Raw genomic sequence first — 57,671 nt, forward strand, 5'->3', positions numbered from 1 at the left:
GTTCAACGAGGCGATGTTCGCCAACCAGCCCGAGGAGAACACGGCAGGCCTGACCGACGCGCAGATCGCGGAGATCGCCAAGACCGCGGGCGTCCGTCCTCGTCCAGGACGGACGCCGACCGCCCGCTCGCCCCGCGTCCACCGCACGCCCGGCACCCGGTAGGCTGTTCGCGCACCTCACGGTGCCGCTGCCCTCCGGGTGGCGTGCCGCCTTAGCTCAGCTGGTAGAGCACTCGCCTTGTAAGCGAAAGGTCGTCGGTTCGAACCCGACAGGCGGCTCCGGTCCCACGACGAAGGCCGGCGTCCCGCAGCACGGGCTGCGGGACGCCGGCCTTTGCAGTCCTCGGACGCCGGCCTTCGTCGTCGCCGGACGTCGGCTGCCCGAGCCCGAGGGCGCGAGCGCCGGTCCCTCTACTGCGACTGCACGGGCGTCAGCACGGGAGCCTTGGGTTCGCGCAGGTCGCCCGAGGACTGGCCCCGGAGGCGCCGCGTCGCCCACGGGTACACGTGCACGCGCACCCACTCGGCGTTCTGCCGCGCACGGTCGAGGAGCGGGACGGGCGGAAGGGGCGACAACGGGTCGTCCCAGGCGACGTCGTCGGGCGCCTGGCCGAGGCCCACGAGCGCGGCCTGCGCCACGCGCCGGTGCCCGTCGGGCGTGAGGTGGATGCGGTCCTCGGACCACATGCGCCAGTCGTGGAGGGACGCCATGCCCCACAGGTCCAGGACGTGCGCGCCGTGGCGGCGCGCGATCGACCAGATGTGCGCGTTGAACACGCCCACCCGGCCGCGCGTGAGGCCCACGAGGGGGGACCCCGACGTGTCGAAGCCCGTGCCCAGGAGGACGTCGATGCCCTCGGCACGCAGGCGCCCGACCGCGTGGTCCAGGTTGCGGGCGAGGCGGTCGATGTCGGCCGCGGGGCGCAGGATGTCGTTCCCGCCGCCGACGAGGCTCACCAGGTCGGGCTTGAGCGCGAGCGCGGCCGGGACCTGCTCCGAGAGGATCGAGCGCAGGAGCCGGCCGCGGATCGCGAGGTTGGCGTACTCGAGCGGGGCCTGGCCTGCGGCGCTGCGTCGCGTCGACAGGTGCCCTGCGAGGAGGTCGGCCCAGCCGCGCTGGCGGTCCGGGTCGTTCGGGTAGGGGTCCCAGAGTCCTTCCGTGAACGAGTCGCCGATCGCGACGTAGCTGGCCCAGCGGGGCGCGTGCTCTCTGTTCGGGTGCGAGGTGGTCACCGGTCCATTGTGTGACACGGGGCGCGCTGCGCCCCGGGAGATTCCTGCCCGACGTCGGAGCGCGGCCCGGGCGGGCCGGTGCGGACCCGTGGTGCGCGGCCCGTGCCGCCGAGTGTGCAGTTCGGGTCGTCTGCCGCGCCCGCTGGACGACCCGAACTGCACACTCGACGGTGACGGCCCACGGCAGCCCGCGTCAGGCTGTCGGCAGCGTCCAGTCGACCGGAGCCGACCCCTGGGCCACGAGCAGCTCGTTGACGCGCGAGAAGGGACGCGACCCGAAGAAGCCGCGGCGAGCCGACAGCGGGCTGGGGTGCGCGCTCTCGACGATCGGGGTGTCGCCCAGGAGGGGCTTGAGCGTCGCGGCGTCGCGCCCCCAGAGGATCGCGACGAGCGGCCGGTCGCGGGCCACGAGGGCGCGGATCGCGGCTTCGGTGATCGCCTCCCAGCCCTTGCGGCGGTGCGAGCCGGTGTCGCCCGCGCCGACCGTCAGGACCCTGTTGAGCAGCATGACGCCCTGGTCGCTCCACGCGGACAGGTCGCCGTGCACGGGCGTGGGGGTGCCGAGGTCGGTCGCCATCTCGGCGTAGATGTTCTGCAGCGAGCGCGGGACGGGTCGCACGTGCGGCTGGACGGAGAACGACAGTCCCATGGCGTGCCCGGGCGTGGGGTAGGGGTCCTGGCCGACGATCAGGACGCGCACGTCGGCCAGCGGACGCTGGAAGGCGCGCAGGATGTCCGACGGCGCAGGCAGGTACGGGCGTCCGGCCGCGGCCTCGGCGCGCAGGAAGTCGCCGACGGCCCGGAGCTGGGGCTCGACCGGGGCCAGCGCCCGGGCCCAGTCGGGGGCCATGATCTCGGCGAGCGGGCGGTGCGCGCCCTCGGCCGTGCCGTGGGTCGCGGCGGCCGTGCCGGGCGCTGCGGCCGGGGCGGTGGGGCCGGGGGTGGCGGGCGGGGCCTGCTCGAGGGACCCCGAGGTCGGTGGCGTCGCGAAGGTGTTCACGCGGCGAGGGTACGCGAGCGGGTGAATGACATGGTTGTGGTTCGCGCGTAGGCTGGTGCGGTCCAGGTGCCCGCCCCTCCGGAGCGGGTCGCGTCCCGACGAGTGAGGATCTTGCCCATGAGCGAAGCGTTCGCCGCGACCGAGCACCTCGTCGCGCCCGCCGAGCCGGACGACGCACCTGCCACGGACTCGGGCCTCTCGGCCCGTGACCAGGAGATCCTGGCCTTCGAGCGGCAGTGGTGGAAGTACGCCGGGGCCAAGGAGCAGGCGGTCCGTGAGCTCTTCGACATGACCGCGACGCGCTACTACCAGGCGCTCAACACGCTGATCGACTCTCCGGCGGCCCTTGCGCACGACCCCATGCTCGTCAAGCGCCTGCGACGGATGCGGTCCACCCGGCAGCGTGCCCGGTCGGCACGTCGCCTCGGCGACATTTAGTCGCTGGGCCAAGTCGGGCTAACCTGTCGCCGTGAGCAAGAGCGATTACCCCTACGCGCCTGACGAGTTCGACGTCCCCGCGCCCGAGGGCGCACCCGTGGGGGTCTATCGCGCTCCGCGCAGCGGCTGGAGCAAGACCTGGCCCTTCCTGCTCGTCGCGGTGATCTTCGCGGGTCTCGCGGTCGGAGGGGTCGCTGCGATCTCCGGCGGGCTCGGCCAGAAGCCCGCGACGGAGGCCGACAAGCCCGCGGCGGAGCAACCGGCCGACGGTGCGGCTGCGGAGGAGCCCGCGGCCCCCGAGGAACCGGTGACCCCGGAAGAGCCTGCGGCTCCGGAGGAGCCCGTGACCCCGGAGGAGCCCGCGACGGACATCACGGCCCTGCTCGCCGCCGCGGACAAGGGCGCGTACATCCGTGTCCTGAACGATGGCGGGCCCGCCGGCGAGGCGCGGACCGGCAAGGACGCGCTGGACGCCAAGGGGTTCACCAAGACCAAGGCCGAGGACTATCCCGGCGACTCCGGGCTCACGGCGACCACTGTCTGGTACACCGAGAACCGCAAGGAGACGGCGACCGCCGTCGCGGCGATCCTCGGCGTCCCGGCCGAGCAGGTGACGCAGGCGCAGGTGCGCGAGGGCGATGTCGTCGTGGTCGTCAAGTCGGCGCTCGCGCCCGCTTCCTGATCGCCCGCTCCCTCCGCACACGCTCCCTTCCCGTGCTTTCCTCGTGTGACCTCTGCCACTAGGCTCGACCCCACCACGGGGCGTCCGATGCTCCGCTGCTCGCACCCGGTTCGTACGCACGAGGAGACGTCGATGGCACAGGGCACCGTCAAGTGGTTCAACGCCGAGAAGGGCTTCGGGTTCATCACCCCTGCCGCCGGCGGGCCGGACCTCTTCGTCCACTACAGCTCGATCCAGAGCGACGGCTACCGCTCGCTCGACGAGGGGCAGCAGGTCGAGTACGAGCAGGGGCAGGGTCAGAAGGGCCCCCAGGCCGAGCAGGTGCGCGCGCTCTGAGTGCCGTGACCCCCGCCCGGCACCTGGCCGAGGTGGACGTCGTCGTCGTCGGGTCGGGGCCCAACGGGCTCGCGGCGGCCGTGACGTGCGCCAGGGCCGGGTTGTCCGTGCGCGTCCTGGAGGCGCAGCCCACGGTCGGCGGGGGGGCTCGCACGCTGGACCTGGGGCTGGCCGAGGGCATGGTCCACGACATCTGCTCGGCCGTGCACCCCATGGCGTGGGCGTCGCCGTTCTTCCAGGCGTTCGACCTGCCGTCGCGCGGGGTCGAGCTGCTCGTCCCGGAGGTCTCGTACGCCCAGCCGCTGCCGGGCGGTCGCGCGGGGATCGCCTACCGCGACCTCGACCGGACGGTCGACGGCCTGGGGCCCGACGGCGCCGCGTGGCGCTCGCTCGTCGGCTCGCTGTCCCGGCAGCCAGGGCACGCGGTCGCCACCGCGCTCGGTGACAAGCGCAGCGTCCCGGCGGGCCTCCTGCCGCGAGGGATCCCGACCGCCGCGCGTTTCGGCCTCGGCGTCCTCGAGCAGGGCACGGGCCTGTGGGACCGGCGCTTCGTGGGGGACGTCGCACCGGCGCTCCTCACGGGCGTCGCTGCGCACGGGATCGCCCCGATGCCGTCGCTCGCCTCGGCCGGGGTGGCGCTGCTCCTCGGGTCGCTCGCGCACTCCGAGGGCGGCTGGCCGATCCCGCGCGGTGGGTCGGGAGCGATCGTGACGGCACTCGTCGCGGACCTCGAGGCGCACGGGGGCGAGGTCGTGACCGACCACCCCGTCCGCTCGGAGTCGGACCTGCCTCCGGCGCGAGCGATCATCTTCGACACGACCCCGCGCACGGTCGTGGAGGTCTTCGGGTCCCGCCTGACCGGCCGGGCCGCCCGAGCGCTCACCGCGTTCCCCTACGGCAACGCGGCGGCCAAGGTCGACTTCGTCCTGCGCGGTCCCGTGCCCTGGCAGCACGCCGACGTCGGGAGGGCGGGGACCGTCCACGTGGGTGGCACGCGTGCCGAGATGGCCGCAGCCGAGGCCGCGGTCGCGGCCGGCACGCACGCCGAGCGTCCGATGGTTCTCGTGAGCGACCCGACGGTCGTCGACCCGTCGCGCAGGGTGGGGGACCTGCGACCCCTGTGGACGTACGCGCACGTCCCCGCAGGCTCCACGCTCGACGTCACCGAAGCCGTCACGGCGCAGATCGAGCGCTTCGCGCCCGGCTTCCGCGACGTCGTCGTGACCTCCCGCTGCGTCCCTGCCGCGCGGATGAGCGAGCACAACGCCAACTACGTGGGTGGGGACATCGCCGCGGGGGCGGTCAGCCTCTGGCGGGTGATCGCCCGCCCGACGGCGCGCCTCGACCCGTACGCGACCGGGCTCGACGGCGTCTACCTCTGCTCGGCCTCCACACCTCCCGGACCCGGGGTCCACGGGCTCGGGGGTTGGTACGCGGCGCGACGCGTCCTGCACCGGGAGTTCGACGTGCCGCACCCGCCACGACTGGCGCCCTGACGCTGGGAGCGGGAACGGGCCGGGAACCTGAACGGCCCGGGCCCACGGGGCGGGCCGGATCGCCCGTGAGGGCCCGGAGGAACTCGGGACTCCGGCGCCGGACGCGGCCGCGCAGCCCTCAGGGGAGCGCGGCGCCCGCCGCACGCTGGTCCTCGAGCTCGACCAGCGTGAGCACCACGAGCGCCGAGCTCCACGTGAGCGGGGCGACCGCCGCGGGGGAGCCGTCCGCGAGGACCTTCTCCGGGATCGCACCCGAGGCCGTCCGATGGGTGTCGAGCCAGTCGAGCCAGCTCTCCGCGGCCTCGACCTCGCCGGTCGAGGCGCCGGCCAGCGCGAAGAGGGCGGTCTGAGGCGTCCACGAGATGCCGTCGGCGCGCCAGCCTGCTCCCGGCGCCACCCCGCCCGCGGGTCGGAGCATCGACATGACCGACGACCGCCACGCGTCCTGCGCACCGGCCAGAGCAGAGGGCTGGAAGGGCGGCAGCGCGAACGTCGTCGCCGCGTCCTGAGGACCGCCGGACGCGTGCCGCGGGTAGCCCTGCGGGCCGAAGCGCTCCTCGACCGCCGTCCGCAGGCTCGTTGCAGCACGAGCGGCGTCGGCCGCCGGCGCCCACTGCTCGCCGTCGGCGTAGATCGAGCGGGCCGCCTCGAGGCCCGCGAGCAGGGGGGCCGCGGTGCCGAGCGTGAGCTCGGTCGGGTGGACCTCCCAGTAGTCGCTCGACGGCGGGGGCAGCGAGGTGTCCTCGTCGAGGATGCTCAGGACGTAGCCGGTCGACGCGTCGACGAGCGGCGCGAGCCGCTCGCGTGCCGCCGCACGGTCCTGGGGGTCCGTGATCTCGTCGAGCACCGTCCAGGCCGACCACAGGGCCCACCCGTTGCCGTCGGACTGGCTGCCGCGGTCGTCGGGCACCCCCGAGGCGTCGGGCCGGTAGCGCGCCTGGAACGACCCGTCGGGCTCCTGGACCGACCGGAGGAAGTCCAGCACTCGCAGGGCGTCGTTCACATGCCCGGTCCGCGCGTAGGCCGCGGCCGTGAAGGACGCGTCCCGCGGCCACACGAAACGCCACTTCGGGGACGGTGCGGCGAGCGAGGCGCCGTTCTCGAGCGTCAGGGCGTGCAGGTCGAGCAGGGCGTCCTGGCCGAGCCCGGCGAACCGGGTGCCGTCGCCCGGGACGTCGCCCTCGGCGAGCCAGGCCCGGGAGGCGTCGGCGGCCCGCTCTGCGGCCTCCGCGTCCAGGAGGCGGCCTGGCGCGAGGGGCGAGCCGGCGATCACCGTCAGACGGTCGACCTCGCCGTCTGCCGCGTCGAGGCCGTCGGCAAGCAGCGAGGGGTCCACGGCGGCCGGGTCCAGCACGCGGCTGCCGTCGAGGTAGGTGGCCGCCATGCCGTCAGGGAGGCGGAGGAGGGAGTCGTCCCCGGCGGTCGCGACCCCGTCCTGGTAGAGGTCGACGTGCACGTCGGTCGGCAGCGGGGCCGGAGTGGCGCCCGCGGTCACGAGCACCACGACGGGGGCGATCGCTGCTCCGAGCACCGCCAGTCGCCACCGCGTCGTCGCGAACCTCACAGTGCGCATCCTAGGACGAGCCGGACGCCCGCCGTTCCGCTGGGGGCGATAGCGGGCTCCCGGTCTTGCACTCGCACCGGCCGAGTGCCAATAATGGCGTTAGCACTCTCGTCATGAGAGTGACAGTTTTCTCTGGTCGTCAGGTGAGGCCCGCGAGTCGGCGTGACATGAACGTCGGCGTGCGCGAGCCGTCCGTCGCGGGCGCCGACCGACCGTCACACGCCACCAGCGGAGGATCAATCCCCATGGCAAAGATCATCGCCTTCAACGAGGAGGCTCGTCGCGGGATGGAGCGCGGGCTCAACGTCCTCGCCGACACCGTGAAGGTCACGCTCGGCCCCAAGGGCCGCAACGTCGTCCTCGACAAGAAGTGGGGCGCGCCCACCATCACCAACGATGGTGTGAGCATCGCCAAGGAGATCGAGCTCGACGACCCGTACGAGAAGATCGGTGCGGAGCTCGTCAAGGAGGTCGCCAAGAAGACCGACGACGTCGCGGGTGACGGCACCACCACCGCGACCGTGCTCGCCCAGGCGCTCGTGCGCGAGGGCCTGCGCAACGTCGCGGCCGGCTCGAACCCGATCGCCCTCAAGCGCGGCATCGAGAAGGCTGTCGAGGCCGTGACGGCCCAGCTGCTCGTCGCCGCCAAGGACATCGAGACCAAGGAAGAGATCGCCGCCACGGCCGCGATCTCGGCCGGTGACCCCGCGATCGGCGAGCTCATCGCCGAGGCCCTCGACAAGGTGGGCAAGGAAGGCGTCATCACCGTCGAGGAGTCGAACACGTTCGGCCTCGAGCTCGAGCTCACCGAGGGCATGCGCTTCGACAAGGGCTTCCTCGCCCGCTACTTCGAGACCGACCCCGAGCGTCAGGAAGCGGTCCTCGAGGACCCGTACGTCCTGATCGTCGAGTCGAAGATCTCGAACGTCAAGGACCTGCTGCCGCTGCTCGACCAGGTCATGAAGGCCGGCCGCAGCCTCCTCATCATCGCCGAGGACGTCGAGGGCGAGGCCCTGGCCACCCTCGTGCTGAACAAGATCCGTGGCACGTTCAAGTCCGTCGCCGTCAAGGCTCCGGGCTTCGGCGACCGCCGCAAGGCCATGCTGCAGGACATCGCGATCCTCACCGGTGGCCAGGTCATCTCCGAGACGGTCGGCCTCAAGCTGGAGACCGCGACCCTCGACCTGCTCGGCCAGGCTCGCAAGGTCGTCGTCACCAAGGACGAGACCACGATCGTCGAGGGTGCCGGCGACGCCGACCTCATCGCGGGTCGCGTGAACCAGATCCGTTCCGAGATCGAGAAGTCGGACTCCGACTACGACCGCGAGAAGCTCCAGGAGCGCCTCGCCAAGCTCGCCGGTGGTGTCGCTGTCATCAAGGCCGGCGCCGCGACCGAGGTGGAGCTCAAGGAGCGCAAGCACCGCATCGAGGACGCCGTCCGCAACGCGAAGGCTGCCGTCGAGGAGGGCATCGTCGCCGGTGGTGGCGTGGCCCTCATCCAGGCCGGTGCCGTCGCGTTCGAGACCGCCGCGATCACCGACCTGGTCGGCGACGAGGCGACCGGTGCGCAGATCGTGCGTGCCGCGATCGACGCCCCGCTCAAGCAGATCGCGATCAACGCCGGTCTCGAGGGTGGCGTCGTGGCCGAGAAGGTCCGCAACCTCCCCTCGGGCCACGGCCTGAACGCCGCGACCGGCGTCTACGAGGACCTGCTCGCCGCAGGCGTCAACGACCCGGTCAAGGTCACGCGCTCCGCGCTGCAGAACGCCGCGTCCATCGCCGCGCTGTTCCTGACGACCGAGGCGGTCGTCGCGGACAAGCCGGAGAAGAACCCGGCCATGCCGGGTGGCGACGGTGGCATGGGCGGCATGGACTTCTGATCCGTCCGCTCGTGCGGCCGGGTTCCTAGGGACCCGCGCAGCTCGACACGAAGGGCCGTCCGGCCAGGGAGACCTGGCCGGACGGCCCTTCGCCGTTCCCGGGGCGACGGGCTGGATCGCCGAGGGCGACGGTCTGGGCTGCCGATGGCGACGGGGGGGGGCGCCGATGGTGACGTCCATGACCCGCGAGGGTGACGGGCTGGATCGCCGAGGGCGACGCCCACGACCCGCGAGGGTGACGGTCTGGACTGCCGAGGGCGACGAACTGACGGTCGAGGGAACACGGTCGTGACGCAGCGCGCCCTCCTGCGCTGGCAGCCGCAGCTGGGGGAGATGTGACACCCCGCTGGTTCGTCACCCTCAGCGGACCGACACGTCACCGTCGGCGGACCCGCGCGTCACCCTCGGCGGGCAGGGGCGTCACCGTCGGCAGGTAGGCACGTCACCCTCGGCGGGCAGGGGCGTCACCGTCGGCAAGTAGGCACGTCGCCGTCGGCGGGCACGAGCGTCGCCCTCGGCGATCGAGATGGCAGATTGTCGGTATCTGTCCGTTCCGTGGACGGCTCTTCCCAGGCGGGTGAAGTCTGTGCTTAGGTCTACCTCAGTGAGGGAAGGTTTACCTAACTCATTCAACTAACCTGCTCGATACACCTGGCTCTGGGGGGACCATGGGACTGCCGACGATCGCCGCCTACGACGGCCCGGCACCGCACGAGTACCCGAGCAACCGTGTGACGTGGCAGGTCGACCCTGCCCGCGCGGTGCTCCTCGTGCACGACATGCAGCAGTACTTCGTGAACGCGTTCGACCCGGCGTCGCCCGCCCTGCGGGACGCCGTCCGCAACATCTCGCGGCTCGCCGCGACGGCGCGCGAGCTGGGCGTCCCGGTCGTCCTGACCGCCCAGCCGCCCGCACAGCGCCCCGCCGACCGTGGCCTGCTCACCGACTTCTGGGGTCCGGGCATCCCGGACGACGGCTCGGACGTCGTGATCGACGAGCTCGCACCGCAGCCGGGGGACACCGTGCTGACCAAGTGGCGCTACGACGCGTTCGTGCGCACCGGGCTGCGCGACCTCCTGCGCGAGCAGGGGCGCGACCAGCTCGTCGTGACGGGCGTCTACGCGCACATCGGCTGCCTCGTCACGGCGTGCGACGCCTTCATGCACGACGTCCAGCCGTTCCTGGTCGGTGACGCCGTCGCGGACTTCTCGCTCGCCCACCACCGCCAGGCCCTCGCCTGGGCGGCGGACCGGTGCGCCGTCGTCGGGACGACGGACGACGTGCTGACCCACCTCGGGGCGCGCGTCCCCGCGGTGGCGGGGGCATGAGCACGCGCGTCGCTCTCGTGACCGGTGCCGCAGGGGGCATCGGGGCCGCGGTCGTGGACGCACTGGCTGCGCAGGGCTACGTGGTCGTCGCGGGAGACCTCGACGGCACGGTCCCGACGGCGCCGCTCGGGCAGGCAGCGGCCGGTCAGGTCGTCCCGGTGCGCCTCGACGTGACCGACGAGCAGGACGTCGTCCGCCTGGTCCCCTGGATCGAGGCCGAGATCGGCCCGCTCGAGGTCCTCGTGAACGCTGCGGGCGTCCTGCGTGCCGGTGTCGTGACCGAGTCCTCGCTCACGGACTGGCAGCGCATGCTCGCGGTCAACGCGACGGGCGTCTACCTGGTCTCGCGCGAGGTCGCGCGATGTCTGTCCTCCCGTCGGCGGGGCGCGATCGTCACGGTCGCGTCGAACGCCGCGGGGGTCCCGCGCGTCGGAATGGCGGCGTACGCGGCGTCGAAGGCCGCGGCGTCGAGCCTGACCCGGTCGCTCGGTCTCGAGCTCGCGCCCTACGGGGTGCGCTGCAACGTGGTCTCACCGGGCTCGACCCGCACGCCCATGCTCGCGGCGCTCGCCGGGTCGCCAGGGCTGGACGACGTCCGGGTCCTCGACGACCCGGCCGAGGCCCGGGTCGTGGCCGGGGTGCCGGAGGACTTCCGGCTCGGGATCCCGCTGGGGCGGCTCGCCGAGGTGCGGGACGTGGCCGACGCGGTCGCCTTCCTGGCCTCCGACGCGGCCCGGCACATCACGGTGCACGAGCTCGTGGTCGACGGCGGCGCCACGCTCCGCTGACCGGCCCACCCACCCCCCGGACATCAGCACGACCTCTCGCACGTCCTCCTGCGGACGACGCGCAGGCTCACGAACCCCATCGACATCGACGAGGACGCCTCATGAACGGCTTCACCGTGCTCGACGACCCGGCTGGCACCGCGGTCGCGCTCGACCCGGCGCACGCGCGCCGCCATCCCCGGGTCGCTGCTCCCACCGGAGCGCCCGACGACGACGCCCCCCTCGGGCATGCCGAGTTCCGTCTCGCGTCGCCCGACGTGGGCCTCGTCGCGCACGGCGTGCGCGAGCGCCTCGACGTGCCGTCGTGGGACGGCCCGACGGTCGCTGCCGCGGCGCGCGACCTGCTCGGCCGAGCAGCCTCCGCGCGCTGGGCCGGGGAGCCCGCTCCCATCCTCGTGGGCACCATCCCGTTCGACTCCGCGCGTCCCGCGCACCTCGTCGTCCCGGCGCACCAGTCGTGGCGGCCCGTCGGCGCGGGGCACGGTGACCAGACCGGCCAGACCGGCCAGACCGGACAGACCGGCCAGACCGGCCAGACCGGACAGACCGGCCAGGCCGACCAGGCCGACCAGACCGCCCCGGCCGACCAGACGGACCAGACCGACCGGGGCGAGCCCGGCGCGTCCGGCGCCGGCTCCCCGGCGAGGGTCGACGGCGCGCCTGCAGCAGGACCGGTCCGCTCCGCACCGACGGACCCTGCCGGTCCCACCACCCTGCCCGGACGCGACGACGTGGTCTTCCGCGCCGCCGTCGGGCGGGCCGTGTCCCAGCTCGAGGACGGCGTGGCCGAGAAGGTCGTCCTGGCGCGCACCCTCGACGTGTCCGCGCCCGCCCCGCTCGACCGGGGCGCCGTGCGCGCGGCCATGCGGCGCGCGAACCCCGACGCCTACGTGTTCGACGTCGAGCTGCCCGGCGACCAGGGGCACCTGGTCGGGGCGAGCCCCGAGCTCCTGGTCTCGGTGCGCGACGGCGTGCTGCACAGCCACCCGCTCGCGGGGTCTGCGCCGCGATCGACCGACCCGGCGGAGGACCGCGCGACCGCGCAGCGGCTCCTGACGTCCGAGAAGGACCTGCGTGAGCACGCGTTCGTGACCGACGCGATCCGCGAGGTGCTGCGCGCGTACGTCGCCCACGAGGACGACCTGGACGTGCCGGCGACCCCCGAGCTCGTCGCGACGTCGCACCTGTGGCACCTCGGCACGCCCATCACGGCGCGTCTGAAGCCGGGCGTCTCGGTGCTCGACGTCGTCTACTCGCTGCACCCCACGCCCGCGGTCTGCGGGCACCCGCAGGCTGCGGCGCGCGAGCTCATCGGCTCTCTCGAGCCGTTCGACCGCGGCTTCTACACGGGACTGGTCGGCTGGGCGGACCAGGCCGGGAACGGCGAGTGGGCGATCGTGCTGCGCTGCGGGGTGGTGCGCGGCGCGGACGTGCGTCTGTTCGCGGGGGCGGGCGTCGTCGTCGGGTCCACGCCCGAGGGCGAGCACGCCGAGACCGCCGTGAAGTTCGCGACGCTGCTGTCCGCGCTGGGGAGCGTGTCGTGACGGCCGCCCCCCGGGTGCGTCCGGCGCCCCACCTGCTCGACGGCGTCGTGCCCGTCCCCGCCGAGGCCGCGGACCGCTACCGCGCGGCCGGGTTCTGGACAGACCAGACGCTCGGGTCGCTCGTGCGTGACGCCGCGGCCGCCCGGCCTGACGCGACCGCGCTCGTCGACGCGGCCCGCACCCTGACCTACGCGGACCTGGACCGCGCGGCCGACGACCTCGCGCACGGCTTCGCGGCGCTCGGGCTGCGCCGGGGCGACCGCGTCGTCGTGCAGCTCCCGAGCGCGAGCGAGCTGGTCGAGGTGCTGGTCGCGCTCGGCCGGTCCGGGATCGTGCCGGTCCTCGCGCTGCCCGCGCACCGGCGGACCGAGGTCGAGCACTTCGCGGCGCACACGGCCGCCGTGGCGCTCGTGGCCGGCGGCGTCGAGGCAGGCTTCGACCACGCGGCCCTCGCCCGCGAGGTCGCCGGGACCGTGTCCACGGTGCGGCACGTCGTGGTCGTGGGTGCTCCCCCCGCCGGTGCCGACGAGCACGCGGACGTGCGCAGCCCGTTCACCGCGCACGTCCTCGACGACCTGCGCCGAGCAGACCTGACCGAGCTCCGTGGCCCCTTCGACGACGCCGCGCACCCGGCCGACGTCGTGCTCCTGCAGCTCTCGGGCGGGACCACGGGCACGCCCAAGCTCATCCCGCGCACGCACGCCGACTACCTGTACTCGGTGCGCGAGAGCGCGCGGATCTGCGGCCTCGGACCGGGCTCGGTGTACCTCGCGACGCTGCCCGTCGCGCACAACTACGCCCTGACGTCCCCCGGTGTGCTGGGGGTCCTGCACGCGGGCGGGACCGTCGTCCTGTCAGCGCACGGCGCCCCGGACACGGCGTTCGCGCTCGTCGAGCGGCACCGCGTCACGCACGTGGCCCTCGTCCCGCCGCTCGCGCACGTCTGGGCGGCGTCGCCGCTCGTGGCCGCGCACGACCTCTCCTCGCTCGAGGTCCTCCAGGTCGGGGGAGCCAAGCTGGGGACGAGCGCGGCCGAGCGCCTGCTCGAGGTGTTCGGCGACACGCTCCAGCAGGTCTTCGGCATGGCCGAGGGGCTCGTCTGCTACACCCGGGCGGGCGACCCGCGCGAGGTCGTGGTCGGGACCCAGGGGCGGCCGATCTCGCCCGCCGACGAGGTCCTCGTCGTGGACGACGACGACCGCCCGGTCGCCGACGGGGAGCCCGGGCACCTGCTGGCTCGCGGCCCCTACACGATCCGCGGCTACTACCGGGCGCCCGAGCACGACGCCAGGTCCTTCACGGCCGACGGCTTCTACCGCACGGGCGACCTCGTGGTGCGCGACGCCGCGGGGTACCTCACGGTCGTCGGGCGCACCAAGGAGCAGATCAACCGCGGGGGAGAGAAGGTCGCCCCCGCCGAGGTCGAGAACCACCTGCGCGCCCACCCCGACGTGCTCGACGCGAGCGTCGTCGGCGAGCCGGACGAGTACCTGGGCGAGCGCGCGGTCGCGCGCGTCGTCGCCCGGTCGGGTGCGGAGGCACCGACCGGTCCCGTGCTGCGCCGGTTCCTGCGCGAGCGCGGCATCGCGACCTACAAGATCCCCGACCGCTTCGAGACCGTCGAGGCGCTCGCCACCACCGCGGTCGGCAAGGTCGACCGCAACCACCCGGTCCCCGCGCCTGCGGACGCCGGCACCGAACCCAGCACCCAGCCGTGGAGCACGCGATGAGCAACCCGTCCCGCACGCAGGACCCCCGCCGCACGGCGCACGACGTGGACGTCGACGTCCTGGGCCTCGGCTTCGGGCCGTCGAACATGGCGCTCGCGATCGCGGTCGAGGAGCACAACGCGAGCGCCCGGGAGCCGCTGCGCGCGGTCTTCCACGAGCGGCAGGCGACCTCCCGCTGGCACCACGGCATGCTGTTCGAGGACGCGCACATGCAGGTCGCGTTCGCCAAGGACCTCGTGACGCTGCGCAACCCCACGAGCGACTACTCGTTCCTCGCGTTCCTGCACGAGCAGGGGCGCCTGGTCGACTTCCTCAACCGGGGCAGCTTCGCGCCGTTGCGCGTCGAGTTCGCGGCCTACCTGCGCTGGGCCGCGGCCCGGCTCGCGGGGTTCACGCGCTACGGGTCGTCGGTCGAGTCGGTGACGCCCGTGCGCGACGGCGGCAGGGTCGTCGCGTTCGACGTCTCGGTCACGGGCGAGGACGGGACGAGCACGACCAGGGCCCGCGACGTCGTCGTCGCCGGGGGGCTGCAGCCGCGGCTCCCGGCGGGTGTCGTCGAGTCCGGTCGGGTCTGGCACAACCAGCGCTACCTCGACCGGATCGCGCTCGTCGACCACGACGTGCGCCGCGCCGTGGTCGTGGGCGCGGGGCAGAGCGCGGCCGAGATCATGATCGACCTCTACGACCGGTTCCCCGGTGCGGAGGTGCACTCGGTGTCGCGCCGCTACGGCTTCTCGCCCTCGGACTCGACGCCCTACGCCAACTCGGTGTTCGACCCGGGCGCGGTCGACGTCTTCTACGACGCCCCGCCCGCCGGGCGCGCGCAGCTCATGGCGCACCACCGCAACACCAACTACTCGGTCGTCGCCGAGGACACCATCCGCACCTTGCACGAGCGGGAGTACCGCGACCGGTGGCTCGGGCGCGGACGCCTCCACTGGCACCGGTGCACCGAGGTGCTCGACGTGCACGACACGACGGGGGAGGGCGACCTCACGGGTGAGGCCGGGGCGCCGACGACGCGGCGCACCACGGGAGGTCCCGTCGCCCTGACCCTCGGCGCGAACCTCACGGGCACGACGGCCGTCCTGGACGCCGACCTCGTCGTCCTCGCGACGGGCTACCGGCCGCTCGACCCGACGACGCTGCTCGGCGGCACGACCGACCTGCTCGGGCGCGACGCCGACGGCGCCCTCGACCTGCACCGCGACCACCGCGCCCGCCTCACCGAGCCCGCGGACGCCGGGCTCTACCTCGTGGGCCAGTCCGAGCACTCGCACGGGCTCAGCTCGACGCTGCTCTCCACGCTCGGGGTCCGGGCCGGGGAGGTGCTCGCGTCGGTCCTGGCCCGCCGTGCCGACGCCGCCGCGCCCGCCGTGCAGGCGGGTCACGCCCCGGGCGAGACGGACGGAGAGACGTGCGCGACGCCGTCGGGCGGTGGCGACGTGCGTCCCGACAGCCCTACCCTGCCCGGCAGCACCGTCCTCCCGGACCCGCTGGCCGTCCGATGAGCCTCGCGACGACCGACCTGCGCGTCGGCTACGGCAAGCGCGACGTCCTCCAGGGCGTCGACCTCGAGATCCTCCAGGGCGAGCTCACGGTCATCGTCGGGCCCAACGGCTGCGGCAAGTCGACCCTGCTGCTGTCCCTCGCGCGCATCCTGCGGCCCACCGCGGGGACGGTCGAGCTCGACGGGCAGGTCGTCACGTCGATGCCCCCGCGCGAGGTCGCCAGGCGGCTCGCGTTCCTGCCGCAGGCTCCCGTCGGGCCCGACGGGATCCGGGTGCGTGACCTCGTGGCCCGTGGCCGCCACCCGCACCAGGGCTTCCTGCGTGCGCTGTCGGCCGAGGACCACCGGGTGATCGACGAGGTGCTGCTCGCGACCGACACGCTCGACCTGTCGACCCGGCGCGTGAGCGAGCTGTCGGGCGGGCAGCGCCAGCGCGTGTGGATCGCCATGGCTCTCGCGCAGGAGACGTCGCTGCTGCTGCTCGACGAGCCCACGACGTTCCTCGACATCGCGCACCAGATCGACGTCCTCGACACGTGCGCGCGCCTGCACGACGAGGGCCGCACGGTCGTCGCGGTCCTGCACGACCTCAACCTCGCCGTCCGGTACGCGACCCAGCTCGTCCTCATGAAGGACGGGGCGGTCGTCGCCCAGGGGCGCCCCGAGGAGGTCCTGGACGCCGACGTCGTCCGGCAGGTGTTCGGGATCCGCGCCCATGTCGTGACCGACCCCGAGGGCTGGCCGCTCGTGGTCCCCGTCCGCTCCGACGTCCTGGCCAGGCGTTCGCCCGCACGCACCCGTGCGGCCCGTGCCACCGGAGGACCCGCATGACCACGACCGCAGCCCCCACGCGCGCGCAGGCGCTCGCCGACCTCGTCGACGTCCTCGGCCCGGGCGGGTCGGCCGCGCACGAGATCGGGCTCGACGACGACCTGACCGACCACGGCCTCGACTCGGTGCGGCTCATGGCCCTGCTCGAGCGCTGGCGCGCCGCAGGCTGGCCGGTCGAGTTCGCCCAGGTCGCGGTCGAGCCGACGCTGCGCGGCTGCCTGCGCGCGCTGGGCGTCGCGACCTGACGCAGGCCGGGCACGCCGCCCGAGCAGCGCCGCACCGGCCGGTCCACGCGCCACCACCGATCCACCGCACGACCTCGCCAGACCCACCTCAAGGAGAAACCCGCATGTCCAGCACCCGAACCCTCACCACCGCACGTGGTACCCGGACCTCGCGCGCCACCGCCTGGCTGCTCGTCCCGGCCCTCGCCGCGGTCCTCGCCGTGGGCGGGTGCGCGAGCGGCACGTCGGCCGCCGACGAGCCCGCCGGCTCGTCGGCCGAGGCCGGCACGCGCACGGTCGAGACCGCGTTCGGGAAGGTCGACATCCCCGCCGACCCGCAGCGCGTCGTCGCCCTCGAGGGCGGCACGGGGCCGCTCCTCGAGGCGGGCATCGTGCCGGTCGCGACCGCGGACGGCGACTGGGCCGAGTCCTACCTGCCCGAGGAGTTCGAGCAGGTCGCGGACCTGCCGATCGTGATGGGCGCGGACGGCTGGGACTACGAGAAGATCGCGTCGCTGGGGCCCGACCTGATCGTCGGGTTCGTGCGCGGTGGCAAGGAGGAGGAGCTCAGCGCCGAGAAGAAGGCCGACTTCGACAAGCTGTCGCAGATCGCCCCGACCGTCCTCATCCGCGCCACGGGCTCGGCGACCGTCAAGGACGCGTCGGTCGAGATCGCGACGGCGCTCGGCGCGGGCGAGGAGGCCGAGGCGACGAAGGCTGAGTACGAGGCGCGCGTCGCGGAGATCAAGGAGACCTACGGCGACGTCATCGCGGCCAACACGTTCGCCGGGCTCGACTCGTTCGAGGAGATCACGGTCTACTCGCAGATCTCCTGGATCGGCGGGATCCTCACCGACATCGGCGCGCCGCTGCCCGCGGTCGTGGCCGACGAGACGACCGAGAACGGCGCGTTCCTGTCCTACGAGCAGCTCGGCCAGGTCGCCGACGCGACGGTCGTGCTCACCGAGCAGACGGTCGACGGCCAGCCCGGCCCCGGCGCCGAGGAGCTCGAGGCCGCGTCGACCTACCAGTCGCTCCCCGCCGTGACCGCGGGGCACGCGTACGGCGTCCGCTACTTCTTCGCGGACCGCTACAGCCTGGCGCTCGACGTCCTCGACCAGCTCGAGATCGTGCTCAAGGACCTCCAGGGCTGATGACGACGTCCTCCGCCCCCGACCTCCTGGCGTCCGGCCCCGACGCCGGCCCCGGCGCCCGCGCCGTGCCCGTCGTGCCGCTCGTGCCGGTCGCCCCGGTCCTGTCCGGGCCGCGCACCGCCGAGGCCCCGCTCGCGGGCCTCCCGCTCACGACCGCGCAGCTCGGCGTGATCGGGGCGCAGCTCGTGCGCCCCGACACGTCCGCGTTCGCGGTGGGCGAGGTCGTCGAGATCGCGGGCGAGGTGGACACGGGCGTGCTCGCGCTCGCGGTCGAGCTGGTGGTCGGGGAGACGGAGGCGCTGCGGACGGCGTTCGTGGTGTCCGACGACGTCGCGCAGGTCGTCCACCCGGCCGGTGGCCCCGCGCTCACGAGGGCGCGCGCGGACGCCACGACCGGCGGCGTCCGGGTCCTCGACCTGTCGGGGGTGCCCGACGCCCGGGAGCGCGCGGCCGCCCTCGTCGAGACCGACCGGGCGCTGCCCTTCGCGCTCGACGTCCCGGGGCTGGCCCGTCAGACGATCGTCCGGCTCGACGCGACGACGGTGTGGTGGTCCCTCGTGGTGCACCACGCGATCCTCGACGCGTACGGGATCACGCTCGTCGTGCGCCGCGTCGCCGAGGTCTTCACCGCGCTCACCTCGGGGCGCGACGTGGGCCCGAGCCCGTTCGGGAAGGTCGCCGACGTCGTGGCCGAGGAGACCCGCTACGCCGCGTCCCCCGGTCGGGAGCGGGACCGGGAGCACTGGGCCTCGCGGGTGGGCGCCCTCGACGGGGGTCCGGGGAGCTTCAGCGAGGGGCCGCTCCCGGAGCCCGCCGCCGGTCCGGTCCCGGCCGACGCCGTGGTGCGCGTCGCGCACGAGGTGGGCTGCGCCGTCCGGCCGCTCGAGGAGGTCGCCGCGCGGACCGGCGCCGGCTGGCCCGACGTCGTCGCTGCGACCTTCGCCGTGCACCTCGCCCTCGTCGCGGGACGCCGTCGCGTGAGCGTCGCGATGCCCGCGATGAACCGCATGGGGTCGGTCGCGGCCGTCGTGCCGACCATGCGGGTCAACGTCCTGCCCGTCGTGGTCGACGTCGCACCCGGGCAGCAGGTCGACGAGCTCGTGTCGCAGGTCCGAGAGCGCGTGGGCGAGCTGCGCCGCCACGGGCGCTACCCCGCCGAGCAGATCGTGCGGGACGCGGGCTCGGCCGTGACCGCGGCCGAGCTCAACGTCAAGCTCTTCGACCACGACCTGCGCTTCGGCGACGCCGTCGGCAGGCTGCGCAACGTGGCCGAGGGCCCGGTCGACGACCTCGCGGTCTCGGTCGTGCGCGTCCCCGGGCCGGACGGCGACGAGCTGCGTCTGGTGGGCACCGCGCCCGCCCGCCTCTTCACCGCGCCCGACGTCGCCGCCCGCCTGCGCGAGCTGGCCCACCTCCTCGAGAGCGTGGGCGGGGCCGAACCCGGTGCGCGGGTCGGGAGCCTCGGCCTCGCGCCCGCGGCGACCGAGGCCGCGATCGTCGCGGCCTCGACCGGCCCCGCGCTCCCCGGGGGCTCGCTGCCCGCGGTCGCCGGGGCGCTGTTCGACCAGGCGGTGGCCCTGCGCGGCGACGCCGTGGCGCTCGTCGCGCGCGAAACCTCGACGTTCCGTGCGCTCGACGAGGCCGTCGCGCACCTCGCCGGACGCCTGGTCGCCGCCGGCGCCCGGTCCGACACGCTCGTCGCGATCGACCTGCCGCGCGGCACCGACTACGTCGTGACGCTGCTCGCCCTGCACCGCTGCGGGGCCGCCGCGCTCCTGCTCGACGACCGGACCCCGCCCGCGCGGCGCCTCGCGCTCGTCGACAGGCACGAGGCGCGGCTCGTCGTCGCCGACGTCACCGGTACTGCCGGTGGTGGCCGGGACGCCGTGGGTGGCGAGGTGGCAGTCACGGACCGGGCCCTCCACAGCGGCGACGGCTTCCTGTGGAAGGGGCGCGTCGTCGTCGGGCCGCGCGGGGACGCCACCGCCCGGGGCGAGACGCCCCTGTGGCACGCGCTCGACGTACCCCGCGACGCGCTCGCCTACGTCCTGCACACCTCGGGCTCGACGGGCGAGCCCAAGGCCGTCGGCATCAGCCACGGCGCGCTCGCACAGTTCCTCGCGTACCACCAGGAGCACGTCGTCCCGTGTGCGGGGCGGTACCCGGCCCCGGCGCAGCGCGTCGCGCAGACCATGCCGCTCGTGTTCGACGGCTCGTGGGACACGCTCCTCACGCTCCTGCTCGGGCACGAGCTCCACCTGCTCGACGTCGAGCAGTACCGCGACCCCGGGACCCTCGTGGACCTCGTCGTCGAGCGCGGCATCCACCGCATCGACCTCACGCCCACCGTCATGTCGGCCGTGGTCGAGGCCGGGCTGCTCGAGCGCGACCACGAGCTGCGGACCGTGTCCGTGGGCGGTGAAGCCTGCCCGCCCGCGCTGTGGACCACGCTGCGTGCGCAGCCCGGGCTCGACGTCCTCAACCTGTACGGGCCCACCGAGTACACGGTCGACGCCGTGGGTGCGACCGGCGACGACGCGGACCAGCCGGTGATCGGGCGGCCGCTCAGCGCCACGGCCGCCCTGGTGCTCGACCAGCACCTGCGTCCCGTGCCCGCCGGCGTGGTCGGCGAGCTCTACCTCGCCGGCCCCCAGCTCGCGCGCGGCTACCTGCGCCGCCCCGACCTCACGGCCGAGCGCTTCGTCGCCAACCCGTTCGGGACGCCCGGCACGCGCATGTACCGCACGGGCGACCTCGCGCGCCGCGACGCAGGGGGGCTGCTGCACTACGTCGGTCGCCGCGACCACCAGGTCAAGATCCGCGGGTTCCGCGTCGAGCCCGGCGAGACCGAGGCTGCGCTGCTCGCGCTGCCCGGCGTCGCGCAGGCGACCGTGCAGGCGCGCAGGTCGGCGCTCGGGGCGCGTCTCGTCGCGTACGTCGTGGGCCCGGGCCTCGCGGGTGACGCGCTGCGGACGGCGCTCGCGGGAGTGCTGCCCGAGCACCTGGTGCCCTCGGCGGTCGTGGTGCTCGACGCGCTGCCGCTCACGACCAACGGCAAGCTCGACGTCGCGGCGCTCCCCGACCCGGCGTCTCTCTCGCCGACGGTGACGGACCCGCCCGCCGAGGGTGACGGGCCCGCCCGCCGAGGGCGACCCGACCTCCCGCCGACGGTGACCGACGTGGCGCTCGCGTTCGCCTCGGCCCTCGACTGCGGCCCCGTCCCGCCCGACGCCGACTTCTTCGCGCTCGGCGGCGACAGCATCCGCGCGATCCACGTCGTGGCGCGCCTGCGCGAGAAGGGCTGGCGGTCGAGCGTGCAGGACGTGTTCGAGCAGCGCACCGTCGTGGGCGTCGCCGACCGGCTGCGGCCGCTCGAACCCGTCGCGCCGACCGCTGGGCCGACCACACGGGCGACGGAGTCTCCAGGTGCTCGCGCCCCGGCCGCCGAAGCCCCGCTCCTCGACCTCGCGCCCGGCGACCTCGACCGCCTCGGCGCACTCCTCGGCGACCGCCGACGCACACGGAAGGCACGACCATGAGCTCGACCGAGGCCATCGAGGCCGTCTGGCCCCTCACCGCGTTGCAGCGTGCGCTGACCGCGCACGCGGGGCTCACCGAGGGCCAGGACCCGTACGTGGGGCAGACCCTCGTCGAGCTGCGCGGCCCCCTCGACGGCCCCGCGCTCGAACGCAGCCTCGACGCGCTGCTCGTGGCGCACCCGAACCTGCGCGCGGGCTTCGCGGTCGACGACGACCTGGACCCGGTCCAGTTCGTCCCCACCCAGGCCACGGCCGAGGTCGTCTGGTACGACGCGGACGTCCCGGAGGCCGTGGGCGCTGATGCGGGACGGGGACGGGGCCGGGGCGCGGGCGCAGGGCCGGTGGGCAAGGACGCGGCCTCCGGGGCCGACCGGGCCCTGCGGGACGCGACCCGTGCCGCGGCAGAGGCCGAGCGGTCGCTGCCGTTCGACCCGGCCGACCCGCCGCTCGTGCGCTTCGGGGTCGTCTCGCTCGGTGCGGAGCACCACGTGCTGATCGTCACGAGCCACCACCTGGTGCTCGACGGCTGGTCGATGCCGTTGCTCGTGCGCGAGGTCGCGCGGCTCTACGGGGCCGAGCTGTCCGCCGAGGGTGACGGACCCACCCGCCGAGGGCGACCGGACTCGTCGCCGACGGTGACCGACACACCGCCGACGGTGACCGACTCGCCCGCCGAGGGCGACGCCCTCGCCCTGGCCCTCGCCCCCGCGCGCGGCCGGTTCGTCGACCACCTCGTCTGGCTGGGCCGGCAGGACACCGCAGCAGCTCACGCGCACTGGCGCGACGCCCTCGCCGACGTCGAGCCGTCCCGCTGGCCCGCGGCCGACGAGTGGGCGACGGACGGAGCCCCCGCGGACAGGTTCACGACCCACCGCTTCCTCGACTCGACCGTCGTCGAGGCCGTCCGCGGAGGAGCACGCACCCAGGGCGTCACGTCGGCCACGCTAGTGCGCACCGCCTGGGGCCTGACCGTCGCGGCCCACGCCGGGTCGACCAGCGCGACCTTCGCCGTCCCGGTCGCGCTCCGCAGCCCCGAGGTCGAGCACGCCGACGAGATCGTCGGGATGCTCACCGAGTCGGTCGTGGCACGGGTCGACGCCGACGCCGCCACGACCCTCGGCGAGGTCGTCACCGACCACTCCCGCCGGTGGAACGCCTCGTGGGACCACCAGCACGTCGGGCTGCGCGGCATCCAGGCGGCAGCCGGATCCGAGACGCCCGTCGCGACGACGCTCCTGTCGTTCGAGCAGGCACCCGGCGTCGGGGTGGTCGCGCCCACGATCGTGGGCCTCGACCCCGTGCACCTTCGCGTGCTCGCGACGCACGACGACACGCACTTCCCCCTCGCGCTCGCGGTCGACGCCGGACCCGACACCTGGGACCTCGCGCTCGACGCGCGCTCGGCCGCCTTCTCGGCAGCGGCGGCCGACGCTCTCCTCGCGACGTTCGAGAGGATCCTCGTCGCGACCGCCACGGCTCCGGGGGCGCGGGTCGCGAGCCTCGACCTCGTCCCGAGGCGTCCCGGCGGCGCGACGTCGGACGGTGCAGCCGCCGCGTCCACCGCCGGTGCACCCACCGCTGCCGAGCCCGCTGCCGAGGCCTCTGCCGAGGCCTCTGTCGAGCCCTCTACCGAGCCCGCTGCCGAGCCCGCCGGCGGCGTGCCGCCCACAGCCCCGACGCCTGATCCGGCCGTCGCCCCCGCACCGACGACCCCTCCCGCCCTCGTCACCGAGGTCCTCGCCGGCTCGATCGCGCGGCACCCGGACGCGGGCGCGCTCGTCGTCGGGGACCGACGGTGGACGTTCGCCGAGCTCGACCTCGCGGTCACGCGCGCCGAGCGTCGCCTCACGGCCTGCGGGGCCCTGCCGGGCGACGCGCTCGCGATCGACCTGCCGCGCGACGAGCGGATCGTGCACGTGATCCTCGCGGCACTGCGCCGCGGACTGGCCGTGACGCCCCTGCCGCACGGGGCGCCCGAGCGTCGCGCGCACGTCCTGCGGATCAGCGGGGCGCGCCTCCTGTGGGACGAGACCGGTCCGCGCCCTCTCGACGCGGCGCCCGCGCCGACCGTGACGGACGTGCCCGGGGCGAGCGCCGCCGTCGGGCCCGACGACGCGCCTGCGGCGGCCCGGACGCCCGCGCCGAGCACCGCCGTCGGGCACGACCTGCCGCCCGCTCCCGATGCGGCGACCCTGCGCGCGTGCGTCGGCAGCATCATCTTCACGTCCGGCTCGACGGGCGAGCCCAAGGGCGTGGCCGTGGGGCAGGACGCGCTCGCGCACCTGCTCGAGCGGCACCGCACCGAGCTCTACCCGCCGGGCGAGCGCCTGCGGGTCGCGCACACCGCGGCGTTCTCGTTCGACGCGCACTACGACGCGTTCCTGGCGCTCGCCGCGGGACACGAGCTGCACGTGCTCGACGAGGACGTCTTCCTCGACCCGGTCGCGCTGCGCGACTACGCGGCCGAGCACACGATCGACTACCTCGACTTCACGCCGACGGTCTGGGGTGCGCTGCTCGCGGGCGCCGAGTGGGCACGCCTGCCGAGGATCTGCGTCGCGGGCGGCGAGGCGTTCGGGCCCGCGCTGTGGACGAGGATGCGGGAGCTCGCGGCCCCGACCGGGGCGCGGGTCGTCAACCTGTACGGGCCGACCGAGGCGACCGTCGACGCCCTCGCGGCCGACGTCGCGGACACGGTCGAGCCTGTCGTCGGGCGACCTGTGGGCCGCACGCAGGCCGTGGTGCTCGACGCCGCGCTGCGCGAGGTCCCCGCCGGGACCGTGGGCGAGCTGTACCTCGCAGGACCCCAGCTCGCCGAGGCGTACCTGGGCCGCGCGGGACTGACCGCGAGCCGCTTCGTCGCCCGCCCCGGCGGGTTCCCGGGCGAGCGCATGTACCGCACGGGCGATCTCGCCCGCCGCGCTGAGGACGGCACCCTGAGCCTGCTCGGGCGCAACGACGACCAGATCTCGCTGCACGGGTTCCGCATCGAACCGGGCGAGGTCGAGCAGGCGCTCGTCGCTCTCGACGGCGTGTCCGAGGCCGCGGTCGTGCTCGCCGAGCATCCGCGATGGGGGAGCAGGCTCGTCGCGTACGTGACGGGGCCCGGGGGCCCCGACCCGGAGGCGTTGCGCGCCGCCGCGGCCGAACGCCTCGCACGACACCTCGTGCCGACCGCGTTCGTCACGCTCGACGCCCTGCCCCTCACGCGCCACGGCAAGCTCGACCGCCGTGCGCTGCCCGCGCCCGACTGGGACGGGTCGCGGACCTCCGGGCGCGGCGCGGCGCCCTCCGGGCGGCTCACCGCTGGACCGACGCCCGTCGAGGCGCAGGTCCACGCGGCCGCCGCGCGCGTCCTGGGTGGGGAAGGCGTCGGCCTCGACGAGAGCTTCTTCGCCGCGGGCGGCGACAGCATCGACGCGCTCCAGCTGATCGCCGCCCTGCGCCGAGAGGGGCTCGTCCTCACGCCCGCGGACCTGTTCGCGGCGCGCACGCCGCGCGAGATGGCGCGTCGCGCCCGGCCCGACGGCGCCGCGTCCCTCAGCGGATCCGCCGGCCCGGACGGGGGTCCGGGCAGGGGCGCCGACGTGCTCGTGGCGCTGACCGACGCGCAGGCTGCCGCGTTCGACGAGCACGTGCGCGCCGTCGTGGCGGGCGCGACGCGCGTCGTCGACGTGCTGCCCCTGACCCCGACCCAGCTCGGCATGGTCGCCGAGGCCGCGCGGGACGTGGCCGACGCCTACCGCACGACGACCCGGTTCACGGTGACCGGGCTGGGCGACGACGGGACCGCGCGGGTCACGGAGGCCGTGCAGGTGCTCGTGGACCGCCACGCGAACCTGCGGGGCGGCGTGCTCCAGCTCGACCTGCCGGCGCCGGTCTTCTTCGTGCCCGACACCGTCCGGGTGCCCGTCGCCGAGCGCGACGGCCGGGGGCTCGATGCCGTGGCGCTGGCCGCCCTGCTCGACGAGGTGGACCTCGCCGAGCGCTCCCGGCTGGGCGACCTGTCGCTCGCGCCGCTCGTGTCGGGCGCGGTCGTGCGGACGGGCGACGACGAGCACGTCCTCGTCCTCGCGATGCACCACCTGCTGACCGACGGGTGGTCGGTGCCGCTCCTTGCGGAGGACCTGCGGAGGACTCTCACGGCGGGTGGTGCGTCGGGTGCTGCGTCGGACGGAGGGGTGGCCGCGGCCGCTGCCGCTGCCGCTGCCGCCGCTGCCGCCGCCGCGACGGCGGGCGTCGAGGCGGGCCGTGCGGGGACGAGCGCGCCGTCCTTCCGCGACTACCTGACGTGGCTGCGTGATGCGGAGGCGACCCGTGCCGAGGTCGAGGCGCTGTGGCGAGCCGAGCTCGACGGGGTCGAGGAGGCGTCGCTGCTGGGGGTGCTGCCTGCTGGCGCCGGGACGCCGAGGGTGACGGACTCGCCCGCCGAGGGTGACGGGTCCGCCCGTCGAGGGCGACTGACCGGGACGCCGAGGGTGACGGACTCGCCCGCCGAAGGTGACGCGCGCGTCGTCACGACGCTCCCTGAGTGCGCCCACGGACTCCGGGACGCCGCGCGGCGTGCCGAGGTCACGGCCGCGACCGTCGTGCAGACCGCCTGGGGCCTCGTCGTCGCAGCGCTGACGGGCCAGCCGGAGGCCGTCGTGGGTTCGACCGTGGCCGGTCGCCCGACCGACCTGGACGGTGCCGACCGCATCATCGGCATGTTCGTGGGCTCGTCGCCGGTACGCGTCCCGGCAGGAGCGCACCACACGGCGGACGCGCTGCTCCAGGACGTCCAGGCGCGACAGGCTCGCCTGCTCGACGCCCACCACCTGGGCCTGCCGTCGATCGCCCGGATCGCCGGTCACGCACTGTTCGACACCCTCGTGGTCGTCGAGAGCTATCCGCGCGGGACTGACGCGGTCGCCCTCGGTGAGGACGCGGTCGCCCTCGGCGGCGGCGCCGTCACCCTCGACACGGCGACCGGTCACCCTCGGCGAGGAGGGGCGTCACCCTCGGCAGCCGGGGACGTCACCCTCGGCGGGCCGGCACGTCACCCTCGGCCCGTGGGGGTCGTCCCCACCGGCGGCCACGACGCGACGCACTACCCCGTGACCGTCACCGTCCTGCCCTCCGCGGACGGCGGGCTCACGATCGAGCTCGAGGAGCGCCCCGGCGCGCTCGACCCCGCAGTCAGCGCCGTCCTCCCGGCCGCGCTCACCGCGGCCGTCGAGCACCTGGCCCGCGGGGGCGTCCTCCCGACGGCCTACGCACTCGTCGGGGAGGTGCGCGTCCCGCGCCAGACCCGCACCGGGGCCGCACCCCGCACAGGGGCTCCGGAGTCCCTGCCCGCTCCCCGAGCCGACGCCCAGGGCGACGAGCGCGCGCTGGTGAGCGGCGCCGTCGGGCCGCAGGAGCAGCAGGCGGACGAGCGCACCGAGCGCGTCCGTGCCGAGATCGCCCGTGTCCTGGGCGACGAGGTCGGCCCGACGACCGACTTCTTCGCCGCTGGCGGCGACAGCATCAGCGCGATGCAGCTCGTCGGCGCGCTGCGCGGACGGGGGCTGGTCGTGACGGTCGGGGCGGTCTTCGCGGGTCGCACCGCGGCGGGCGTCGCGCTCGCCGCGACCGAGGTCACGCCCGCTCCCGCGCGACCGGCGGCGCGTACCGCTGAGGTCGCCGAGTCGGGCGACCTGCCGCTCACGCCCGCCCTCGCGTGGCTCCTGGAGGCCGGCGGTGACCACCGCGGGTTCGTCCAGGTGCGCGTCCTGCGCACGCCCGCCGACCTCACCGAGGACTCGTTGCGCGCGGCGCTCGCAGGTCTCGTGGAAGCCCACGGCGCACTACGTCTCGTGGTGCACGACGGCGCCGCGCGCGTCCTCGACGCGGCCTCGGCCGCCGTCGTGGCCGGGCCGGGCGACGTCCTGCACGTCACCGACGGCGGTCTCACCGAGGCGCTGCGCGGTGCGGCCGCGCAGGTCGATCCCGCGACCGGCCGGGTCCTGCGCGCGGTCTGGGACCGCGAGTCGCGCGAGCTGGCCCTCGTCGCCCACCACGTCGCGGTCGACGCCGTGTCGTGGCGCATCCTCGTGGACGACCTGGCGACGCTCGTCGCCGGCCGCTCGTTGCCGCACGCCTCGGCGAGCCTGCGCGCCGCGGCGACGGCCATGCACGACGAGGCCGCGCACCGGACCGGTGAGCTGCCCGCGTGGGTCGACGTGCACTCGGGCGACGCCGTCTCGTTGGCGTCCCGCCCGCTCGACCCGGCGCTCGACCCGGCGCTCGACACGGTGTCGAGCGCGCGCGAGGTCGTCGTGCGTCTCGGCGCCGACGACACGCGGCTCCTGCTCGGTCTCGCGCCCGAGCACCGCACGGACCACGTGCTCCTCGCGGCGCTGTCGCTCGCCGCGGCCGACGTGACGGCCGCCGACAGGGCTGCCGCCGACGTGGCCGCCGCTGACGACGCAGCCGCCGAGGCCGCAGCCGACAGGGTGCCGGGCTCGGCGCGCGCCGGGGTGGACCTCGTGGTCGAGACCGAGGGCCACGGGCGGCGCCTCGACGGCGAGGGCCCGGACCTGTCGCGCACGGTCGGCTGGTTCACCACGACCTGGCCCCTGCGCCTCGCCGCCGCCCCCGACCTCACGCCGACCGCGCACCTGCGCGCCACGGCCCGCCAGGCCGCTGCGGTCCCGGGGGACGGGCGGGCGTACGGCCTGCTGCGCCACCTGGCGCCGGGTGCGCCGGGTGCGCCGGGTGCGCGGGGCGCGGCGGGTGCGCCGTCCGCCTCGGCGGCGTTGCGCGACGCTGCGGCGGCCTGCCCGCCGCAGGTCCTCGTGAACTACCTGGGGCGTGAGACGGAGAGCACCGGCGACTGGGGGAGCGTGGCTGACGCCGCGCACCTCGAGTCCGCGCTCGACCTGCACGCCGACCTGCCCCTGTCGCACCCGGTCGAGCTCAACGCGTACGTGTCCGACGGCCCGGACGGGCCCGAGCTCGTGGCGCGCTGGCTGCTGTCCCCCGCGGTGTCCGGGATCGGGGTCGCGGCGTCACCGCCGGCGGGTGAGTCGGTCACCGTCGGCGACGCGGGCGGTCACCCTCGGCGCGAGGGGGCGTCACCCTCGGCGGGCGAGTCGGTCACCCTCGGCGGGGCGGCGGGCGAAGCGCTGATCGAGAGCTGGCTCGGGCGTCTGCGCGAGCTCGTCCGGGGGGCCGCCACCGAGGCGGCCGAGCCCGCGGACGGCCGGGTGTCCACGCTCCCGACGGGTACCCCGTGGCCGCTCACACCCGTCCAGCGCGGCATGGTCCTGCACGCCCTGGAGGCTCCGGTCGACCGGTACACGAGCGCGATCGACGTGGGCCTCGACGGTCCGCTCGACGTCGCCGCGCTGCGTGCCGCCGCCGCCGACGTCCTCGCTGCCCACCCGCAGCTGCGTCTCGCGGTCGCGGCGCGGGGTCCGCAGGACGTGGGCCTCGTCGTCACGGACGTCACCGAGGTCCCGTTGCGTGAGATCACCCTGCCCGACGACGTCGCTCACCCCGTGCGTGTCCCTCGAGATGCGGCCAACGGGGGTTCCAGCGGGCTTCCGACCCCAGATGGCCGCATCTCGGCGGCGGGGCCCGGCGAGGATCCCGAGCACGCACAGCCCGTCGCCCGTGACGCCGTGCGTCGGGCTCTCGACGAGATCATGGCCGACGAGCTCGACCGCCCGTTCGACCTGGCGCGCCCGCCGCTGCTGCGGCTCGTCGTCGTCCGGGTCGGCGCGCACGAGGGCGCCCGGCACCGGCTCGTCGTGACGAACCACCACGTGCTGCTCGACGGCTGGTCGGTACCGTTCCTCGTCGACCTCCTCCTGGGGGCGTACGTGCGCCGCGTCGGTGCACCCACGGGAGCGACGCCGTCGGGCAGCGGACCGACGACGCACCCGAACGGGCTCGTGCTGCCCACGCCGGGGACGGCCTGGCAGCTCTCACGGCGCCTCGCACGGCGTGACGCCGGCGCGGTCGGCGTGTGGCGCGACGCGCTCGTCGGAGCCCGGCCCGTCCGCGTGGCCGAGCCCGAGGACACGGGCGAGCGCCCGACCGTCCTGCACGCGGCGCCCGACGGCCTGGGCACGCGGCTCGTCGCCGCCGCCCGGGCAGCGCAGGTCACGACGGCCGACGTCGTGACCTCGGCCTGGGGGATCGTGCTCGCTGCCCTCACGGGCGAGCGCGACGTCCTCACGGGGACGACCGTCGCCGGGCGACCCGCGGAGGTCGAGGGCGCGCACGACGTGCTCGGGATGTTCGTCAACACGGTGCCCGTGCGGATCGTGGTCGCGCGCCCGGCGGGCAGCGCCACCTGGACCCTCACCGACCTGGTCCGCACGGTCCACGCGCGGCAGGCGCACCTGCGGGACGTCGACCACGTGGCGCTCGCGGACGTGCAGCGCGCGCTCGGGGTCGGCGAGCTGTTCGACACGCTGCTCGTGGTCGAGAACTACCCGCGCGACGCCGACGCCCAGCCGGGCGCGGGTGCCGGGCTGCGGATCACCGACGTCCAGGGCGACGACCGCACGCAGTACCCGCTCGCGCTGACCGTGGACGCGTCCGAGGGGCTGAGCGTGCAGCTCGACCACCTGGCGTCGGTGCCCACCGACCGCGCGCTGGCAGTCCTCGCGGCCGTCGTCGAGGTGCTCGGGCTGCTGGCCGACGCCCCCTCGACGCCGGTCGAGGACGTGCTGGGCGGGCTCGCGGAGCGGCACCCGGCGCTGCGCGAGCACGCCTCGGCCGGGCGCGCGTCGGCCGAGCACACGTCGGTCGGGCGGGCCGAGGACGGGACGCCCGCATCGGCGGGCGTGCCGGAGGGCGCACCCGTCGACGTCGTCCGCGAGGTCTTCGCCGAGGCGCTCGGCGTGCGGCGCGTCGCCGACGACGACAACTTCTTCGCCCTGGGCGGCGACTCGATCGTCGCGATGAAGGTCACGACGACGCTCCGCGCGCGGGGCTGGACGGTCGACCCGCGGTCGGTCTTCGCGGCGCCGACCCCGGCCACCCTCGCCCTGCGCGCCAGACCCACCGCCGTCGTGCCAGGACCAGCGAGGCCCCGAGAGCTCGCCGGTGCTGACAACCCTCCGCTCGTCTCCCCGCTCCTCGCGATGTCCGCGAGCGAGCTGGGCGACCTCGACGACCTGATGAGGAACCTGACATGACCACGACCGACGAGCGCACCGGCACGACCCCCGGGCCAGGCGCAGCCACCCCCGCGGCCCCCGCCCCCACGATCGCCGAGGTCCTGCCCCTGGCCCCGCTCCAGGAGGGGCTGCTCTTCCACGCGGTCTCGGAGGACACGGGCCTCGACGTGTACACCATGCAGTCGACGTACCGGTTCCCGGGCGGCGTCGACGAGCACGCGATGCGGCGTGCGTGCGAGTCGGTGCTGCGGCGGCACGCGGTCCTGCGCGCGGGCTTCGCGCACGAGCGCTTCGCCCGCCCGGTGCAGTTCGTGCCCACGGCGGTCACGGTCCCGTGGCGCGTCCACGACCTCTCCGACCTGGTGCTCGCGCGGCCCGACGACTACGCCTCCGCCCTCGACCGGCTCCAGTACGACGAGCGCCAGCGCCGCTTCACGATGGACCGCCCGCCGCTCATCCGCTTCGTGCTCGTGCGCCTCGGCGAGCAGGGGGCCGCGCTCGTCGTCACGAACCACCACATCCTGCTCGACGGCTGGTCCGACGCGCTGCTCGTGACCGAGCTCCTGCGGCACTACGCCGCGGGTGGCGAGGACGTGGGCCTGCCGCCCGCCCCGCAGTTCCGCGACTACCTCGCGTGGGTCGCCGCGCAGGACGACGACGCGGCGGCGCACGCCTGGGACATCTCGCTGTCGGGCCTCGCCGAGGGGACGCTCGTCGCCCCGCCGGACCCTCGCCGTCGGGCGTCGATGCCCGAGGTCGTCGAGCGCGACCTCGACCCGACCCTCTCGCTCGCGGTGCTCGCCCTGGCGCGCACGTGCGCGGTGTCGGTGAGCACGCTCTACTCGGCCGCGTGGGCGCTCGCGCTGCGCTCGGTCACGGGGAGCGACGACATCGTGTTCGGCAGCACCGTCTCCGGCCGCCCGCCCGCGCTCGCGGGGGTCGAGGAGATGGTCGGGCTGTTCCTCAACACCGTGCCCGTGCGCCTGATGACCCGGCCCGGTGAGCCGTTCCGCGACCTGGTGCGCCGCTTCCAGTCCGAGCAGGCAGAGCTCATGGACCACCACCACGTGAGCCTGGGCGAGCTCCAGCGTCGCGCGGGCGTCGGGACCCTGTTCGACACGCTCTACGTCATGCGCAACACGCCCGAGGACGACGCCGAGCTCGACCGCCTCAGCGCGGCCGTGGGCCTCGAGGACGTCGAGGGCGGCGACGCCACGCACTACCCGCTGACGTTCGTGGTCCACCCGGGACAGCCGTACCGCCTGATCCTGTCGCACCGCACGGACGTCGTGGACGCCACCCGGGCGGGAGCCCTGCTCGACCAGGTCGAGGCGGTCCTGCGGCGCGCGGTGGGTGCCCCGGACGCACCGGTCGCACGGGTCGCCGCGGTGCCCGACGACGTCGCGCCCCTCCTCCTGGCGCGTGGCCTCCGCGCGGCGCAGGACGTGGGCGACGACTCGTTGCTCGACCTGCTGGACCGGGCCGCCGCGGCCTACCCGCGGCGCACCGCGCTGGTCCACGGCACCGACTCGGTGACGTTCGCCCGGCTCGGTGAACGAGTCGACCTGCTCGCGCGCTCCCTGGTCGCGGCCGGGGCCGGGCCCGAGGACGTCGTGGCGCTCGCGGTGCCGCGCGGGATCGACTTCGTCGTCGCGCTGTTCGCGACCCTGCGGGCCGGGGCGGCGTACGTGCCGCTCGACGCCGCGCACCCGGCCGACCGGCTGTGCGCGATCGTCGAGGCAGCCGGGGCCCGCGCCGTGGTGCTGGACGAGGGGTTCCGGGGGCTCGTGGGCCCGGTGCTGGCGGGCCGCGCGGTGGTGCCGGTGAGCCCGCCGCCGACGGTGACGCCCCTGCCTGCCGAGGGTGACGCACCCCCCGCCCAGGGCGACGCACACCCCGCCCGCGGTGCCGGCCCGTGGCCCGCCTACCGGCACGACCGCCTTGCCTACGTCATGTACACCTCGGGCTCGACGGGCGCGCCCAAGGGCGTGGCGATCGAGCACGGCGGGCTGGTCAACATGCTGCGCAACCACCGCACGGAGATCTTCGAGCCGCTCGTCGCGTCGCGTCCGGCAGGGGTCCGCGACCAGCCCGTCCGGGTCGCGCACACGGTCTCGTTCGCGTTCGACATGTCGTGGGAGGAGCTGCTGTGGCTCGTCGACGGCCACGAGGTGCACCTGCTCGACGAGGCCGTGCGACGCGACCCGCACGCCATGGCGACGTACTGCGCCGCGGAGCGGATCGACGTCGTCAACGTGACCCCCTCGGTGTGCTCGGCGCTCCTCGCGGAGGGGCTGCTCCACGAGGGCAGGCACCGCCCGGGCTTGGTGCTGCTGGGCGGTGAGGCCGTGGGCGCGGAGGTGTGGGACGCGATAGTCGCCACCCCGGGGACGCGCGGCTACAACCTGTACGGCCCGACCGAGTACACGATCAACACGCTCGGCGGTGGCACGGACGAGAGCCTGCGCCCGACCGTCGGGCGTCCCATCGCCAACACGTCGGTGTACGTCCTGGACTCGGGCCTCGCGCCCGCGCCGGACGGCACGCCGGGCGAGCTGTACGTGAGCGGGATCGGGCTGGCCCGCGGGTACCACGGAGCGCCCGGGCTGAGCGCCGAGCGGTTCGTCGCGGACCCGTTCGGGGTGCCGGGCGGGCGCATGTACCGCACGGGTGACGTCGTGCGCCGCCGGCCCGACGGGCAGCTCGACTTCCTGGGGCGCAGCGACGGACAGGTCAAGATCCGGGGCTACCGGGTCGAGCCGGGGGAGTCGCAGGCGGTGCTGGCGCGTGACCCGCGGGTCGCGCAGTGCGCGGTCGTCGCGCGCCGGGGGGTCGGGGACGGCCACGTCCTGGTGGGCTACGTGGTGCTCGCCGAGGGGGTCGAGCCACCCGCCGAGGGTGACGCCGACGTGCTCGCCGACGTCCTGCGGACCATGCGCCGCACGGTCCCGGACCACCTGGTCCCCTCGGCCCTCGTCCCGCTCGACGGGCTGCCCCTGACGCCGCACGCGAAGCTCGACGTCCGGCGCCTGCCCGCGCCCGACCTCACCCGCGAGGGTGGGCGCGAGCCCCGGACCGACCTCGAGCGTGAGCTCTGCGCGATCTTCGCCGAGGTCCTGGGCGTGACGACCTTCGGTGCCGACGACGACTTCTACGCCGCAGGGGGCCACTCGCTCCTGGCGATGCGGGCGGTGTCGATGGTCCGGACGCGGTTGGGGCGCCCGCTCAGCGTCGGCGTCCTCGTGACCGCCCCGACCGTCGAGGCGGTCGTCGCGCACTGGGACGCCCCGGAGACCGACCCGTTCGCGGGCACGCTCACGCTGCGCGCTCCCTCTCCGGGGGGCGGGGCCGCTCCGCTCTTCTGCCTCGCTCCGGCGGGCGGCCTCGGGTGGTCGTTCGCGTCGCTCGTCCCGCACGTCCCGGCGGGGACGGCGGTGTACGCGCTCCAGTCGCCGCGTCTGGCGGGGCCCGACGGCGCACCCACCTCGCTCGTCGACCTCGCCGAGCAGTCGGTCCGGTCGGTGCGCGAGGTGCAGCCGCGCGGGCCGTACCACCTGCTCGGCTACTCGTTCGGGGCGCACCTGGCCCACCTCGTGGCGACGCGCCTGCAGGAGGCGGGGGACGTCGTCGCGAGCCTGACGATGCTCGACGCCGAGGCCGTCGTGCCCGGGGTGGGCAGCGCCGTCGGGCAGGGAGGTCACCCCGGGCAGGGGAGTGCGTCACCCTCGGCGGGCGGGCTCGTCACCCTCGGCGGGCCGGACGGTCACCCTCGGCGGGGGAGTGCGTCACCGTCGGCGGAGGAGGCCGACGAGCTCGCGGGCGTCGAGATCGACGCCCTCCGGTCCCTGCTCGCCGCCGGCGGCGCCGATCCTCACCTGCTCGCCCGGCCCACGCGCGACGACGTCCTCGACGTCCTGGCCGACGCGCCCGGCGCCTGGGCCGACCTCGACGAGGACGGGCTCGCCGCCGTCGTCGACACCTACCTGTACTCGTGCGACCTCATGGGCCAGGCCCGCTACACGCCGTTCCGCGGCGACCTGCTGCTCTTCACGGCGCAGGAGGGCACCGACCTCCACGACCTCACGGCCCAGCGCGACGCCTGGGCCCCGCACGTGACCGGCACCGTGACCCAGCACGCGGTCCTCGCGGGCCACCACGACATGGTGTCGCCCGCGGCGATCGGCCAGCTCGGCCCGGTCCTCGCACGGCACCTCGACCAGGCCCCTGCGGCCGCCCGACCCAGCACCGACGAGAGGCACTGACCCATGAACCCCTTCGACGACTCCGAGGGCACCTTCCTGGTGCTCGTGAACGACGAGCAGCAGCACTCCCTGTGGCCCGAGTTCGCGGCCGTCCCGCCCGGGTGGGACGTCGTGCTGGGTGCCTCGACGCGCGCGGTCGCGCTCGCCTACGTCGATGCGCACTGGACCGACCTGCGCCCCGCGAGCCTGCGCCGAGTGCTCGACGGCGCCGCTCCCTCGGGGCTCCGGACCACGACGACGGCGACGTGAGCGCCCCGGGCCTCTTCTCCGCGCTCGCCCTGGACCTGTCGCCGCTGCGCGCGAGCCGCAGCTTTCGCCTGCTGTTCGCCGGGCGGGTCGTGTCCCTGCTGGGGCTCGGCATGCTGGTGGTGGCGCTGCCCGTGCAGGTCTACGCGCTCACGGGCTCGTCGCTGCACGTCGCGGGCGTCAACACGACCCTGGGGGTCGCGGCGTTCGCGGGGACGCTCGTCGCGGGCGTCGTCGCCGACCGCACGGACCGCCGCCGCGTCATCCTGTGGTCACGCTCGGCGGCGATCGTGGGCTTCGTCGCGCTGCTCGTGAACTCGCTCGCCGAGGCGCCGTCGGTCGCCGCGATCTACGTCGTCGCGGCGTGGGACGGCCTGGCGGGCGGGTTCAGCGTGGTCGCGCTCGCGGCCGCGGTGCCCTCGCTCGTGCCGCGCGGTCAGCTTCCCGCGGTCGCGGCGCTCCAGGCGATCTCGCTCGACCTGGGCGCGGTCGTGTCCCCGCTCGTCGCGGGGATCGCGATCGCGCACGGCGGGTCGAGCCTGGTGTTCGGGGCCGTCGTCGTCGCGAGCGTCGTGAGCCTGGGCTTCCTGGTGCGGCTCCCGTCCCTGCCGCCGGGCGGCGGGGAGGAGGAGCCCGTGGTGCCCGACGGCGTCGGCTCGCCCGGGCACCCCGCTGCGGCTCTCGCGGGACCAGGGCCGGGCGAGGCTCCCGTGCCCGACGGCCCCGTGCGTCGCCCGCGCCCGTGGGACGACCTGGTCGAGGGGCTGCGTTTCGTCGCGACCGACCGCGTGATCGGCGGCATCGTCCTGCTGGGCTTCGTCCAGATCCTGTTCGCGTCCCCGCACGTCCTGATCCCCGAGCTGGTCGACAAGCAGCTCGGCGCCGGGCCCGAGGTCGTGGGCCTGCTCTTCAGCGCCCCGGCCGTCGGCGCGCTCGTCGCGACGCTCACGAGCGGGTGGACCGGGCGCGTCCGGCGCACGGGCCGTGTCCTGCTGATCGTGTTCGCGGCCTCGGGCGCCGGGGTCGCGATGCTCGGCCTGTCGCAGTCGGTCGCGCTCGCGGTCGTCGCCATGGCCCTGGTCGGGGCGGGCGACGTCCTGGGTGAGATCCTTCGGTTCACGCTGCTCTACGAGCGCACGCCCGACCACCTGCGCGGCCGCGTGAGCGCGCTGTGGACCGCCCAGGGCACCGCGGGCGACGCGCTCGGCGGCCCGCTCCTGACCCTGATCGCCCGGGCCCTCGGGGCGGGCGGGGCCATCGCCGTGGGCGGGGCGCTCGCGGCCGTCTCCACGGGCCTCGTCGCGCTGCTGGTCCCGGGGCTGCGCCGCGCGGTCACCGAGCCGGACCCGGTCGTCGACGACCCCCACGAACCTTCCCCCCAGCCCGTCGACGTCATCGTCGGCACCACCCGAGGAGAGAACGCATGACCAGCACCACGAGCAGGCTCGACACGACCGAGCAGGCCACGTCACCGCAGGCCCAGACGGGCTCCGTCGAGCAGGTCACCCTGCTGACGCACCCGCTGCGCCCGCGGCTGCTGACGGTCTCGGCCGTCGAGCAGATCGCGGCGCGCATGGTCCGGGTCCGTCTCACGGGCGACGACCTCGAGGACTTCGTGACCGCGGCCCCCGAGGACCACGTCAAGCTCTTCCTCCCGACCGAGCCGGGCGGGACCCCGGAGATGCCCGAGGTGGTCGACGACCGCTGGGCCGGCGGCCGCCACCTCACGAGCCGTGACTACACGGTGCGGTTCTTCGACCGCGAGGCCCGCACGCTCGACATCGACCTCGTGGTGCACGAGCACGGGATCGCGGGGCGGTGGGCGGGGCGCGCCCAGGTCGGCGACCTGGTCGGTGTCCTGGGCCCGCGCGGCTCGTTCCTGGTCAACGACGTGTTCGACTGGTACGTCTTCGCGATCGACGAGACGGCGCTGCCCGCGGCGGCGCGATGGCTCGAGAGGCTGCGCCCCGAGGTCCCCGTCACGGTCTTCGTCGAGGTCCAGGACGAGGGCGACGTGCTGCCGCTCGGGTCGGCCGCGAACGCCGACGTCACGTGGCTCTTCCGCGAGGACCGCGCACCGGGCACGACGTCGCTGCTCGCCGACGCGGTGCGCGGCACCGACCTCCCGCCCGGCAACGGGTTCGTGTGGGTCGCGGGCGAGTCGCTCTCCATCAAGCCGCTGCGCCGCTACCTCAAGAACGAGGTAGGGCTGGGCCGCGACAACTTCGACGTCGACGGCTACTGGCGCAAGGGCGTCGCGGACCACGACCACCACGGCGACGACACCGACGAGGCCGAGGCCGTGCCCGACGCCGCGTCCGAGGCCGACGGAACCCCTCGTGACTGACGTGGAGGGCACCGCGCCCCGCAGCGACCACCCGGCGCTGCGTGTCCTGGCCTCGCCCCCGGGGGCGACGTGGCGGGTCGTGGTGTGCCCGCACGCGGGTGGCGCCGCGAGCTACTACCGGCGCCTCGTCCTCGCCCGCGACCGGGCGGTCGGCGGGCACCCCAGAGGGTCGGCGGCGCCGTTCGCGTCGGCCCCCGAGGTCGTGGCCGTGCAGTACCCGGGCCGCGAGACGCGTCTCACCGAGCCGCCGGTGCAGTCCATGACCGACCTCCTCGCGGACGTCGCGGGCCCCGTGCGCGCTCTCCTCGCCGACGACGTCCCCACGGTCCTGCTCGGGCACAGCCTCGGGGCGTCGGTCGCGGTCCGTGTCGCGGCCGGCGCCGGGCCGGGGGAGGCCCCGGACCTGCTCGTCGTCTCGGGTCGCGCGGAGCGTGCCGACCGGCCGCGGTCCGGCGGCCGGGACGGGGACGGGAGCGACGTCGTCGGGCCGGGGAGGCTCACCGCGCGCGACGACGCCGCGCTCCGGACGTGGATCACCGCGCTGGGCGGCACCCCGCCCGAGCTGCTCGCCGACGCCGAGTTCTTCGCGCTGCACGCGCGCGTCCTGCGCGCGGACCTCGCGGTCCACGACTCGCTCGGGCACGCCGCGGCGGACGAGGCCACGGCGATCACGTCGCCGCTCCTGCTGCTCGCCGGGTCCGACGACGTCGCGTCGCCCCCCGAGGCCGTCGCGCCCTGGGCGGAGCGCGCCCGGGCGGGGGTCCGACGGCGGGTCGTCGAGGGCGGGCACTTCTTCGTGGGCGACCGATCACCGGAGGTCGTCGAGGCGTTGCGGGCCGCGCTGACGGCCGTCGCCGCGGGCACCTACGCGGACCGGGTCGCCCGCCCGACCGCCGAGGAACGATGGGTGTGGTCGCGCGAGATCGTCGCCGCGGACCTGCGGCGGCTCGCGGGCACCGGTGCGGGGACGGCGTCGTGAGCGGCACGCTCGCGCCGGTCGCCGCGGCGCGCTCGGGGCGCGGCCCGGACGGCCGGCTGCCTCTCGTGAGCGCTGCCCTCGTGCTCGCGCTGCTGGGCGCGGTCGCCGCGAGCATCGCGTTCGGGTCGCAGCCCGTGCCGTTGCCCGACGTGCTCGCGGTCCTGCGCGCGCCGGGCACGAGCGAGGCCTCCGCGATCGTGTGGGACATGCGCGTGCCCCGCACGGTCCTGGGGCTGCTCGTCGGGATCGCGCTGGGGGTGGCCGGTGCGCTCACGCAGGCGCACACCCGCAACCCGCTCGCCGACCCCGGTCTGCTCGGCGTGACGTCGGGCGCGGCGTGCGCCGTGGTGCTCGCGATCCACGCGGGTGTCACGAGCCCGTCGGGGGCCGTGGGCTTCGCGCTCGTCGGCGCGCTGTGCGCCGGTGCGATCGTCGTGGTCCTCTCCCAGCGCATCCGCGTCCTCGCGCCGGGGGTCACGCTCGTCCTCACGGGGTCGGTCGTCACGGCGCTGCTCGCGTCGATCACGTCGGGGGTCCTGCTGCTCGACCGCACGACCATGGACGTGTTCCGGTTCTGGAGCATCGGCTCGCTCGTGGGGCGCGGGCCCGAGGTCGTCTGGACCGTCGCGCCCTTCCTCCTGCTCGGGCTCGTGCTCGCGGTGGTCAACGCGCCGACCCTCGGGGCCCTCGAGATGGGCGACCAGCTCGGCGTGACGCTCGGCCGGCACGTCGTGCGCGACCGGGTCGTGGGCCTGCTCGCCGTCACGCTGCTCGCCGGGGCCGCGACGGCCGCGTGCGGGTCGATCGCCTTCGTCGGCCTCGCGGCGACGCACGCCGCGACACGGCTCGGGCTCGGGGGACCGGCATGGCGCGTCCCCGTCGCCGGCCTGTGCGGCGCCGTCCTGGTCCTGGGGGCCGACGTCGTCGGACGCCTCGCCCCCGCGACCTCCGAGATCCAGGTCGGCATCGTCATCGCCCTCGTCGGTGCCCCGCTCTTCGTCGTCCTCGCCCGTGGCTACCTGGGAGACCGATCGTGACCACCACCCTGCCGGGGACCGCCCCGGAGAGCAGGCCGACCGACGAGCCGTCAGAGCGGCACCGGGGTGCTCACCGGCCCGGCCCCGACGACCCGTCGGGCCCCGCGAGACGACGGCACGTGCTCCGGCGTGCCCTCCGGCCGCTGCGCCGCCACCCGGGCAGCCGCAGGCAGGTGCTGGTCGGGGGTGGGCTGGTGGTCCTGCTGCTCGTGCTGCTCGTCGCGTCGATCATGGTCGGCGAGTACGTGCTGCCCGCGGGCGACGTGGTCCGGACACTGCTCGGCGCCGGGGACCCGGCCGACCGGTTCGTGGTCCTGGGCCTGCGCGCGCCGCGGGCCGCGACCGCGATCGTCGTGGGCTTCGCCCTGGGGGCGGCCGGGGCGATCACGCAGTCGGTGGCCCGCAACCCGCTCGCGAGCCCCGACATCCTGGGGGTCACGGCCGGTGCGACGGCCGCCGCCGTCGCGGCGATCGTCCTGGCGGGCACCGGAGCCGTGAGCAGCTTCCTGGTCACGGCGGGCCTGCCGGTCGTCGCCGTCCTGGGCGGGCTCGCCGCGACCGCTCTCGTGTGCCTGCTCGCGTGGCGCGGCGGGATCGAGGGGTACCGGCTGGTGCTCGTGGGGCTCGGGGTCAACGCCGGGGCGTCGGCGATCACGTCGTGGATGCTGGTCCGCGCAGAGCTGCCCGACCTCAACGCCGCCCTCATCTGGATGACGGGGAGCCTCAACCGTGCGAGCTTCGAGATCGCCGGGCCCGTCGCAGCGGTCGTCGTGGTCACGGTCACCGTCAGCGCGCTCTCGGCCCGGTGGCTCGCGATCCTGCGCTTCGACTCGCGCGTGATCGTCGGGCTGGGCGTGCGACGGTCGGCGGCCCAGCTGCTGCAGATCGCCCTGGCCGTGGTCCTCGCGGCCGCCGCGACCGCCGCGGCCGGGCCCGTCCCGTTCGTCGCGTTCGTCGCACCGCAGATCGCGTGGCGGGCGCTCGCGGCGCAGGGGCCGCCTCCGCTCGGCGCGGGCCTCGTGGGGGCGTGCGTGGTGCTCGCCGCGGACCTGGGTGCGCGCTCGCTGCCCGTGGACCTGCCGGTCGGTGTGGTGACCTCGGCGCTCGGTGCGCCGTTCCTGCTGTGGCTGCTCCTGCGCGAGAGCAAGGAGGTCCGCTGAGCGGTCGACGGTCGCCGTCCGGGGTTGCCGCCCCGGGGTGCCCGGCCCGGGGCTGTGCGGCCGCGTTGACCCGGGCCGCGCGATCGACGGCCGGACGGTCAGGGGAGGGTGCGGCCGTGCCGGGCGAGGAGCGCGGTCCCGTCGACCACCCGGACGCTCCCGAGCGCGACGGGGCCGCGCGTGGAGCGGAGCGCGACGGCCGCACAGAACGTCTCGCCCCCACCCGGACCCGGACCCGGACCCGTCCCGCCACCCGCACCCCCACCCGCACCCGGACCCGTCCCGCCACCCGCACCCGGCCCCGTCCCCGCACCCCCGTCCGCCGAGGGCGTCGCCATGCCCCGCCGAGGGTGACGCCCCGGCCCGCCGAGGGTGACGGTCTGACCCGCCGAGGGTGACGGCCACGCCGCCGGGAGCTCCAGGTCCTGGACGACGAGCCGGTCGGGAACGGGGAGGAGCCCCCCGCTGCGCACGACGTCGGCCGGTTGGTCCGCGCGGGACAGGAGGAGGTCGTCGCGCGGGGCGAGGAGGCCTGTGCCGACGGCCTTGAGAACGGCCTCGCGACGGACCCACGACCGGGTGAACGACTCGGCGTCCCACCCGTCGGTGGGGCGTTCGTCCGACGGGACGGCGTCGAGGAGATCGAGGAGATGGGCGCGCGCAGGGGTCGAGGACTCGACGTCCACGCCGACGTCCACACCACCGACGTCCACCCCGGCCTCGGGGACCGCCCAGGGCCCCGTCGGACGAAGCCCCGCTGCCGCGTCGACGACCGCGACGAGCACCCAGGATCCCGCGTGCGCGATCGAGAACGACGGCCCGGTGACGACGTACGGTCGGCCAGGTGCGGCGCCCTCCCGGGCTCCGAGCCGGATGTCGACGTCGCCGGGAGCCATGCGCAGACGTTTCCCGAGGGCGGCCCGGGCGAGGAGCCGTCCGGTGACGAACCGGTCGTGATCCACGGACCGACGGAACCTCGACGCCTTGGCCGCCTCGTCGACCGACAGCCAATCCTCCGTACCGGGTGGGCAAGGGGTCGGCGGCGCGCACCAGACCGTGACGCTCGTGGTCAGGAGTGACGTCGGCACACCGGACACCCTAGGTCGTCGGGGCGTGGTCAGCCCCTCCTGCTCACGGAGTCCTCGGAGAGCTGGAGCAGTGCACCGTGGTAGCCGATCAGGCCCTGGTTCGGAGCGTCCTCGCGGGTCCACAGCACTTCACCCGTCGCCAGGTCGTATCCCGTGGTGCGTGGCACCCCGTCGGCGCCGTGGGCGAGGATGATCACCTGGGAGCCGTCGGTCGCGGCCCCGGACGGGTAGATCGAGTCCTCTCCCGGCACGGTCCACAGCCTGCGGCCCGTGCTCGGGTCGAGCGCGGTCAGGCCGTTCGCACCGTCGTCGACGACGATGACGGTGCTCGTGTGCACGAACAACCTGCTCGCATACGTCGAGACGTCCCAGAGCTCGTCACCCTCGGGCGTGAACGCCGTCAGGCCGCTCAGGGTGTCGACGAAGACCGTGCTCTCGCCCGTCCCGTCGGTGGCGGACGCGCGAAGGATCTGCCCGGTGACGTCCCATGACGGGGAGCCCGTGCGGTCGAGCACGGTCGTGCGCGTCGTCGTCTGGTCGAACCTGTTCACGGCCGTCGCCGTCAGCGGTTCGACCTGGTCGTCCGGTGCGGCCGGGTCGTCCAGGCGGGCGCCGCCCGCGTCGAACGACGCGCTGACGCCGCAACCGTCGACCTGGACGACGTAGCCCGTCGTCCAGGTGGTCACCCGGTCGAGCGTCAGCACGGGGTCGGTCCCGGCGCTGCTGTCCTGGCACTCCCAGACCTCGTCCGGCGCGACGAACGGCACCGTGCTCTCCCAGAGCACGTCGCCCGAGAGTGCGTCCTCCAGGGTCACGACGACGCCTCGCCCTCCGGGCACGTCGACGAAGGTCGGGGCGTCGTTCGCACCCCAGACCTCGCGCGGGCCGACGGGCGGACCGACGGGTCCGTCACGACGGACCGTCACGACCGTGCTGCCGGGGCCCACGGTGTAGCTCGACCCCTCGTCGACGGTGCCGAGGTCCCTGCGCCCGGTGACCCGTCCGTCCTGGCTCAGAGCCGTGACCGTCATGGCTTCCGGGGTGCCGGACAGGCACAGGAGGGGGCCGTCGTCCACGACGAACGGCTGCCAGATGCTGCTCCGACCACAGACCGCCCGGGGGCCGACGGTCGCCTCCCACTCGTCCTGACCGGTCAGGACGTCGACGGCTGTGACGGTCTCGTCGGTGCCGCTGGCGTCGTGGCCGAGGAGCAGCCCGCCCCAGGGCATCCAGAACCGATCGGCCAGGTCTCTCGACCAGATCTCCTGCGGCGGTCCCGTGAAGGGCAGCACCCCGCCCTCGCTCGCGACGAGGCGTGCCTGCGTGCGCCGCTCCTCGATCTGCCCGCCGATCGCGAGCCCGCCGGCCACGAGGGCCAGGGCCCCGGCGGTGGCCACCCAGGGCTTCCAGGACGTCGTCCTCCTGCCCGACGGCGCGTCCCCCGCCCCGGGAGCCCCGTCACCCAGGTCGTCACGGGAGCCGTCGACATCGGCACCGGACCCGCCGCCCACGGCACCGGCAGACCCGCCGGACCACGCACCACCAGCCGGGCCTCCGGGCGCCGAGAGGTCGTCGTCCAGGTCCTCGACGACCTCGAAGGACACGGGGCGAGAGGCGGGGGACGGGCGGCGACGCGGCATGGAGCGGAGCCTAGTCGCCCGGATGGCGCGCCACGAGCACCGCCAGGGCCGGTCAGCGCAGGAACAACCTCGAGGCCTGCGCCTCGGCGTCCGCGTACGTCTGGGCGGCGGAACCCAGCGCGGTCGTGACCGAGTCGAGCGCGGTCTCGACGTGCACCTGCGCGCCCTGCCACTCGGCCATGACGCCCGCGAACGCCGTGGCCGCGCCGCCCTGCCAGCTCGCCTGGAGGTCCTGGAGGTTGCGCATCATGGCCCCGACCTCCGCACGGATGGCCGTCACCGACCCTCCGACCGCGGCGCTCGCCTGTGCGACCCGTGCGCTGTCGACCTCGTACCTGCTCATGCCGTCCTGCCTCTCACCGAGCTCGCAGGGCACCGGTCGGTGCCCTGCCCCGGGGCGCGGTGCGCAACCGGGTGAGCAGGACGCTAGAGGGGAGCGGCGCCGTCGGGCAGGGGAGGCACCGTGCCCTGTGGGCGCTGCGTCACGACGCGGGCCTGTGCACGGCTCGCCGTCCAGCGGCAGCCCGGCTCGCCGTCCAGCGGCACCGCGGCATCGCCGCAGACGGCCCGGGACGGTTCAGGACGGCGACGGCGCGACGAGCGCCGGCGGGGCCGACGCGTCGAGCTTTCTCTGCTCCTTGCGCAGGCGCTGCAGCTCGGCGTCCAGGTTCTGCCGCGCGGGCTCCTCCCACGCGGCGCCCAGGGGGCTCGAGAAGAGCGACCGGCGGTCGAGCAGCTTGGTGATGATCGCGGTGCGCGCCCTCAGGTAGTCGGCGAGCGGGATGTGCGCGTACTCGTCGCGCACGTCCTTGAGGTACTCCTTGTACCGCTGGGGCTCGGCCGCGAGCATCGCGAGGTCCGCGTCGCACAGCACGGCGCAGTCGAAGTCCGCTGGGTCCGGCGCGTGGCGCACGAGCGCGTTGACCAGGAACGCGACGCGGCGGCACGCCTTCTCCGGGACGCCCAGCCCCGACAGCTGCTCGAACGCGAGCGCGGCGCTCGCGCTCTCGTCCTCGCCACCCTTGTTGGCGTACGCGGCCTTGCGGGCCGCGTCGAAGATCGCGCCGTGGTACCAGGCCGCGAGGCGGACCACGTCGGCGTCGTGCGTCTCCTCCGCGAGCTCGTCGACACGTCCCAGGACGTCGGCGAGGTGGCGCAGGTTGTGGAAGTGGCGGTCGGGCTGGTTCCAGCGCTCGAGGAGTCCTTCGCCGACGGCGAGGATCTCCTCGGTGGGGGCTGTGGCCCCGGCGCCCTTGCAGCTACGGGTCCAGGAGGTGAGCAACCACTGCGGTGCGTCAGAGGTGGTGACGCCCATGAGATCAGCCTTCTTCGATGCGGGAACAGGATGCGTCGTCGAGCGCAGATGCTCCTTCGAGCCTACGTCCGATCCGTCGACGACCCGCCATCGTAGCCCTGTGTCGGGAGTTCCACATGAACCGTGAGGCCACCGCCCTGCGTGGGTGCCACGGAGATGTGCCCGTGGTGCGCCCCGACGATGGCCGCGACGATCGCCATGCCCAGCCCGGAGCCCCCCGAGGCACGGTTGCGCGACGAGTCCGCGCGGTAGAACCGCTCGAACACGTGGGCCGCCTGCTCGGGTGTGATGCCCGGCCCGTGGTCGCGGACCTCGAGCACGCCGACGGGCGGCCCCCCACCCTCCGCGGCCTGGGCGCCGAGCGCGATCTCGACCGGGGTCCCGGCCGGGGTGTGCTGCGACACGTTGCCGATCAGGTTGGCGAGAACCTGCCGCAGGCGGTCCTCGTCACCGATCACGGTGAGGTCCCGGGGGGCGTCCCCGGAAGCGCCGCTCAGCCCCACGAGGCGCACCTCGCGCGTCGGGTCCAGGGCGTGCAGGTCGCCTGCGGAGTCGCGCGCCAGGGCCGCGAGGTTCACGGGCTCGTGACGGATCGGGCGCCCCTCGTCGAGGCGGGCCAGCGCGAGAAGATCGTTGACGAGGGTGCCCATGCGCGACGCGGAGTCCTCGATGCGGCGCATGGTGTCGTCCATCTGCTCGGGCGTCGTCAGGGCGCCCATGCGGTAGAGCTCGCCGTAGCCGCGCACGGTCGCGAGCGGGGTCCGCAGCTCGTGGCTCGCGTCCGAGACGAAGCGGCGCATCCGGGCCTCCGACGCCTCCGAGGCGGCGAATGCGCGTTCGATGTGGTTGAGCATCATGTTGAGCGAGGCGGCGAGCGAGCCGACCTCGGTCGAGGGCGGGGCGGGGCGGATGCGGCGCGTCAGGTCGCCACCGGCGATGTCGGCGGCCGCCTCCTCGATCTCGCGCAGCGGGCGCAACGCGCCCTGGACCGCGAGGAAGGCGACCGCGCCCCCGACCAGGGCGATCACGACGGCACTGATGGCGAGCGTCCACCCGAGGAACCTGACGGTGTCGTGGATCCCGGCCAGCGGCAGGGCGACGAACGCGGTCGACCCGTCGGGGCCGAGGAGCGGCATGACGCGCCACTGCGTGGGGTCGGTCGGGACGAGGAGCCCGTTCTGCTGGGGCGGCACCGTGAACGGGCCGTCGATGCGCTTCACCTCGTCGAGCGACAGCGCCGGGATGTCGGGCACCCCGTACCTCAGGGCCGTCCTCGGGAAGGAGAGGGGCTGGCTCACCCCGTTCGACCACCGGTAGAGGATGTAGTAGTCGGTGGGGAGCCTGACCGCGTTCTGGCTGAACTGGCTCTCAGGGTCGGTCGCGACGTCGGTCGCGGTCGCCTTGAGCTGGTCGTCGACCTGCCGGACGAGGTAGTTCGACACGAACACGCTGGTCGCGACCGCCGCGACCCCCAGCCCGGCGGCGAGCAGCAGCATGATGATCGCGACGAGCCGCGTGCGCAGCGGGATGCGCGCGAACCAGCCCCAGTCCTTCGTGGGCACGGGCCTGCCGTACGGGCGGGGCCCGTCGGGCGGCGGCACGGGAGGCAGGTCCTGCCCCGCGTCGTCAGGCCCCGTGCCCGACGGCGCAGCCTGCGCCCCAGGACGCGCCGCACCCGGGGCGGGGCGCGCCGAGGAGGGGCGTGACGTCGTCGGGCCGGGGGGTGGCGGGACGGGGGGCAGCGCGCCCGAGGCGCCCGGCGCTCCGGCCGGACCGCCGGGCGACGAGGACGAGGGCGTGCTCATGACCGGCGGGTGCTCCCCGACTCCGGGGGCGTGCGCAGCAGGTACCCGACACCGCGCTTGGTGTGGATCAGGGGCTGGACGGGCTCCTCCGTGCCGTCCGGGCCGATCACCGTGAGGTTGTCGATCTTGCGGCGCAGGTACGAGATGTAGGACTCGACGATGTTCGCGTCCCCGCCCCAGTCGTACTGCCAGACGTGGTCGAGGATCTGCGCCTTCGACAGCACACGGCCCGCGTTGAGCATGAGGTAGCGCAGGAGCTTGAACTCGGTGGGGGACAGGTCCACGACCTGCCCCGCCCGGCGGACCTCGTGCGAGTCCTCGTCGAGCTCGAGGTCCGCGAAGCGCAGCACCGCGGTGTCCTCGGGCTCGGCGTGCGTGCGGCGCAGCACCGCGCGGATGCGGGCCACGACCTCCTCGAGGCTGAACGGCTTCGTCACGTAGTCGTCCCCGCCGACCGTGAGGCCCGTGACCTTGTCCTGCGTGTCGTCGCGCGCCGTGAGGAACAGCACGGGCGTGTGCTGGCCCGTGGCGCGCATGCGGCGGGTCACGGTGAACCCGTCCATGTCCGGGAGCATGACGTCGAGCACCACGAGGTCCGGCTCGACCTCGCGCACGAGCTTGAGCGCGCTCGTGCCGTCCGCGGCCGCGTACACCTCGAAGCCCGCGAACCGCAGGGACGTGGACAGCAGCTCACGGATGTTGGGCTCGTCGTCGACCACGACCAGCCGTGCCTCGGGTTCGCTCATGGTTCCAGTGTGCGACCGAACCCTGGGAGTCGCCTGGGCGGCAGCGGTGCGGTGCGCTGCACGCCTCCGTGACGCGTGGTGCGCGGCCCGTGTCGGCGGACGATGGTTGCATGGGCCTGCACGCACCGGGCCCGGGCCGTGCGCGGACGACCAGGACGAGGACCAGGATGCGCATCACCGACCACGACCGCAGGGCGCGACTGGTCGCGCACCAGCTCGACCTCGGGGAAACCGGTCCACGGCCCGAGACCACGGTCGAGGGCGTCGTCGACCGCCTCGTGGCCCTCCACGCGACCGACGCCCCCAGCGTCTACCTCTCGGTCCTCGCGCGCGTCCCCGGTCTGCGTGTCGAGGACGTGCAGGCCGCGATGTACGAACGGCGCTCCCTCGTGCGCGTCCTCGCGATGCGCCGGACCCTGTTCGTCGTGGCACGCGACCAGGTGCCCGTCGTCCACGCCGGTGCGAGCGCCGCCGTCGGGCGACGGCTCCGTGCCCGGCTCCTCAAGGAGCTCGCGACGATCCCGACGGACCCGCCCGTCGAGGACGCCGAGGCCTTCCTCGCGGGTGCCGAGGAGCAGGTCCACGGCGCCCTCGCGGAGCACGGGCCCCTCACGGGCGCGCAGCTCTCGGCGCGGGCCCCCGTGCTGCGGACCGCGTTCCTGCCGACCACGACCAGGTCGTGGGACGTGCGGCGCTCGCTGACGTCCCCGCTGCTGTCGCTGCTGTCCGCCGAGGGGCGGATCGTGCGGGGTGAACCGACCGGCGGGTGGTCCTCCAACCGCTTCCTGTGGCGCCCCGTCGAGGACTGGCTGCCGGGCGGCATCCCCGAGCTCGACGAGGCCGAGGCCCGGGTGCGGCTCGCGTCCGCGTGGCTCGAGTCGTTCGGGCCCGCGACCGTCGCGGACCTCCAGTGGTGGACCGGTTGGAACCTGGGACAGGCGCGGGCCGCGCTCGCCGCGCTCGACGTGCGCGAGGTCGAGCTCGACGGCCTCGGGACAGGTGTCGCCCTGCGGTCGACGGACCTCGCACCCGCGCCGGAGGCTGCCGCCGGTCACGTGGCCCTGCTGCCCTCGCTCGACCCCACGGCCATGGGCTGGAAGCACCGCGACTGGTACCTCGGAGCGCACCGCGAGCACCTCTTCGACACCGCGGGGAACATCGGCGCGACCGTCTGGTGGGAGGGTCGCATCGTCGGCGCCTGGGCCGTGCGGACCGACGGCTCGCCCGCGGTGCGCCTGCTCGAGGACATCGGGTCGGACGGCGCCGCGGCCGTCGACGTCGAGGCCCTGCGGATCACCGGGCTGCTCGACGGCGGCGGCGTGACGGCGTCGTTCCCCACGCCGCTGTACCGCGAGCTGCGGGGCTGAGCGCTCCCCGGGCGGCCCCGGGACGCGCGGAGGGCGGGACCGCGCGACGTGCGCGCGGTCCCGCCCTCCGGGGGTTCCCGGGTCGCACCGGGCTCCGAAGGCTCAGAGGTAGCGCAGCGGGTCGAACTCGTCGAGCGGGATGATCCGGACGCGCGGCAGGACCGTGGTGAAGGCGCCCACGTTGTCCTCGAGGTCGTGGAAGCTCAGGCCGCGCGACGCGAGCTCGGAGAAGCGCGAGTTGACGAACTCGCGGAAGCAGAGCAGCCCCACGCGGCGGTCGCCGTCCTCGAGGAGGTCCTCGACCTGGGGGATGAAGTCGCCGTCGTGGCTCGCGAGGAGCACGTCGCCCGGACGGTCCTGGAGCGCCTCGAGGGTGCGCTGGATACCGATGTCGACGACCTTCTCGGAGCTCGACCCGGCCAGCGGGATGGGACGGTAGCCCATCGCGAGCAGCGCCTGGACGAACGCCATGGGCATCTGGCCTGACGACGCGTTGAGGAAGAACAGGGGCGTGACGTCCTGGCCCCACAGGTTCGCCGCGAAGTCGACGATGCGGTCCCAGCGGGGACGCTCCTCGGGGTTGGGTCGGTGGCCGAGGACGCTCATCCCGAGCGTCGCGTCGATGTTCTCCCCGTCGACGATCAGGTAGGTGCGGCGCCTGGCCTCACCCTGCGTGCTGACGAGGCCGTTCGACGTGCTGGAGTCCGACATGGGTCCAGCCTATCCGTCGGGACGGCGCGGGCAGGCCGTCCGGGCACGGGGTGCGTGCCCGCCCCTGACACGGATCCTGCCGAGGCGTGGGCACGGTTTGCATGTGAACCCCCGGTTACGAGTACCTTTCAGCGGTGAACCTCCAGCTTCTCGACCCGGTCCGGATCACGGTCGTCCAGAACTCCCCGGACGTCACCCTGGACACCTTCGCGGACCGGCTCGGCCCCGACGTCCGCCTCGTGCGGCCCTTCGCGGGCGACGCCCTGCCGGACCTCGCGGACCTGGGGCACGGCCTCGTGGTCCTGGGCGGGCAGATGTCCGCCTACGACGACGACGTCGCCCCCTGGCTCCCCGCTCTGCGCGACCTCCTGAGCGCCGCGGTGCTCGCAGCGGTGCCGACGCTCGGCGTGTGCCTCGGTGCCCAGCTCCTCGCGGTCGCGGGCGGCGGTCACGTGCAGGTCGCGGCCCCTCCCGGCCGCGAGGTGGGCCTGACCCGGGTGTTCTGGAAGACGGGGGCGGAGGCGGACCCGGTCCTCGGTCCGCTGGCCCGTGCGGCGGCGGGGACGGGCAAGCGGGCCCGCTCGCTCACGCTCAGCATGCACGCCGACGCGATCATCGACCTGCCCGCGGACGCCACCTGGCTCGGCATGTCGGACATGTACCCGTACCAGGCCTTCCGGCTCGGCTCGGCGCTGGGCGTGCAGTTCCACCCCGAGGCGAGCCTCGACACGATCCGCGGGTGGGCCGCGGACCACGACGACGTGGACACCGAGAACGTCCTCGCCGAGGCGGCGCCGTTCGAGGGCGAGGTCCTGGAGACGGGCCGCGTGCTCGCGGAGTCGTTCCTCGCCGTCGTGCACGACGACGTCGCTCGCCGGGGCGTGCGGGCGTAGGTCCTGCGTCGGGCTGCGTGTCCGCCGATCGCTACCGGGCGGTCGGTGGCAGGGTGTCGGCATGATCCGACACACCGTCGCCTTCCGCCTGCGCCACCCCGAGGGGTCCGCCGCCGAGGCCACCTTCCTGACCGACGCCCGCGTCCTGGCGCAGATCCCCGGCGTCGAGAGGTTCGAGCAGCTGCGCCAGACGAGCGCGAAGAACGCGTTCACCTTCGGCTTCTCGATGGAGTTCGCCGACGCCGACGCCTACGCGGCCTACGACGCGCACCCCGATCACCGGGCGTTCGTCGCCGACCGCTGGGTGCCCGAGGTCGAGGACTTCCTGGAGATCGACTACGAGCCGCTGACGGCGACCTGAGCGGCGCGCTCGTGACACGGCGACGGCCGGCGACCACGAGGGTCGCCGGCCGTCGCCGTCGGTCGGGAGACGTCGTCTACCAGTCCCCGGACGGGGCGTCCTGCGTGCCGGCCTCGATCGACGTCACGGTCGTGGGCGTGATCTGCGGGGCGGGGGAGGCCCCGCCGCTCTTGAGTGCCGCGAGCCGCGCCTCGACCTCGATGTTCGCCCCTGACGCCTCGAGCTCCTCGAACTGCGCGTCGAGCGAGGACGCGGCGACCTCGGCCTGGCCGAGCGCCTTGGCCTCCTCGCGACGCACCTTCTCCTCGAAGCGCGAGACCTCGCTCGTGGGGTCGAGGACGTTGATCGAGCTGATCGCACCCTGGACGGTCTGCTGCGCCTCGGCGGACTTCTGGCGGGCGACGAGAGAGTCGCGCTTGGACTTGAGCTCGCCGAGCTTGCCCTTCATCTGCGCGAGACCGGTCTTGAGCTTCTCGACGGTCTCGCGCTGCGACGCGATGAGCGGCTCGGCCTGGCGGACCTCGCCCTCGGCGGAGATCTGCCGCTGGAGCGCGACCTTGGCGAGGTTGTCGAACTTGTCGGCGCCCGCGGTGTCGCCCGACGAGCGGAACCGGTCGGCCTGCGCGGACGCGGCGGCGGCCTTGTCGCCCCACTCGCGCACGGCCGCGACGTCCTCGTTGTAGTCCTGCTCGGCGAGCCGGAGGTTCCCGATGGTCTGCGCGACGGCCTGCTCGGCGTCGGCGATGCTGTTGGTGTAGTCGCGGACGAGCTGGTCCAGCATCTTCTGCGGGTCCTCGGCGCTGTCGAGGAGCGAGTTGATGTTCGCCTTGGCCAGCTGGGTGATGCGTCCGAAGATGCTCTGCTTCTCTGCCATCGGTCGTGCCTTCCTGCTCGTGGATGGGGTGCGCGATGCTCGTGCCTGACGTGCCGTCCGACCTAGAACCGTCCTCCTCTGCTGGAGCGGCCGCCCGAGGACCGGCCGCCCGACGAGCCCCTCGACGAGCGGCCCGACGACCCGCCGAAGCCGCCCCCGCCGAACCCGCCGCCGCCGTAGCCGCCGCCGAACCCGCCGCCCGAGCGGCGCCCGCCGCCCCCGCCGCGCAGGATCTGGTCGAGGAGGATGCCGCCGAGGACCATGCCGCCGACGTTGCTGCCCCCGCCTCCCGAGCCGCCGCCGAACATCCCGGCGTCGTTCTGCTGGGACTCCCACGCGGACGCGTCGCGCTGCGCGAGCTGCGCCGCGGCCTGGGCGAGCGCGTCGGCCTGCTGGGCCGTGGCGAGCGCGCGCACGGGGTCGGAGGGCTGGAGGGCGCGGGCTTCGCCGAGGTAGCGGATCGCCTCGGAGAGTCGCGTGCGCGCTTCGGGCCCGACGGCGCCGCGCCGGGTCTCGATGAAGTCGTTCGTCGCGCGGACCTGGGAGTCGACGCGCCCGATCGTGTCGCGCAGGAGCGCCGCGGCGCGCGCGGCCTGCTCGGCGCTCGCCCTGAACGGTGCCAGGGCGGCGTCGATCGCGGCCTCGGCGTCGGTGAGCCTGCGCAGGGCCGCGATGGGGTCGCCACCGCTGCGCGCGGTCTGCGCCTCGGCCACGGCGGCCTGCGCCTCGGTGGCGCTCGCCGTCACGGCCGGGTCGGCCGGCGCGAGCCGGGCGGCGTCGGCGATGTCGGCGGTGATCGACGCGACCGCGACGTCGAGGCGCTGCCCGGCCTGCGCGAGGACCTCGCCGGCGGAGTCGATCGCGTCGAGGAGGGTGACCGCCTGTCCGACGGCGTTCTCGGCGGCGCGGGCGTGCGCGACGGCCGACCCCCGGTCCTTGCTCTCGAGCGCTGCGCGCCCGGCGGCGATCGCCTCGCGGGCCCCCGCGACGAGCTGGAGGGCCTGCTGAGGGTTCGCCGAGACGGAGGCGAGCGCTGCCTCGGGGTAGGTCGCGGAGAGCGCCGCGAGGGTGCTGCGGGCCGGGTCGACGCGGGCCTCGACCTCGCCTGCGCGACGTTCGACCGTGTCGAGCACCTCGGGGGCGCGGGACTGGAGGTCGCGCAGCTCGTCGAACTGGGCGGACTCGGTGTCGAGCGAACGGGCGACCTCGGTGCACAGCGCGATGATCTGCGCCATCAGCGTGCGGGCCTGGGGCTCGGCCTCCGGGGTGTCGTCGTCGAGCTGCTGGCGCAGCGCGAAGGCCTGGGACACCTTCTGCTTGCCCTTCTCGAGCGCGGCCTGGAACTCCTGCGTCGCCTCGAGGCCGAACTGCGCCTGGGCGAAGCCGAGCTCCTGCTCGGACGTCTTGACGGCGTCGTCGATCGCGACGAGGGCCGAGCTGGCCCGCCGGTTCAGCTCGTCGGTCGGGAGCTGGGCGAGCTCGTCGGCCTCGTCGGGCCCACCGGGCTTGGCGGCCGTCCCCCGGCGCCTGCTCAGGATCGCGCGGACCACGAAGAAGCCCGCGATCGCGAGCAGGCCGACCACGAGGGCCACGAGCCAGCCCGAGCCGCCCGAGGACGACGAGCCGGTCGCCTCGGTGCGCAGGGTGTCCGCCGCGGCGACCGCGGCCCCCGCCCAGTCGTCCTGGCTGAGCTGGTCCTCGATCGCCTCCTGGACCGTGTCGAGCGAGGCCTCGGAGAGGCCGATGTTGTGGTCGGCCGACAGGTCGTAGCGACGGTCCTCGGTCGCGACGGCGAGCAGGACGTCGTCCCTGCCCAGGCCGGACAGGTTGGCCGTCGAGGTGGCCCAGGTCTGCGCGTCCTGCCCGTCGAACGTGTCGACGTACACGACGAAGAGCTGGTACGGAGTGTCCTCCTCCAGTGCATCCATCGCGGCCTCGACCTCGTCGGTCCGGTCCCCGAGCACCCCGGCGGGGTCGGTGATCCGGCTCGGGAGGTCGAGCGGCTGGGCGGCCGGGAGGGAGGCTGCGGCAGGTGCCGCGTTCGTGGGGCCGAGGCCGCCGGTGAGGACGAGCGCGCCGGCGATCCCGAGCGTCAGGACGCCACGGAGGACGGGCTGACGCGCGGGGTGAGCCGGGCGGGAGAGTGCGGGGGGAACGGACGACGAGGCCACTTCGTGATCCTTTCCCACGGGTGCGGGTGTCGCAATCGTGAAACGGGACAGCCGGGGCATTTCACCCGACCTGGTGGTCCACGGGGGTGCGACGGGTGCCGTGGGCGTCTCCGCGGGAATGTTCGTACGGCGTACCATGTTGACCGAGGACGTCGACGAGAGGAACCCATGACGAGCACGACGACCGCTCCGCACGCACGAGCCGCTACCCCGGTGGCAGCACCGTCCGTGGCCCCGCCCCCGCGCCCTGGGCTTCGCCCGCTCGCCGACCAGGCCGAGCGACTCGTCACGCTCGGCGTCCACGAGCTCGCGGGACTGTCCGCGGCCGAGGTGCGCGACGTCGTCGGGCACCTTGCCCAGGGGGTGCCCGACGGCGGGCTGCTCGTCGTGCACCCCCGCCTCGTGCCGCCGTCCGTCCTCGCACCGCTGCTGCGCCTCGGGGACAAGGAGGGCTTCGTCGTGGTCGACATGGAGGACGTCGACCGCTTCGAGCCCATCGAGGGGCTCACGCTGCCGGAGGGCCCGCTGTACGTCGTGACCGGCGTCGAGCGCGGCGACGACATGGCGAACTGGTCCCCGGACGAGGCGCTGCCCGAGATCACGCGACGCGACCGCACACCGCTCGTCCTCGGCGAGGGCATCCACTGGGCGCTCCAGGTGCCCGACGTCGTCGAGCGCAACCACTGCTACATGACGATCGGCTCGCGGCTCCGCAAGGCCCCGGGGCGCCTCGACGCGCGCACGCCCGCGGTATGGATCTCGAACGGCACCGGCCGCGACGGCAAGGAACGACGCGGGGCCCCCAAGGTCGGCTGGTGCTGGGCGGGCAACCGGCACACCTGGCTCGGCTTCGCGTCGGGCGCGCGGCGGATCGGGGCGCCGACGCGGTAGAGCAGGCAGGGGCGACGGCGGGCACGGGCGGACCGTCGGGCGGGTGCAGGGGGGGTGTGTCTGCAGCGGAGCGACAACAATTGTTGCCGCTCCGCTGCAGACACACCCGACCACCCCGGGAGGTGCGCGCCTCGAGGGCTGACGGCGCCCGGCGAGTGCCGTGGTCCTGCGTCGCGGCGGCCCCACCCGCTACTGCACGACGCCCAGGTCCTCTCCATCTGTGGTCGGCCCTGGACCTCGTTCCGTGACCGGCGGGTACCTTGCTGCGCTGCGGTCCCCACCGTTCACTGCACGACGCCCAGGTCCTCGGCGTCGACGATGCGGTACGCGTAGCCCTGCTCCGCCAGGAAGCGCTGGCGGTGCGCCGCGAAGTCCTGGTCCACGGTGTCGCGCGAGACCACGGCGTAGAAGTGCGCGGTGCGCCCGTCCTGCTTGGGCCGCATGATCCGTCCGAGGCGCTGCGCCTCCTCCTGGCGGGACCCGAACGACCCGGACACCTGGATCGCGACCGACGCCTCGGGCAGGTCGATCGAGAAGTTCGCGACCTTGCTCACGACGAGCCGGTTGATCTCCCCGGACCGGAACGCCTCGAAGAGTCGCTGACGTTCGCGCACGGTCGTGGCCCCCGTGATGACGGGCGCGTCGAGGTGGTCGCCGAGCTCCTCGAGCTGGTCGAGGTACTGGCCGATGACGAGAACCTGGTCGTCGGGGTGCGCGGCCGCGATCTGCTCGACGACGCGGTTCTTGCCCGCCGCGGTGGCCGCGAGCCGGTACTTGTCCTCGGGCTCGGCGGTCGCGTACGCCATGCGGTCGCGGTCGGACAGCGTGAGGCGCACCTCGACGCAGTCCGCGGGCGCGATGTACCCCTGCGCCTCGATGTCCTTCCAGGGGGCGTCGTACCGCTTGGGCCCGATGAGGCTGAAGACCTCGTCCTCGCGCCCGTCCTCGCGCACGAGCGTCGCGGTCAGGCCCAGGCGGCGGCGCGCCTGGAGGTCCGCGGTCATGCGGAAGATCGGCGCGGGCAGCAGGTGGACCTCGTCGTAGACCACGAGCCCCCAGTCGCGGGCGTCGAGCAGCTCGAGGTGCGTGTAGACGCCCTTCCGCTTGGTCGTGAGCACCTGGTAGGTCGCGATGGTGACGGGCTTGATCTCCTTGCGGGCACCCGAGTACTCGCCGATCTCGTCCTCGGTGAGCGTGGTGCGTCGCACGAGCTCGTCGCGCCACTGGCGTGCGCTCACGGTGTTGGTCACCAGGATCAGGGTCGTCGTCCCGGACTTCGCCATGGCCCCGGCTCCGACGATCGTCTTGCCCGCGCCGCAGGGGAGCACGACGACGCCGCTGCCCCCGTGCCAGAACCCCTCGACGGCCTGCTGCTGGTAGGGCCGCATGGCCCAGGGCTTGTCCTCGTGCGCCGGGTCCGTCGGCGACAGGTCGATCGGGTGCTTCTCACCGTCGACGTACCCCGCGAGGTCCTCGGCGGGCCAACCGAGCTTGAGCAGCACCTGCTTGAGGTGCCCGCGCTCGGACGGGTGCACGATCACCGAGTCGTCCCCGAGCCGGTCGCCCACGAGCCCTGCGGTCCGCTTGGACTTGAGGACCTCGGCGAGCACGGCCTTGTCCGTCGCCTGGAGCACGAGCCCGTGAGTCGGGTGCGCGACGAGCTGGAGCCGCCCGTACCGCGACATGGTCTCGGCGACGTCGACGAGCAGCGCGTGCGGCACCGGGTAGCGGCTGTACTCGAGCAGGACGTTGACGACTTGCTCGGCGTCGTGCCCTGCGGCGCGCGCGTTCCACAGCCCGAGCGGCGTGAGCCGGTAGGTGTGGACGTGCTCGGGGGCGCGTTCGAGCTCGGCAAACGGGGCGATCGCCCGTCGGGCGTCGCCCGAGCGCGGGTGGTCGACCTCGAGCAGCAAGGTCTTGTCGCTCTGCACGATCAGGGGGCCGTCGGCCATGGGCGTCCTTCCGGGTGGTGCGCCGTGTCGTGACGCGGGTGGTGTGGGCTAGTCGTTCGGTGCCCCCGCCGACGCGTTCGTGGTCGCGTCGGTCGACGCGTCCTGGGTGGGGGTGGGGGCGTCGGTGAAGACGCCCGCGATGCGGTGGACGGCGACGGTGAGCTCTGCGTCGCGCGCGGGGTCGAGGGCGCGCAGGCGGCCGCCCTCCAGGACGAGAGGCTTGACGCGGCGCCGGGTCGGCTGACCGGTGGGGTCGATCGTCTCGAGGACCACGTGGTCGCCCGCGTCGATCGCGTCGCGCAGGAGTCCCAACGCCGCGGGAGGTTCGGTTGTTCCGCGAGGTTCGGGCGCGACGTCCACCGGCGTCGTCGTGGCGGGCGGTGCGGCGAGCGCGGCGTCGTCGGCCGCGCGCAGGCGGGGGACGAGCTCGGCGTACCGCTCGCGCCGGGCGGTCGCGTCCTCCTGGTGCACCACGGGCCCGACGGCGGAGCGCCCCCGGGTGGCAGTGTCCAGCGGTCGCCGCCCCCCGACGCGGGAACGGGCCGTGGTGCGCAGCCGCTCGGTGCGCACGACCCGCCCGTCGGGACCCTCGACGGTCGATGCGAGGCCGCGGTCGCGCAGCGCGGCCTGGAGCGTCGCCGCAGGGACGAGCGAGACCAGGACCGTGGGCGCGATGCGGAACAGCGACAGGTGACGCAGCGACGGATCCTCGACGAGGCCCGTCAGGAGCGCGGCGTCCTCCGCACGCACGTAGCTCGACGCGCTCCCGACCCGCAGCCGTCCGTGCCGACGAGCGGTGTCGCGGACGAGGTAGTCGAGGGGTTGGGGGAGCGAGGCCCGCGAGTGGCCGGCCAGGTCCGCCAGCAGGTCGTCCGCGGTGCGGCCCGCGTCGAACGCGCGGGTCAGGGACTCGGGCGTGAAACGGACCGTGATCGCGGCCCCGCGGGACTCGACCTCTGCGGCGTCCTCCAGGAGGCGCTCGAGCGCCGTGCTCGGTCGGCCCGGGACGATCCCCGTGAGGTCGCCCTGGAGGAGCAGGTCGTCGACCTCGGGCGGCAGGACCGACTCGAGGGCGGTCGCGAGCGCGGCCTCCGTGGACGTGAGCGGGGGCGCGCCCGACCTGCTCGACCCCGCGGAGGTGCTCGTGCGCGCGGCGGGGGCGGCGCCGTCGGGCAGGAGGAGTGCACGGCCCGTCGGTGCGAGCGCCCCGACCCCCGTGACCCCCAGGAGGTGGGCCTCGTGGAGCAGGCCCTCGATCGCCTGGAGCGGCGGGACCGACCGGGGCGAGCCCCAGCGCAGGACCTCCAGGAGGTCGTCCGGGCTCAGGGCCGTCCCGGGGCGGTCGGCGAGCGCGGACAGCAGGTCGAAGCGCAGGCGCGGGACCCACGGCCTGG

Annotated in this window: 40 protein-coding genes and 1 tRNA gene (1 of these 41 running past the window's edge); 27 read left to right on the plus strand and 14 right to left on the minus strand. The window is 74.9% G+C overall.

The annotated features are described in order from the left end of the window. Positions 1-206 precede the first annotated feature (206 nt). A tRNA-Thr gene (locus ACFVQ3_RS15090) sits at positions 207-279 on the plus strand. 132 nt (positions 280-411) lie between these two features. Here the strand turns inward: ACFVQ3_RS15090 and ACFVQ3_RS15095 are convergent. Further along, positions 412-1,233: an SGNH/GDSL hydrolase family protein gene (locus tag ACFVQ3_RS15095; protein WP_387640595.1), complete on the minus strand. Its 822-nt coding sequence runs from the start codon at positions 1,231-1,233 to the stop codon at positions 412-414. A gap of 193 nt (positions 1,234-1,426) precedes the next feature. Beyond that, positions 1,427-2,233, minus strand: coding sequence for a uracil-DNA glycosylase (locus tag ACFVQ3_RS15100; RefSeq protein ID WP_387640598.1), 807 nt, complete (start codon positions 2,231-2,233; stop codon positions 1,427-1,429). A gap of 117 nt (positions 2,234-2,350) precedes the next feature. Here ACFVQ3_RS15100 and ACFVQ3_RS15105 point away from each other — a divergent pair, with 117 nt between their 5' ends. From ACFVQ3_RS15105 to ACFVQ3_RS15120, 4 genes are all read left to right on the plus strand, one after another. After that, the gene (locus ACFVQ3_RS15105) at positions 2,351-2,671 is read left to right on the plus strand and encodes a DUF3263 domain-containing protein (RefSeq protein ID WP_387640601.1); all 321 of its coding nucleotides are present in this window, start codon (positions 2,351-2,353) and stop codon (positions 2,669-2,671) included. Positions 2,672-2,702: 31 nt separating this feature from the next. After that, complete coding sequence (locus ACFVQ3_RS15110; protein ID WP_387640604.1) at positions 2,703-3,353, plus strand: LytR C-terminal domain-containing protein; 651 nt, start codon at positions 2,703-2,705, stop codon at positions 3,351-3,353. A 132-nt stretch (positions 3,354-3,485) separates the two neighbouring features. Then, positions 3,486-3,689, plus strand: coding sequence for a cold-shock protein (locus ACFVQ3_RS15115; protein ID WP_193718575.1), 204 nt, complete (start codon positions 3,486-3,488; stop codon positions 3,687-3,689). 5 nt (positions 3,690-3,694) lie between these two features. Continuing rightward, positions 3,695-5,185 (plus strand): phytoene desaturase family protein, encoded by a 1,491-nt coding sequence (locus ACFVQ3_RS15120; protein ID WP_387640607.1) that lies wholly within the window; start codon positions 3,695-3,697, stop codon positions 5,183-5,185. 118 nt (positions 5,186-5,303) lie between these two features. On the opposite strand, the gene ACFVQ3_RS15125 is transcribed toward ACFVQ3_RS15120, so the two are convergent. After that, on the minus strand, positions 5,304-6,758 hold the full coding sequence (locus tag ACFVQ3_RS15125; protein ID WP_387640610.1) for a glycoside hydrolase family 15: 1,455 nt from the start codon (positions 6,756-6,758) through the stop codon (positions 5,304-5,306). Positions 6,759-6,994: 236 nt separating this feature from the next. Between ACFVQ3_RS15125 and groL the strand changes: the two genes are divergently transcribed. The 18 genes from groL to ACFVQ3_RS15215 all read left to right on the plus strand — a co-directional run bounded on the left by groL (position 6,995) and on the right by ACFVQ3_RS15215 (position 40,463). Then, the gene (gene groL / locus ACFVQ3_RS15130) at positions 6,995-8,629 is read left to right on the plus strand and encodes a chaperonin GroEL (protein ID WP_387640613.1); all 1,635 of its coding nucleotides are present in this window, start codon (positions 6,995-6,997) and stop codon (positions 8,627-8,629) included. A gap of 668 nt (positions 8,630-9,297) precedes the next feature. After that, entirely contained in the window at positions 9,298-9,957 is a 660-nt protein-coding gene (locus ACFVQ3_RS15135; RefSeq protein ID WP_387640616.1) for an isochorismatase family protein, read from the plus strand. Next, on the plus strand, positions 9,954-10,745 hold the full coding sequence (locus ACFVQ3_RS15140; protein WP_387640619.1) for a 2,3-dihydro-2,3-dihydroxybenzoate dehydrogenase: 792 nt from the start codon (positions 9,954-9,956) through the stop codon (positions 10,743-10,745). Before ACFVQ3_RS15135 ends, ACFVQ3_RS15140 begins: the two co-directional genes overlap by 4 nt. Before the next feature lie 101 nt (positions 10,746-10,846). Beyond that, positions 10,847-12,289 carry an isochorismate synthase gene (locus ACFVQ3_RS15145; RefSeq protein WP_387640622.1) on the plus strand — a complete coding sequence of 481 codons (1,443 nt, stop codon included), beginning with the start codon at positions 10,847-10,849 and terminating at the stop codon, positions 12,287-12,289. Beyond that, on the plus strand, positions 12,286-14,019 hold the full coding sequence (locus tag ACFVQ3_RS15150) for a (2,3-dihydroxybenzoyl)adenylate synthase (RefSeq protein WP_387640625.1): 1,734 nt from the start codon (positions 12,286-12,288) through the stop codon (positions 14,017-14,019). The genes ACFVQ3_RS15145 and ACFVQ3_RS15150 overlap by 4 nt, the downstream gene beginning before the upstream one ends. Beyond that, on the plus strand, positions 14,016-15,530 hold the full coding sequence (locus tag ACFVQ3_RS15155) for a lysine N(6)-hydroxylase/L-ornithine N(5)-oxygenase family protein (protein WP_387640628.1): 1,515 nt from the start codon (positions 14,016-14,018) through the stop codon (positions 15,528-15,530). Before ACFVQ3_RS15150 ends, ACFVQ3_RS15155 begins: the two co-directional genes overlap by 4 nt. Next, positions 15,527-16,360 (plus strand): ABC transporter ATP-binding protein, encoded by an 834-nt coding sequence (locus tag ACFVQ3_RS15160; RefSeq protein WP_387640632.1) that lies wholly within the window; start codon positions 15,527-15,529, stop codon positions 16,358-16,360. Before ACFVQ3_RS15155 ends, ACFVQ3_RS15160 begins: the two co-directional genes overlap by 4 nt. Further along, positions 16,357-16,605, plus strand: a complete 249-nt coding sequence (locus tag ACFVQ3_RS15165; RefSeq protein ID WP_387640635.1) for a phosphopantetheine-binding protein — start codon at positions 16,357-16,359, stop codon at positions 16,603-16,605. Before ACFVQ3_RS15160 ends, ACFVQ3_RS15165 begins: the two co-directional genes overlap by 4 nt. A 104-nt stretch (positions 16,606-16,709) precedes the next feature. Continuing rightward, entirely contained in the window at positions 16,710-17,738 is a 1,029-nt protein-coding gene (locus tag ACFVQ3_RS15170) for an ABC transporter substrate-binding protein (RefSeq protein WP_387640638.1), read from the plus strand. Beyond that, positions 17,738-21,277: an amino acid adenylation domain-containing protein gene (locus ACFVQ3_RS15175; RefSeq protein ID WP_387640641.1), complete on the plus strand. Its 3,540-nt coding sequence runs from the start codon at positions 17,738-17,740 to the stop codon at positions 21,275-21,277. Before ACFVQ3_RS15170 ends, ACFVQ3_RS15175 begins: the two co-directional genes overlap by 1 nt. Continuing rightward, on the plus strand, positions 21,274-30,450 hold the full coding sequence (locus ACFVQ3_RS15180) for a condensation domain-containing protein (RefSeq protein WP_387640644.1): 9,177 nt from the start codon (positions 21,274-21,276) through the stop codon (positions 30,448-30,450). Before ACFVQ3_RS15175 ends, ACFVQ3_RS15180 begins: the two co-directional genes overlap by 4 nt. Next, on the plus strand, positions 30,447-34,694 hold the full coding sequence (locus tag ACFVQ3_RS15185) for an amino acid adenylation domain-containing protein (protein ID WP_387640646.1): 4,248 nt from the start codon (positions 30,447-30,449) through the stop codon (positions 34,692-34,694). The genes ACFVQ3_RS15180 and ACFVQ3_RS15185 overlap by 4 nt, the downstream gene beginning before the upstream one ends. Before the next feature lie 3 nt (positions 34,695-34,697). Then, positions 34,698-34,943 carry an MbtH family protein gene (locus ACFVQ3_RS15190; protein WP_387640648.1) on the plus strand — a complete coding sequence of 82 codons (246 nt, stop codon included), beginning with the start codon at positions 34,698-34,700 and terminating at the stop codon, positions 34,941-34,943. Next, complete coding sequence (locus tag ACFVQ3_RS15195) at positions 34,940-36,367, plus strand: MFS transporter (RefSeq protein ID WP_387640651.1); 1,428 nt, start codon at positions 34,940-34,942, stop codon at positions 36,365-36,367. Before ACFVQ3_RS15190 ends, ACFVQ3_RS15195 begins: the two co-directional genes overlap by 4 nt. Beyond that, on the plus strand, positions 36,364-37,287 hold the full coding sequence (locus ACFVQ3_RS15200; RefSeq protein ID WP_387640653.1) for a siderophore-interacting protein: 924 nt from the start codon (positions 36,364-36,366) through the stop codon (positions 37,285-37,287). Before ACFVQ3_RS15195 ends, ACFVQ3_RS15200 begins: the two co-directional genes overlap by 4 nt. After that, on the plus strand, positions 37,280-38,266 hold the full coding sequence (locus tag ACFVQ3_RS15205) for a thioesterase II family protein (RefSeq protein ID WP_387640656.1): 987 nt from the start codon (positions 37,280-37,282) through the stop codon (positions 38,264-38,266). The genes ACFVQ3_RS15200 and ACFVQ3_RS15205 overlap by 8 nt, the downstream gene beginning before the upstream one ends. Continuing rightward, positions 38,263-39,303, plus strand: coding sequence for a FecCD family ABC transporter permease (locus ACFVQ3_RS15210; RefSeq protein WP_387640659.1), 1,041 nt, complete (start codon positions 38,263-38,265; stop codon positions 39,301-39,303). Before ACFVQ3_RS15205 ends, ACFVQ3_RS15210 begins: the two co-directional genes overlap by 4 nt. Beyond that, on the plus strand, positions 39,300-40,463 hold the full coding sequence (locus tag ACFVQ3_RS15215) for a FecCD family ABC transporter permease (protein ID WP_387640662.1): 1,164 nt from the start codon (positions 39,300-39,302) through the stop codon (positions 40,461-40,463). Before ACFVQ3_RS15210 ends, ACFVQ3_RS15215 begins: the two co-directional genes overlap by 4 nt. Positions 40,464-40,561: 98 nt before the next feature. Here the strand turns inward: ACFVQ3_RS15215 and ACFVQ3_RS15220 are convergent, their stop codons facing one another. From ACFVQ3_RS15220 to ACFVQ3_RS15245, 6 genes are all read right to left on the minus strand, one after another. Continuing rightward, a complete protein-coding gene (locus ACFVQ3_RS15220; protein WP_387640665.1) occupies positions 40,562-41,359 on the minus strand; it encodes a 4'-phosphopantetheinyl transferase superfamily protein in 798 nt (265 codons plus the stop codon). 221 nt (positions 41,360-41,580) lie between these two features. Further along, positions 41,581-43,191 carry a PQQ-binding-like beta-propeller repeat protein gene (locus ACFVQ3_RS15225; RefSeq protein ID WP_387640668.1) on the minus strand — a complete coding sequence of 537 codons (1,611 nt, stop codon included), beginning with the start codon at positions 43,189-43,191 and terminating at the stop codon, positions 41,581-41,583. Positions 43,192-43,243: 52 nt separating this feature from the next. Next, a complete protein-coding gene (locus ACFVQ3_RS15230) occupies positions 43,244-43,534 on the minus strand; it encodes a WXG100 family type VII secretion target (protein ID WP_387640670.1) in 291 nt (96 codons plus the stop codon). A 234-nt stretch (positions 43,535-43,768) separates the two neighbouring features. Next, entirely contained in the window at positions 43,769-44,506 is a 738-nt protein-coding gene (locus tag ACFVQ3_RS15235) for a hypothetical protein (protein WP_387640672.1), read from the minus strand. 62 nt (positions 44,507-44,568) lie between these two features. Then, positions 44,569-46,311 (minus strand): sensor histidine kinase, encoded by a 1,743-nt coding sequence (locus ACFVQ3_RS15240; RefSeq protein WP_387640674.1) that lies wholly within the window; start codon positions 46,309-46,311, stop codon positions 44,569-44,571. Further along, entirely contained in the window at positions 46,308-47,057 is a 750-nt protein-coding gene (locus ACFVQ3_RS15245) for a response regulator transcription factor (protein ID WP_138822934.1), read from the minus strand. Before ACFVQ3_RS15245 ends, ACFVQ3_RS15240 begins: the two co-directional genes overlap by 4 nt. Positions 47,058-47,224: 167 nt before the next feature. On the opposite strand from ACFVQ3_RS15245, the gene ACFVQ3_RS15250 reads away from it, so the two are divergent. After that, positions 47,225-48,424 (plus strand): winged helix DNA-binding domain-containing protein, encoded by a 1,200-nt coding sequence (locus ACFVQ3_RS15250; protein WP_387640678.1) that lies wholly within the window; start codon positions 47,225-47,227, stop codon positions 48,422-48,424. A gap of 102 nt (positions 48,425-48,526) precedes the next feature. Here ACFVQ3_RS15250 and ACFVQ3_RS15255 read toward each other — a convergent pair whose 3' ends face one another. Further along, positions 48,527-49,135: an NYN domain-containing protein gene (locus ACFVQ3_RS15255; protein ID WP_138822938.1), complete on the minus strand. Its 609-nt coding sequence runs from the start codon at positions 49,133-49,135 to the stop codon at positions 48,527-48,529. 134 nt (positions 49,136-49,269) lie between these two features. Between ACFVQ3_RS15255 and ACFVQ3_RS15260 the strand changes: the two genes are divergently transcribed. Next, positions 49,270-50,028 (plus strand): type 1 glutamine amidotransferase, encoded by a 759-nt coding sequence (locus ACFVQ3_RS15260; RefSeq protein WP_387640680.1) that lies wholly within the window; start codon positions 49,270-49,272, stop codon positions 50,026-50,028. A 61-nt stretch (positions 50,029-50,089) separates the two neighbouring features. Continuing rightward, positions 50,090-50,389, plus strand: a complete 300-nt coding sequence (locus ACFVQ3_RS15265) for a Dabb family protein (protein WP_387640682.1) — start codon at positions 50,090-50,092, stop codon at positions 50,387-50,389. 76 nt (positions 50,390-50,465) lie between these two features. Here the strand turns inward: ACFVQ3_RS15265 and ACFVQ3_RS15270 are convergent, their stop codons facing one another. Both ACFVQ3_RS15270 and ACFVQ3_RS15275 read right to left on the minus strand, forming a co-directional pair. Further along, positions 50,466-51,263 carry a PspA/IM30 family protein gene (locus ACFVQ3_RS15270; protein ID WP_387640684.1) on the minus strand — a complete coding sequence of 266 codons (798 nt, stop codon included), beginning with the start codon at positions 51,261-51,263 and terminating at the stop codon, positions 50,466-50,468. A gap of 62 nt (positions 51,264-51,325) precedes the next feature. Continuing rightward, positions 51,326-53,434 carry a TPM domain-containing protein gene (locus tag ACFVQ3_RS15275; RefSeq protein WP_387640687.1) on the minus strand — a complete coding sequence of 703 codons (2,109 nt, stop codon included), beginning with the start codon at positions 53,432-53,434 and terminating at the stop codon, positions 51,326-51,328. Positions 53,435-53,602: 168 nt separating this feature from the next. On the opposite strand from ACFVQ3_RS15275, the gene ACFVQ3_RS15280 reads away from it, so the two are divergent. Next, entirely contained in the window at positions 53,603-54,325 is a 723-nt protein-coding gene (locus tag ACFVQ3_RS15280; RefSeq protein ID WP_387640689.1) for a DUF5701 family protein, read from the plus strand. Positions 54,326-54,609: 284 nt separating this feature from the next. Here the strand turns inward: ACFVQ3_RS15280 and ACFVQ3_RS15285 are convergent, their stop codons facing one another. Both ACFVQ3_RS15285 and ACFVQ3_RS15290 read right to left on the minus strand, forming a co-directional pair. Beyond that, positions 54,610-56,277: a DNA repair helicase XPB gene (locus ACFVQ3_RS15285; protein WP_387640691.1), complete on the minus strand. Its 1,668-nt coding sequence runs from the start codon at positions 56,275-56,277 to the stop codon at positions 54,610-54,612. A gap of 48 nt (positions 56,278-56,325) precedes the next feature. Next, on the minus strand, positions 56,326-57,671 hold the 3' portion of the coding sequence (locus ACFVQ3_RS15290) for a helicase-associated domain-containing protein (protein ID WP_387640694.1). The gene runs 1,249 nt beyond the window's last position; 1,346 of the gene's 2,595 nt are visible here — the last part of the coding sequence; its start codon lies beyond the right edge, outside the window — the gene reads right to left on this strand; it ends in the stop codon at positions 56,326-56,328.

It is taken from the genome of Oerskovia sp. NPDC057915 (genome assembly GCF_042887685.1).
In the GTDB taxonomy this organism is placed as follows: Bacteria; Actinomycetota; Actinomycetes; order Actinomycetales; family Cellulomonadaceae; genus Oerskovia.

What these genes read in the sequence shown, in the direction of transcription:
- groL (WP_387640613.1), top strand. Translation starts at nt 6,995, where the DNA reads ATGGCAAAGATCATCGCCTTCAACGAGGAGGCTCGTCGCGGGATGGAG.
- ACFVQ3_RS15190 (WP_387640648.1), top strand. Translation starts at nt 34,698, where the DNA reads ATGAACCCCTTCGACGACTCCGAGGGCACCTTCCTGGTGCTCGTGAAC.
- ACFVQ3_RS15155 (WP_387640628.1), top strand. Translation starts at nt 14,016, where the DNA reads ATGAGCAACCCGTCCCGCACGCAGGACCCCCGCCGCACGGCGCACGAC.
- ACFVQ3_RS15220 (WP_387640665.1), bottom strand. Translation starts at nt 41,359, where the DNA reads ATGGCTCCCGGCGACGTCGACATCCGGCTCGGAGCCCGGGAGGGCGCC.
- ACFVQ3_RS15255 (WP_138822938.1), bottom strand. Translation starts at nt 49,135, where the DNA reads ATGTCGGACTCCAGCACGTCGAACGGCCTCGTCAGCACGCAGGGTGAG.
- ACFVQ3_RS15165 (WP_387640635.1), top strand. Translation starts at nt 16,357, where the DNA reads ATGACCACGACCGCAGCCCCCACGCGCGCGCAGGCGCTCGCCGACCTC.
- ACFVQ3_RS15250 (WP_387640678.1), top strand. Translation starts at nt 47,225, where the DNA reads ATGCGCATCACCGACCACGACCGCAGGGCGCGACTGGTCGCGCACCAG.
- ACFVQ3_RS15145 (WP_387640622.1), top strand. Translation starts at nt 10,847, where the DNA reads ATGAACGGCTTCACCGTGCTCGACGACCCGGCTGGCACCGCGGTCGCG.
- ACFVQ3_RS15115 (WP_193718575.1), top strand. Translation starts at nt 3,486, where the DNA reads ATGGCACAGGGCACCGTCAAGTGGTTCAACGCCGAGAAGGGCTTCGGG.
- ACFVQ3_RS15125 (WP_387640610.1), bottom strand. Translation starts at nt 6,758, where the DNA reads ATGCGCACTGTGAGGTTCGCGACGACGCGGTGGCGACTGGCGGTGCTC.
- ACFVQ3_RS15185 (WP_387640646.1), top strand. Translation starts at nt 30,447, where the DNA reads ATGACCACGACCGACGAGCGCACCGGCACGACCCCCGGGCCAGGCGCA.
- ACFVQ3_RS15105 (WP_387640601.1), top strand. Translation starts at nt 2,351, where the DNA reads ATGAGCGAAGCGTTCGCCGCGACCGAGCACCTCGTCGCGCCCGCCGAG.
- ACFVQ3_RS15140 (WP_387640619.1), top strand. Translation starts at nt 9,954, where the DNA reads ATGAGCACGCGCGTCGCTCTCGTGACCGGTGCCGCAGGGGGCATCGGG.
- ACFVQ3_RS15135 (WP_387640616.1), top strand. Translation starts at nt 9,298, where the DNA reads ATGGGACTGCCGACGATCGCCGCCTACGACGGCCCGGCACCGCACGAG.
- ACFVQ3_RS15175 (WP_387640641.1), top strand. Translation starts at nt 17,738, where the DNA reads ATGACGACGTCCTCCGCCCCCGACCTCCTGGCGTCCGGCCCCGACGCC.
- ACFVQ3_RS15280 (WP_387640689.1), top strand. Translation starts at nt 53,603, where the DNA reads ATGACGAGCACGACGACCGCTCCGCACGCACGAGCCGCTACCCCGGTG.
- ACFVQ3_RS15235 (WP_387640672.1), bottom strand. Translation starts at nt 44,506, where the DNA reads ATGGGCGTCACCACCTCTGACGCACCGCAGTGGTTGCTCACCTCCTGG.
- ACFVQ3_RS15180 (WP_387640644.1), top strand. Translation starts at nt 21,274, where the DNA reads ATGAGCTCGACCGAGGCCATCGAGGCCGTCTGGCCCCTCACCGCGTTG.
- ACFVQ3_RS15285 (WP_387640691.1), bottom strand. Translation starts at nt 56,277, where the DNA reads ATGGCCGACGGCCCCCTGATCGTGCAGAGCGACAAGACCTTGCTGCTC.
- ACFVQ3_RS15270 (WP_387640684.1), bottom strand. Translation starts at nt 51,263, where the DNA reads ATGGCAGAGAAGCAGAGCATCTTCGGACGCATCACCCAGCTGGCCAAG.
- ACFVQ3_RS15265 (WP_387640682.1), top strand. Translation starts at nt 50,090, where the DNA reads ATGATCCGACACACCGTCGCCTTCCGCCTGCGCCACCCCGAGGGGTCC.
- ACFVQ3_RS15225 (WP_387640668.1), bottom strand. Translation starts at nt 43,191, where the DNA reads ATGCCGCGTCGCCGCCCGTCCCCCGCCTCTCGCCCCGTGTCCTTCGAG.
- ACFVQ3_RS15240 (WP_387640674.1), bottom strand. Translation starts at nt 46,311, where the DNA reads ATGAGCACGCCCTCGTCCTCGTCGCCCGGCGGTCCGGCCGGAGCGCCG.
- ACFVQ3_RS15160 (WP_387640632.1), top strand. Translation starts at nt 15,527, where the DNA reads ATGAGCCTCGCGACGACCGACCTGCGCGTCGGCTACGGCAAGCGCGAC.
- ACFVQ3_RS15230 (WP_387640670.1), bottom strand. Translation starts at nt 43,534, where the DNA reads ATGAGCAGGTACGAGGTCGACAGCGCACGGGTCGCACAGGCGAGCGCC.
- ACFVQ3_RS15245 (WP_138822934.1), bottom strand. Translation starts at nt 47,057, where the DNA reads ATGAGCGAACCCGAGGCACGGCTGGTCGTGGTCGACGACGAGCCCAAC.
- ACFVQ3_RS15200 (WP_387640653.1), top strand. Translation starts at nt 36,364, where the DNA reads ATGACCAGCACCACGAGCAGGCTCGACACGACCGAGCAGGCCACGTCA.
- ACFVQ3_RS15170 (WP_387640638.1), top strand. Translation starts at nt 16,710, where the DNA reads ATGTCCAGCACCCGAACCCTCACCACCGCACGTGGTACCCGGACCTCG.